This window comes from Amycolatopsis sp. NPDC051128, assembly GCF_040682715.1.
Classification (GTDB): domain Bacteria; phylum Actinomycetota; class Actinomycetes; order Mycobacteriales; family Pseudonocardiaceae; genus Amycolatopsis.
Window position 1 is genome coordinate 1 of the sequence record NZ_JBFBBN010000058.1, and the last position, 54,858, is coordinate 54,858.

The 54,858-nt window shown below is 72.1% G+C and carries 59 protein-coding genes and 1 pseudogene (1 of these 60 only partly in view); 29 read left to right on the plus strand and 31 right to left on the minus strand.

Annotation, left to right across the window (positions count from 1 at the left end; genetic code table 11):
- A partial coding sequence (locus AB0M82_RS38580) for a DUF222 domain-containing protein (protein ID WP_364733162.1) occupies window positions 1–1,066 on the plus strand: 1,066 nt, incomplete at its 5' end.
- 764 nt (window positions 1,067–1,830) lie between these two features.
- On the plus strand, window positions 1,831–3,300 hold the full coding sequence (ltrA, locus tag AB0M82_RS38585) for a group II intron reverse transcriptase/maturase (protein WP_364733164.1): 1,470 nt from the start codon (window positions 1,831–1,833) through the stop codon (window positions 3,298–3,300).
- Between the two features lie 210 nt (window positions 3,301–3,510).
- Here the strand turns inward: ltrA and AB0M82_RS38590 are convergent.
- A pseudogene (locus AB0M82_RS38590) lies at window positions 3,511–4,114 on the minus strand (transposase); the annotation flags it as partial.
- A gap of 326 nt (window positions 4,115–4,440) precedes the next feature.
- On the opposite strand from AB0M82_RS38590, the gene AB0M82_RS38595 reads away from it, so the two are divergent.
- Window positions 4,441–4,995: a hypothetical protein gene (locus tag AB0M82_RS38595; protein ID WP_364733167.1), complete on the plus strand. Its 555-nt coding sequence runs from the start codon at window positions 4,441–4,443 to the stop codon at window positions 4,993–4,995.
- A gap of 155 nt (window positions 4,996–5,150) precedes the next feature.
- On the opposite strand, the gene AB0M82_RS38600 is transcribed toward AB0M82_RS38595, so the two are convergent.
- Window positions 5,151–6,086 (minus strand): YafY family protein, encoded by a 936-nt coding sequence (locus AB0M82_RS38600; protein ID WP_364733169.1) that lies wholly within the window; start codon window positions 6,084–6,086, stop codon window positions 5,151–5,153.
- A 62-nt stretch (window positions 6,087–6,148) separates the two neighbouring features.
- On the opposite strand from AB0M82_RS38600, the gene AB0M82_RS38605 reads away from it, so the two are divergent.
- Window positions 6,149–7,279, plus strand: a complete 1,131-nt coding sequence (locus AB0M82_RS38605) for an epoxide hydrolase family protein (RefSeq protein ID WP_364733171.1) — start codon at window positions 6,149–6,151, stop codon at window positions 7,277–7,279.
- On the opposite strand, the gene AB0M82_RS38610 is transcribed toward AB0M82_RS38605, so the two are convergent.
- Together AB0M82_RS38610 and AB0M82_RS38615 are read right to left on the minus strand one after the other, a co-directional pair.
- Window positions 7,276–7,797 (minus strand): TetR/AcrR family transcriptional regulator, encoded by a 522-nt coding sequence (locus tag AB0M82_RS38610; protein WP_364733323.1) that lies wholly within the window; start codon window positions 7,795–7,797, stop codon window positions 7,276–7,278. The genes AB0M82_RS38605 and AB0M82_RS38610 overlap by 4 nt on opposite strands.
- A complete protein-coding gene (locus AB0M82_RS38615) occupies window positions 7,739–8,395 on the minus strand; it encodes a GNAT family N-acetyltransferase (RefSeq protein WP_364733174.1) in 657 nt (218 codons plus the stop codon). The genes AB0M82_RS38610 and AB0M82_RS38615 overlap by 59 nt, the downstream gene beginning before the upstream one ends.
- A 102-nt stretch (window positions 8,396–8,497) precedes the next feature.
- On the opposite strand from AB0M82_RS38615, the gene AB0M82_RS38620 reads away from it, so the two are divergent.
- Entirely contained in the window at window positions 8,498–9,130 is a 633-nt protein-coding gene (locus AB0M82_RS38620) for a hypothetical protein (RefSeq protein ID WP_364733176.1), read from the plus strand.
- 38 nt (window positions 9,131–9,168) lie between these two features.
- Here AB0M82_RS38620 and AB0M82_RS38625 read toward each other — a convergent pair whose 3' ends face one another.
- Window positions 9,169–9,471 carry a DUF4142 domain-containing protein gene (locus AB0M82_RS38625; protein ID WP_364733178.1) on the minus strand — a complete coding sequence of 101 codons (303 nt, stop codon included), beginning with the start codon at window positions 9,469–9,471 and terminating at the stop codon, window positions 9,169–9,171.
- Window positions 9,472–9,611: 140 nt separating this feature from the next.
- Here AB0M82_RS38625 and AB0M82_RS38630 point away from each other — a divergent pair, with 140 nt between their 5' ends.
- The 3 genes from AB0M82_RS38630 (at window position 9,612) to AB0M82_RS38640 (ending at window position 11,007) form a co-directional block, all read left to right on the plus strand.
- Window positions 9,612–9,869 carry a hypothetical protein gene (locus AB0M82_RS38630; RefSeq protein ID WP_364733180.1) on the plus strand — a complete coding sequence of 86 codons (258 nt, stop codon included), beginning with the start codon at window positions 9,612–9,614 and terminating at the stop codon, window positions 9,867–9,869.
- 230 nt (window positions 9,870–10,099) lie between these two features.
- Entirely contained in the window at window positions 10,100–10,576 is a 477-nt protein-coding gene (locus AB0M82_RS38635) for a MarR family transcriptional regulator (protein ID WP_364733183.1), read from the plus strand.
- A 17-nt stretch (window positions 10,577–10,593) separates the two neighbouring features.
- A complete protein-coding gene (locus AB0M82_RS38640; protein WP_364733186.1) occupies window positions 10,594–11,007 on the plus strand; it encodes a DUF5655 domain-containing protein in 414 nt (137 codons plus the stop codon).
- Between the two features lie 6 nt (window positions 11,008–11,013).
- On the opposite strand, the gene AB0M82_RS38645 is transcribed toward AB0M82_RS38640, so the two are convergent.
- On the minus strand, window positions 11,014–12,147 hold the full coding sequence (locus AB0M82_RS38645) for a YncE family protein (protein WP_364733325.1): 1,134 nt from the start codon (window positions 12,145–12,147) through the stop codon (window positions 11,014–11,016).
- 347 nt (window positions 12,148–12,494) lie between these two features.
- Entirely contained in the window at window positions 12,495–12,749 is a 255-nt protein-coding gene (locus AB0M82_RS38650) for a hypothetical protein (protein WP_364733188.1), read from the minus strand.
- A 62-nt stretch (window positions 12,750–12,811) separates the two neighbouring features.
- Here AB0M82_RS38650 and AB0M82_RS38655 point away from each other — a divergent pair, with 62 nt between their 5' ends.
- Window positions 12,812–13,630, plus strand: coding sequence for a helix-turn-helix domain-containing protein (locus tag AB0M82_RS38655; protein ID WP_364733191.1), 819 nt, complete (start codon window positions 12,812–12,814; stop codon window positions 13,628–13,630).
- Between the two features lie 243 nt (window positions 13,631–13,873).
- Here AB0M82_RS38655 and AB0M82_RS38660 read toward each other — a convergent pair whose 3' ends face one another.
- Genes AB0M82_RS38660 through AB0M82_RS38675 form a run of 4 tightly spaced genes read right to left on the minus strand, consistent with a single transcriptional unit; the run spans window position 13,874 to window position 18,959 of the window.
- A complete protein-coding gene (locus AB0M82_RS38660) occupies window positions 13,874–15,085 on the minus strand; it encodes an FAD-dependent monooxygenase (protein ID WP_364733193.1) in 1,212 nt (403 codons plus the stop codon).
- Between the two features lie 31 nt (window positions 15,086–15,116).
- Entirely contained in the window at window positions 15,117–18,125 is a 3,009-nt protein-coding gene (locus AB0M82_RS38665; RefSeq protein WP_364733196.1) for a BTAD domain-containing putative transcriptional regulator, read from the minus strand.
- 17 nt (window positions 18,126–18,142) lie between these two features.
- Window positions 18,143–18,622, minus strand: a complete 480-nt coding sequence (locus AB0M82_RS38670; protein WP_364733199.1) for an SRPBCC family protein — start codon at window positions 18,620–18,622, stop codon at window positions 18,143–18,145.
- A 1-nt stretch (window position 18,623) separates the two neighbouring features.
- Window positions 18,624–18,959: a metalloregulator ArsR/SmtB family transcription factor gene (locus AB0M82_RS38675; protein ID WP_364733202.1), complete on the minus strand. Its 336-nt coding sequence runs from the start codon at window positions 18,957–18,959 to the stop codon at window positions 18,624–18,626.
- A 91-nt stretch (window positions 18,960–19,050) separates the two neighbouring features.
- Between AB0M82_RS38675 and AB0M82_RS38680 the strand changes: the two genes are divergently transcribed.
- From AB0M82_RS38680 to AB0M82_RS38710, 7 genes are all read left to right on the plus strand, one after another.
- Complete coding sequence (locus AB0M82_RS38680; RefSeq protein ID WP_364733204.1) at window positions 19,051–20,268, plus strand: ROK family transcriptional regulator; 1,218 nt, start codon at window positions 19,051–19,053, stop codon at window positions 20,266–20,268.
- 101 nt (window positions 20,269–20,369) lie between these two features.
- Window positions 20,370–21,389: an ABC transporter substrate-binding protein gene (locus AB0M82_RS38685; RefSeq protein ID WP_364733207.1), complete on the plus strand. Its 1,020-nt coding sequence runs from the start codon at window positions 20,370–20,372 to the stop codon at window positions 21,387–21,389.
- Complete coding sequence (locus tag AB0M82_RS38690) at window positions 21,386–22,168, plus strand: ABC transporter ATP-binding protein (protein ID WP_364733209.1); 783 nt, start codon at window positions 21,386–21,388, stop codon at window positions 22,166–22,168. Before AB0M82_RS38685 ends, AB0M82_RS38690 begins: the two co-directional genes overlap by 4 nt.
- Window positions 22,165–23,013: an ABC transporter permease gene (locus AB0M82_RS38695; protein ID WP_364733211.1), complete on the plus strand. Its 849-nt coding sequence runs from the start codon at window positions 22,165–22,167 to the stop codon at window positions 23,011–23,013. The genes AB0M82_RS38690 and AB0M82_RS38695 overlap by 4 nt, the downstream gene beginning before the upstream one ends.
- Window positions 23,010–24,332 carry an LLM class flavin-dependent oxidoreductase gene (locus AB0M82_RS38700; RefSeq protein WP_364733213.1) on the plus strand — a complete coding sequence of 441 codons (1,323 nt, stop codon included), beginning with the start codon at window positions 23,010–23,012 and terminating at the stop codon, window positions 24,330–24,332. Before AB0M82_RS38695 ends, AB0M82_RS38700 begins: the two co-directional genes overlap by 4 nt.
- Complete coding sequence (locus AB0M82_RS38705; protein ID WP_364733216.1) at window positions 24,329–25,225, plus strand: TauD/TfdA family dioxygenase; 897 nt, start codon at window positions 24,329–24,331, stop codon at window positions 25,223–25,225. The genes AB0M82_RS38700 and AB0M82_RS38705 overlap by 4 nt, the downstream gene beginning before the upstream one ends.
- 50 nt (window positions 25,226–25,275) lie before the next feature.
- A complete protein-coding gene (locus AB0M82_RS38710) occupies window positions 25,276–26,220 on the plus strand; it encodes an alpha/beta hydrolase (RefSeq protein ID WP_364733218.1) in 945 nt (314 codons plus the stop codon).
- Here AB0M82_RS38710 and AB0M82_RS38715 read toward each other — a convergent pair.
- The 3 genes from AB0M82_RS38715 to AB0M82_RS38725 form a co-directional block, all read right to left on the minus strand.
- Window positions 26,171–27,358: an amidohydrolase gene (locus AB0M82_RS38715; protein WP_364733221.1), complete on the minus strand. Its 1,188-nt coding sequence runs from the start codon at window positions 27,356–27,358 to the stop codon at window positions 26,171–26,173. The two genes, AB0M82_RS38710 and AB0M82_RS38715, sit on opposite strands and share 50 nt — an antisense overlap.
- A gap of 106 nt (window positions 27,359–27,464) precedes the next feature.
- The gene (locus AB0M82_RS38720; RefSeq protein ID WP_364733224.1) at window positions 27,465–27,944 is read right to left on the minus strand and encodes a hemerythrin domain-containing protein; all 480 of its coding nucleotides are present in this window, start codon (window positions 27,942–27,944) and stop codon (window positions 27,465–27,467) included.
- A gap of 8 nt (window positions 27,945–27,952) precedes the next feature.
- Entirely contained in the window at window positions 27,953–28,324 is a 372-nt protein-coding gene (locus AB0M82_RS38725) for a hypothetical protein (protein WP_364733226.1), read from the minus strand.
- A 96-nt stretch (window positions 28,325–28,420) separates the two neighbouring features.
- Here AB0M82_RS38725 and AB0M82_RS38730 point away from each other — a divergent pair, with 96 nt between their 5' ends.
- Window positions 28,421–29,566 (plus strand): glutamate--cysteine ligase, encoded by a 1,146-nt coding sequence (locus AB0M82_RS38730; protein ID WP_364733229.1) that lies wholly within the window; start codon window positions 28,421–28,423, stop codon window positions 29,564–29,566.
- Here the strand turns inward: AB0M82_RS38730 and AB0M82_RS38735 are convergent.
- Window positions 29,563–29,970, minus strand: coding sequence for an STAS domain-containing protein (locus AB0M82_RS38735; RefSeq protein WP_364733232.1), 408 nt, complete (start codon window positions 29,968–29,970; stop codon window positions 29,563–29,565). The two genes, AB0M82_RS38730 and AB0M82_RS38735, sit on opposite strands and share 4 nt — an antisense overlap.
- Window positions 29,971–30,073: 103 nt before the next feature.
- On the opposite strand from AB0M82_RS38735, the gene AB0M82_RS38740 reads away from it, so the two are divergent.
- A complete protein-coding gene (locus tag AB0M82_RS38740; RefSeq protein WP_364733235.1) occupies window positions 30,074–31,207 on the plus strand; it encodes a glutamate--cysteine ligase in 1,134 nt (377 codons plus the stop codon).
- Window positions 31,208–31,216: 9 nt separating this feature from the next.
- Window positions 31,217–32,221 carry an iron-containing redox enzyme family protein gene (locus AB0M82_RS38745; protein WP_364733238.1) on the plus strand — a complete coding sequence of 335 codons (1,005 nt, stop codon included), beginning with the start codon at window positions 31,217–31,219 and terminating at the stop codon, window positions 32,219–32,221.
- Here the strand turns inward: AB0M82_RS38745 and AB0M82_RS38750 are convergent.
- Both AB0M82_RS38750 and AB0M82_RS38755 read right to left on the minus strand, forming a co-directional pair.
- A complete protein-coding gene (locus AB0M82_RS38750) occupies window positions 32,200–32,418 on the minus strand; it encodes a CDGSH iron-sulfur domain-containing protein (protein ID WP_364733241.1) in 219 nt (72 codons plus the stop codon). The genes AB0M82_RS38745 and AB0M82_RS38750 overlap by 22 nt on opposite strands.
- Entirely contained in the window at window positions 32,405–33,124 is a 720-nt protein-coding gene (locus AB0M82_RS38755; RefSeq protein ID WP_364733244.1) for a methyltransferase, read from the minus strand. The genes AB0M82_RS38750 and AB0M82_RS38755 overlap by 14 nt, the downstream gene beginning before the upstream one ends.
- 166 nt (window positions 33,125–33,290) lie before the next feature.
- Between AB0M82_RS38755 and AB0M82_RS38760 the strand changes: the two genes are divergently transcribed.
- Window positions 33,291–33,446, plus strand: coding sequence for a hypothetical protein (locus AB0M82_RS38760; RefSeq protein WP_364733247.1), 156 nt, complete (start codon window positions 33,291–33,293; stop codon window positions 33,444–33,446).
- 196 nt (window positions 33,447–33,642) lie between these two features.
- On the opposite strand, the gene AB0M82_RS38765 is transcribed toward AB0M82_RS38760, so the two are convergent.
- A complete protein-coding gene (locus AB0M82_RS38765; protein ID WP_364733250.1) occupies window positions 33,643–34,917 on the minus strand; it encodes an ATP-grasp domain-containing protein in 1,275 nt (424 codons plus the stop codon).
- An 85-nt stretch (window positions 34,918–35,002) separates the two neighbouring features.
- Here AB0M82_RS38765 and AB0M82_RS38770 point away from each other — a divergent pair, with 85 nt between their 5' ends.
- From AB0M82_RS38770 to AB0M82_RS38780, 3 genes are all read left to right on the plus strand, one after another.
- Entirely contained in the window at window positions 35,003–36,505 is a 1,503-nt protein-coding gene (locus tag AB0M82_RS38770) for an FAD-dependent oxidoreductase (protein WP_364733253.1), read from the plus strand.
- A 63-nt stretch (window positions 36,506–36,568) separates the two neighbouring features.
- Entirely contained in the window at window positions 36,569–37,582 is a 1,014-nt protein-coding gene (locus AB0M82_RS38775; protein WP_364733256.1) for a DNA topoisomerase IB, read from the plus strand.
- A gap of 147 nt (window positions 37,583–37,729) precedes the next feature.
- Window positions 37,730–38,068, plus strand: a complete 339-nt coding sequence (locus AB0M82_RS38780; RefSeq protein ID WP_364733259.1) for a hypothetical protein — start codon at window positions 37,730–37,732, stop codon at window positions 38,066–38,068.
- A 26-nt stretch (window positions 38,069–38,094) separates the two neighbouring features.
- On the opposite strand, the gene AB0M82_RS38785 is transcribed toward AB0M82_RS38780, so the two are convergent.
- Window positions 38,095–38,475, minus strand: a complete 381-nt coding sequence (locus AB0M82_RS38785; protein WP_364733261.1) for a VOC family protein — start codon at window positions 38,473–38,475, stop codon at window positions 38,095–38,097.
- A gap of 4 nt (window positions 38,476–38,479) precedes the next feature.
- Complete coding sequence (locus AB0M82_RS38790; RefSeq protein WP_364733263.1) at window positions 38,480–39,466, minus strand: YihY/virulence factor BrkB family protein; 987 nt, start codon at window positions 39,464–39,466, stop codon at window positions 38,480–38,482.
- 85 nt (window positions 39,467–39,551) lie between these two features.
- Between AB0M82_RS38790 and AB0M82_RS38795 the strand changes: the two genes are divergently transcribed.
- Window positions 39,552–40,019, plus strand: a complete 468-nt coding sequence (locus AB0M82_RS38795; protein WP_364733265.1) for an SRPBCC family protein — start codon at window positions 39,552–39,554, stop codon at window positions 40,017–40,019.
- Between the two features lie 45 nt (window positions 40,020–40,064).
- On the opposite strand, the gene AB0M82_RS38800 is transcribed toward AB0M82_RS38795, so the two are convergent.
- The 5 genes from AB0M82_RS38800 to AB0M82_RS38820 form a co-directional block, all read right to left on the minus strand.
- Window positions 40,065–41,657, minus strand: a complete 1,593-nt coding sequence (locus AB0M82_RS38800; protein ID WP_364733267.1) for an NAD(P)/FAD-dependent oxidoreductase — start codon at window positions 41,655–41,657, stop codon at window positions 40,065–40,067.
- Between the two features lie 75 nt (window positions 41,658–41,732).
- Window positions 41,733–43,757 carry a CocE/NonD family hydrolase gene (locus tag AB0M82_RS38805; RefSeq protein WP_364733270.1) on the minus strand — a complete coding sequence of 675 codons (2,025 nt, stop codon included), beginning with the start codon at window positions 43,755–43,757 and terminating at the stop codon, window positions 41,733–41,735.
- 20 nt (window positions 43,758–43,777) lie between these two features.
- Window positions 43,778–44,968, minus strand: coding sequence for a zinc-dependent alcohol dehydrogenase (locus AB0M82_RS38810; RefSeq protein WP_364733272.1), 1,191 nt, complete (start codon window positions 44,966–44,968; stop codon window positions 43,778–43,780).
- A gap of 73 nt (window positions 44,969–45,041) precedes the next feature.
- On the minus strand, window positions 45,042–46,037 hold the full coding sequence (locus tag AB0M82_RS38815) for an inorganic phosphate transporter (protein WP_364733275.1): 996 nt from the start codon (window positions 46,035–46,037) through the stop codon (window positions 45,042–45,044).
- Entirely contained in the window at window positions 46,037–46,651 is a 615-nt protein-coding gene (locus AB0M82_RS38820; protein WP_364733277.1) for a DUF47 family protein, read from the minus strand. Before AB0M82_RS38820 ends, AB0M82_RS38815 begins: the two co-directional genes overlap by 1 nt.
- A gap of 294 nt (window positions 46,652–46,945) precedes the next feature.
- Between AB0M82_RS38820 and AB0M82_RS38825 the strand changes: the two genes are divergently transcribed.
- Together AB0M82_RS38825 and AB0M82_RS38830 are read left to right on the plus strand one after the other, a co-directional pair.
- Entirely contained in the window at window positions 46,946–48,154 is a 1,209-nt protein-coding gene (locus tag AB0M82_RS38825) for a glycosyltransferase (RefSeq protein WP_364733280.1), read from the plus strand.
- Between the two features lie 226 nt (window positions 48,155–48,380).
- Window positions 48,381–48,560 carry a hypothetical protein gene (locus AB0M82_RS38830; protein ID WP_364733283.1) on the plus strand — a complete coding sequence of 60 codons (180 nt, stop codon included), beginning with the start codon at window positions 48,381–48,383 and terminating at the stop codon, window positions 48,558–48,560.
- 3 nt (window positions 48,561–48,563) lie between these two features.
- On the opposite strand, the gene AB0M82_RS38835 is transcribed toward AB0M82_RS38830, so the two are convergent.
- Together AB0M82_RS38835 and AB0M82_RS38840 are read right to left on the minus strand one after the other, a co-directional pair.
- Entirely contained in the window at window positions 48,564–49,643 is a 1,080-nt protein-coding gene (locus AB0M82_RS38835) for an FUSC family protein (protein WP_364733286.1), read from the minus strand.
- Window positions 49,636–49,779 (minus strand): hypothetical protein, encoded by a 144-nt coding sequence (locus AB0M82_RS38840; protein ID WP_364733289.1) that lies wholly within the window; start codon window positions 49,777–49,779, stop codon window positions 49,636–49,638. Before AB0M82_RS38840 ends, AB0M82_RS38835 begins: the two co-directional genes overlap by 8 nt.
- Before the next feature lie 136 nt (window positions 49,780–49,915).
- On the opposite strand from AB0M82_RS38840, the gene AB0M82_RS38845 reads away from it, so the two are divergent.
- On the plus strand, window positions 49,916–50,974 hold the full coding sequence (locus tag AB0M82_RS38845) for a glycosyltransferase family 9 protein (protein WP_364733291.1): 1,059 nt from the start codon (window positions 49,916–49,918) through the stop codon (window positions 50,972–50,974).
- Here AB0M82_RS38845 and AB0M82_RS38850 read toward each other — a convergent pair.
- The 4 genes from AB0M82_RS38850 to AB0M82_RS38865 all read right to left on the minus strand — a co-directional run bounded on the left by AB0M82_RS38850 (window position 50,948) and on the right by AB0M82_RS38865 (window position 53,995).
- Entirely contained in the window at window positions 50,948–51,880 is a 933-nt protein-coding gene (locus tag AB0M82_RS38850; RefSeq protein ID WP_364733293.1) for a PDR/VanB family oxidoreductase, read from the minus strand. The genes AB0M82_RS38845 and AB0M82_RS38850 overlap by 27 nt on opposite strands.
- Window positions 51,877–52,041, minus strand: coding sequence for a hypothetical protein (locus tag AB0M82_RS38855; RefSeq protein ID WP_364733296.1), 165 nt, complete (start codon window positions 52,039–52,041; stop codon window positions 51,877–51,879). The genes AB0M82_RS38850 and AB0M82_RS38855 overlap by 4 nt, the downstream gene beginning before the upstream one ends.
- A complete protein-coding gene (locus AB0M82_RS38860; RefSeq protein WP_364733299.1) occupies window positions 52,038–53,069 on the minus strand; it encodes an aromatic ring-hydroxylating dioxygenase subunit alpha in 1,032 nt (343 codons plus the stop codon). Before AB0M82_RS38860 ends, AB0M82_RS38855 begins: the two co-directional genes overlap by 4 nt.
- An 86-nt stretch (window positions 53,070–53,155) precedes the next feature.
- On the minus strand, window positions 53,156–53,995 hold the full coding sequence (locus AB0M82_RS38865; RefSeq protein ID WP_364733302.1) for an LLM class F420-dependent oxidoreductase: 840 nt from the start codon (window positions 53,993–53,995) through the stop codon (window positions 53,156–53,158).
- Here AB0M82_RS38865 and AB0M82_RS38870 point away from each other — a divergent pair.
- Together AB0M82_RS38870 and AB0M82_RS38875 are read left to right on the plus strand one after the other, a co-directional pair.
- Window positions 53,994–54,752 carry a response regulator transcription factor gene (locus AB0M82_RS38870; protein ID WP_364733305.1) on the plus strand — a complete coding sequence of 253 codons (759 nt, stop codon included), beginning with the start codon at window positions 53,994–53,996 and terminating at the stop codon, window positions 54,750–54,752. The two genes, AB0M82_RS38865 and AB0M82_RS38870, sit on opposite strands and share 2 nt — an antisense overlap.
- On the plus strand, window positions 54,749–54,858 hold the 5' end (the start) of the coding sequence (locus tag AB0M82_RS38875) for a HAMP domain-containing sensor histidine kinase (RefSeq protein WP_364733308.1). The gene runs 1,273 nt beyond the window's last position; only the first 110 of its 1,383 coding nucleotides appear in the window; the start codon lies at window positions 54,749–54,751; the stop codon falls past the right edge of the window. The genes AB0M82_RS38870 and AB0M82_RS38875 overlap by 4 nt, the downstream gene beginning before the upstream one ends.

Genomic DNA, 54,858 nt, shown 5'->3' on the forward strand with positions numbered 1-54,858 from the left:
GTTGCTGGAGCATCTGGCTGATGTGTCGAAGCAGGCCGCCGATGTGATGGTGAAGCGGGCGCGGGCGGTGAACCCCGGCCAGAACCTCGACGGCACCCCCGTTCCCGCGGTCGCTCCCGCCACCGGGGTCGCCGCCCGAACCGGGGTGTTGAGCAACCCGATGATCGACACCATCGTCGGGGTCGTGCAGCAGGTCCCCGTCGAGCACCGCGACGAGGCTGAGGCGTCTCTGCTGGCCTTCGCCGCGGACGCCGGGCACAAGCAGGTCGCCGCGCTCGGCGCACGGATCTTGGCGCATCTTGTCCCGGACGGGCCGGAACCCGACCCGACCGAACCCGCCGTCCCGGGTCGGGAGGTGTCGTTGCGGCGGAAAAGGACCGGGGTGTGGGAGTTGCACGGCAGGTTCGACGACGAGACCGGCACCCGCGCCAGCGCCCTGCTGGACTCCATGGCCGAACGCCGTGCCAGTGACGAGGGCCCGGATTTGCGGTCTCCGCAGGAACGCTACGGCGACGCCTTCTCCGACCTGCTCGACCTCGCGCTGAACTCACCCGACCTGCCGGTGCAGGCCGGGGAACGAGCCCACGTCATGATCACCGTCTCACTCGCCGACCTCAAGTCCGGTGTCGGGCACGCGATCCTCGGTGACCTGGGCGCGGTCTCCGCGGCCGAGGCTCGGCTGCATGCCTGTGACTGCGGGGTCATCCCGGCGGTGCTGGGCGGCAAGAACGAGCCCCTCAACTTGGGTAGGCTTCGCCGGACGGTTTCCACCGGACTGCGCCGCGCCCTCTACCTACGCGACGGCGGCTGCGCCTTCCCGGGGTGCCACCGCCCACCCCGGCACTGTCAGGGCCACCACATCCGGCACTGGGCCGACGGCGGGCCGACCGACCTGCATAATCTGGTGTTGTTGTGCGGTCACCATCACCGGTTGCTGCACCGCTCCGACTGGGACGTCCGCATCGCCGCCGACGGCCTCCCCGAATTCCTCCCACCAGTCTTCCTGGACAAACACCGAAAACCCAGACGCAACAACCTCCACCAACCCCTACCCCTCACCGCCTGACAACCGAACACGGGAAAGGCCCGCAGCCACCGGCTACGGGCCCGTCCAAGTCGTGCGTTGCGTGCAACCGTCAACCAACCTCAGCCGCGCAACTACGGCGTTGTTGATCAGTAGGTCTCGGCTTCCGGCCAGCGGTCGCCGAACGTGATGGCAAACGCGTTGATCACTGGCTTCGTGCGCCGTGAGGCGCTGTGGTTTGAGTGGAGGTGAGAGACCGCCACCGTCGGGTCGTCGCAGCGGCCCGGCTGGAGCTGAGGGCAGGCTGATCCGGGAGGTGCCGGGGAGGCTGGGAGCAGCCCTGACAAAGCCGGGACGTGCCAGTACTGCCAGATGGTGCGGGTCCGGCGAGCGGGATCGAAAGGAGTACGCGAGGAACCGATGACGTAAAGCCTCTCAACGTTTTACCGGCTCGAACCTGGTGGATGTGGGCCGGGAGCGGTGCGTCCCTGCCGCCGTGCCGGCGGTTGGGGAACTTCCGGGTGGTGAAGCCGACGGCTCGGAAGGCCGCGCTGAAAGCCTGCGGCGTAGGCGCGGCGATACCGCAGGGGCAGAGTCGGGCTCCTCCTCGATCAAGCGAACCACAGTGAACACGGGAACCACCTCGGGGCTCGCCCTCCGCCACAAATCCATTGTGGATGGTTGGGCTGGGTTCATCGTCGACCGATCGGCCCGGGGTGGGGCGGAGTCGCCGTAGTACTCCGAGCCGGGGAAAGCCCGGTGCATGGGGAAGGGCGACAGCGGATGGATAGGAGATGGTGGCTGTAATGCCGAAAGACGCACCGCCGAACGGTGGTGCCCCGGCCGAGGCCTCGAAGGGGCCGTGGCAGCGGGTATCGGAGATGCAGGCCAAGCTTCACCGTTGGGCGGCGGCCGATCCTGGCCGCAGGTTCGACGATGTGTTCAACTTCGTGCACGACCCGGCGACGCTGATCGTGGCGTTCGCTCGGGTCGCGGGCAACCGGGGTGCGAACACGCCCGGCGTCGACGGTCTCACCGCCGCCGATGTCGAGCAGCGCCTCGGTGTCTCGGGGTTCCTGGAAGACCTGCGGATCTCCCTGAAAGGGGGCTCGTTCCGGCCGTTGCCGGTGCGGGAGCGCAGGATCCCTAAGCCCGGTGGTTCGGGGAAACTCAGGAAGCTGGGGATCCCGACCATCGCGGACCGGGTGGTCCAGGCGGCGTTGAAGCTGGTGCTGGAACCCATTTTCGAGGCCGACTTTCTGCCGGTCTCCTACGGGTTCCGGCCGAAGCGGCGGGCGCAGGACGCGATCGCCGAGATCCACATGTTCGGCTCCCGCGGCTATCAGTGGGTGCTGGACGCGGATATCGAGGCGTGTTTTGACTCGATCGACCACGCGGCCCTGCTGGACCGGGTGCGTCATCGGATCAAGGACAAACGCGTGCTGGCGCTGGTGAAGGCGTTTCTCAAGGCCGGGGTGATGACCGAGGTCGGCGAGAAAGAGGGCTCCGACACCGGCACCCCGCAAGGCGGGATCTTGTCCCCGCTTCTGGCCAACGTCGCGCTGTCGGTGCTCGATGAGCATGTGATGGCACCCTGGAAGCCAGACGGGCCGATGGGAACCACCGCCCGCCGCAACTACCGTCGTTCCAAGGGCCTGCCGACGTGGCGGATCGTCCGCTATGCGGACGATTTCGTCGTGCTCGTGCACGGCCAGGAGCACGACGTGGTGGCTCTGCGCGAAGACATCGCCAGTGCATTGACTCCGTTGGGCCTTCGTTTCTCGGAGGCCAAGACGCGGGTTACGCATATGGCGGACGGGTTCGACTTCCTGGGTTTCCGCATCCAGTGGAAACGTAAGCGAGGAACGAACCAGTGGTACGTATACACGTTCATCGCTGACCATCCACTTCGGTCGGTGAAGGCAAAGATCCGTGCCCTGACACATCGCGTCAGTCAGGCCGACATGGGCGCCGTCATCGGCAGGATCAACCAAATCCTGCGCGGCTGGACCAACTACTTCCGGCATGCCGTCTGCAAACACATCCTCAACCATCTCAGGCACTTCGTCGACTGGCGAGTGATCAGGTGGCTGAGGAAGCGGCATCGCTGGAGGTGGACAGCGTTCCGCCGCCGGTTCACCACCTCGACCGGGCGGTGGCTGCCGATCGCGGCAGACGGGGTCGCGTTGTTCAACCCGGCATCGGTGACGGTCAGCCGCTACCGCTATCGGGGCAACAAGATCCCTAACCCGTTCATGCGGCCCAACCACGTCTGACGGCACCAACCGTGGAGAGCCCGGTGCGTCGAGAGGCGCACGCCGGGTTCGGCGAGCGGCCCGCAGAAACGGACCGGTGGCAACACCGGCACCGCGCTGCGGGCCGACTCATCCAGCGCATCGTCCATCGGGCGCGGCCTGTCCCGGTCGGGTCCAGGCTGCGTGTTTCGCACGCCATTTCTCTTCGAATTCGTCTAGAGCGGCCGCGGCGACGACCTCAGGCAGGCCTTTGAGGCCGTCGCAGACGAGGAAGAACACGTCCCGGATGCCGCGGTTCTTCAGGTCGATCAGCACGCTCATCCAGAACTTCGCGCCCTCGCTGCCGGTGCCCATCCACAGGCCCAGGACGTCCTTGTGACCGTCGATGGTGACGCCGATGGCGGCGTCGATGAACACCGCCACGTACACCGCCCCGCATCGAGAGGGCGGTTGGCCCAGTCGTTCATTTCGGCGCGGCGAGTCGCCGTTGCCGCTTCTTCAGGATCCGCGGTTCGAACGTGCTCTCCCGATCCCGTGGCACGTTGATGCCGACTTCGCCCGCCGCGTCGGAGATCACCGTTTTCGGGCGGGTGCCGTTGCGCACGTTCGTCGACTCGCGATCCGGGGCGGCCTGGTTCTTCTCGTGCCCGAGGTGCTCGGTCATCTCCTCGTTCAACGCGGTTTCCAGCACATTCTTGGTGAACAGCTTCAGCAACCCGTCCGGGCCGGTCAACGCCAGCCCCCACGCCTTCGCCTCGGCCACCATCGCCGCCGCGGCGGCCTGCTCCGGCGACAGCTCCCGCGCCGGCTTGGACTCACTCTTGCGTGGACTCACAAAGCCCGATGTCATCACTCACAGTGCCCATCCCGCCGGACCTCAGCCCGGCGTGTCGGGCCGGAAAACCGATCTTGGAACAGTCCCACTCCTGGTGATCAATCCATCGCATATCGCTACCTCTTGATATACTGTCCCTGCTTGATGACCGAAACCCACGCTCACCCCGGGTCAAGTCGGCACCATCAACCGCCAGTCGGGAAAGGAAACCTTCCGCAGCCGGCATCTTCATCCAAGGAGATCCGACCGTGCGAAAAAGATACAGCAAGTTTCGTATTGCGTCGCCCCAGGCACACGCCTGGGCCTTTCTGAGGGGATCGTCCAGCATGCGGAAACTGTCGAAGGCGCTTGTCTATTTGTTCGGCATCGTCGCTCTTTCCGGCGGAGCGGTCGCCGTGACCGCTCCGCCGGCCCACGCAAGCGTGGTTCAAGTATGGGACGGCCTTGAGGGTGCAACACCCTGGACCAGATGGCAGGGCGGCGGCTCCGGCGATGGGGTCGCCGGCTACGATATCAACGGTGGCGTGGCCCACTGGGATCAGAACAATGGCTGGCTCCATGTCGGCAACGGTTGGGCCGCGAACCGGATTCCGGTGAACATCAGCCAATGGACACGCCACAACTGCGCAGTCGGAGTGTGGATCAACCCCTTGGCGTCCGGGGCGCAGGTCGGCCTACAAGTGTGGAACCCCAACGGTTGGCACATTATCGCGGAGACGTACCCATGGGTCGCCGGCGGCGGCTACAAACAGATCTCCATCGGCGGACTGGACTTGCGCCCATTCAGTGGCGATATCTACCTCCAAGTCATCTACGGCAACAGCAGTGGCGCCAAGACGTTCGTGCGCTTCGATGACATGGCGATATCCTGCTTCTACTGATCTTCGACAAGGAAGCGGCCGACCCTCGCCATCGTCCGCGGTGACCCGGACTGTCTCGTCCGCGCTGATCACGAAATCGTTGGCGCCCAGGGGGTGAACGCCGGCACCCGCCCGAACGAGAAGAGCGGCAGGGAATCCGTATCTTGAAACCCAAGCTAGTCCCCCGCAGCACTGGAATACCGCGCAGAAAGAACCCGAAGCCGCTCAGCCAGCTCAGGCGGCGACTCGACTTCGAAAGCGACATCCAGCATCCCCACGACAAACGCGACAATGTCGAAAGAATCCGTCGCCAGTTCAAGCCGGCACGTACGCTCGTCGATCGGCACGACCTCGCCCTCCACCCGCCCGGCAAGCTCCGACGCCGGCGCGTGGATCTTCAGCACCGCCCGGTACGGCCACATCTCCCGGCCCATCGTCCGCGTCAGGTACGCCGTGAGGTCACCGTCGGGCGGCTCGCGATGGACGAACCGAGGGCCGTTCGGAGTCCTCAGCGTCAGCCGGTCGGCGCGGAACGTCCGCCAGTCCGCGCGGCCGGTGTCCCAGCCGACCAGGTACCAGCGGCGGCCCCACGACACGAGGCGGTGCGGCTCGACCGCCCGGCGGGACTCGGTGCCGTCGTGGCTCACGTAGTCGAAGCGCAGCGTCTCGGCCGCGCGGATCGCCGCCGACACCGTGGTGAGCACCGCCGCCATCTCCGGGCCGCGCACCGGCAAGGCGAGCATGCTCGCTTCCAAGGCGGCGACGCGGTGCCGCAGCCGGGAGGGCAGGACCTGCGAGAGCTTCGTCAGCGCCCGCAGCGACGCCTCTTCCAAGCCGGAAACCCCGCCGGCGTGCAAGCCGACCACCACCGCGACGGCCTCGTCGTCGTCCAGCAGCAGCGGTGGCAGCTCCGCGCCGGCGCCGAGCCGGTACCCGCCGACCGGTCCCATCACCGCGTGCACCGGGTAGCCGAGCTCCCGCAGGCGGTCGACGTCGCGGCGCACCGTCCGCGTTGTCACGCCCAGCCGCTCGGCGAGCTCGGTGCCCGACCAGTCCCGGTGCATCTGCAGCAACGACAGCAGCCGCAACAATCGGCCAGGGGTTTCCCGCATGCCGCCGAGAATGCCAGAGGTCCAGGACCGATCCTGTCCTACATGCCCGCGAAGCTCAGCGCATGGATCCCTTCCGCATCAACATCCCCCAAGCCGACCTCGACGAGCTGCGCCACCGGCTCGCCCGCACCCGCTGGCCGGGCGAGCTGCCCGGCGCCGGCTGGTCGTACGGCGTCAGCCAGACCTACCTCGCCGAACTGGTGGAGTACTGGCACACCGGATACGACTGGCGTGCCCAGGAAGCCCGGCTCAACGCCTTCCCGCAGTTCACGACCACCATCGACGGCCAGCGCGTGCACTTCCTCCACGTGCGCTCGCCCGAACCCGGCGCGACGCCGCTGATCCTGACCCACGGCTGGCCGAGCACGGTGGCCGACTTCCTCGAGATCCTCGGCCCGCTCACCGACCCGCGCGCCCACGACGGCGACCCGGCGGACGCGTTCCACGTCGTCGTGCCGTCGGTGCCCGGCTTCGCGTTCTCCGGCCCGACGGCCGAGCCGGGCTGGAACACGCGCCGGATCGCCCGGGCGTGGGCCGAGCTGATGCGGCGGCTGGGCTACGAGCGCTACGGCGCCCAGGGCGGCGACTTCGGCAGCATCGTCTCGCCCGAGCTGGGGCGGACCGCACCGGAGTCGGTGCTCGGCGTGCACGTCAACGCCGTCGCGAACGCCGGGGTCCCGACGGCGCCCGGCGACCTCGACCGGCTGTCCGAAGAGGACCGCAAGCAGGCCCAGGAGAACGAAGTGTGGTGGTACGCCCATTCCGGCTACGCCACGCAGATGGCCACCCGGCCCCAGACGCTCGCCTACGCGCTCAACGACTCCCCCACCGGGCAGCTGGCGTGGAACCTCGAATGGTTCGTGGACTGGGATCCCGCGGCCACGCGGCAGACGCCGGTGAGCCGCGACGCGATCCTCACGAACGTCACGATCTTCTGGTTCACCGGCACCGCGGGCTCGGCCGCGCGCCTCTACCTGGAGGCGGGCCAGGACGGCTGGGGCGAGCGGCCGGCGCCGTCCGGAGTGCCGACGGCGGTGGTGAACTTCCTCGGCGACCACGCGATCCGCGGCCTGGCCGAGCTGTCGAACACGGTCACGCGCTGGACGGAGTACGACACGGGCGGGCACTTCGCGTCGCTGCAAGCGCCGGACGTGCTGGTCCGCGACATCCGGGAGTTCTTCCGCGGCCTCTAGTCCACAGTGGAGGACCGACGGCGCCGTTTCGCGACGGCGCCGTCGAGCAGCGGCCGCAGCTCCGCGACCACCGTGTCGAGCGGCGCGACGTTCCGGTGGGCCCGGGCCAGGACGATCGCGCCCTCCAGGGCGCTCAGCATCAGCACAGCCAGCGACGTGCTGCGGGCCGGGGGCACGCCCAGCTGTTCGAGGGTGGCGGCGACCGGGCGCTGCCAGCCGTCGAAGGCCTTGCCGACCGCTTCGCGCAGGCTGTCGCTGGTCGACGCGGTGTCGGCGACCGTCGCGACCAGCGGGCAGCCGGCGTCGAACCCCGCGGTCGTGAACTCGTCGCGCCACTGGGCGGCCATCGCCGCGAAGAGCTTGCCGGGCGTCGGATCGTCGAGCTTCGCGGCGACCCGCGCCACCCGCCGGGCGGCGTAGTCCCCCGCCCACGCGACGGCTTCGGCGATCAGCTGGTCCTTACCGCCGGGGAAGTAGTGCTGCAGGGATCCCCGCGGCGCTTCGGCGTGGGCGACCACCTCCCGCATGCCGGTCGCCCCGACACCGTGGATCCGCACCAGCTGCGCGGCGCTGAGCACCATCCGCTCGCGCGGCGTCCTCGTCATCGACTGCCTCCTTCATGACGCCCGTCATGGTAGCCCAGTCCGGCACGACCAGCGCGAAGTCCCGCTCACCGCGTTCGTAGGCCGGCAGCGGCCGGAACCCCTGACGCAGCAGCAGCGCCTCGGCGCCGGTGTTCCCGGACCGCGCGGTGGCGCGCACGGTCCACCCCGGCCACCGGCCGGCCGTCCACAGCCACCGGGCCAGCGCGCTGCCGATCCCCCGCCGCTGCCACGCGTCGGCGACGAGGAGCCCGACGTCGGCTTCACCCGGCGTCTCGGAGACGAAGTTGAGCAGGCCGACGGGAGTGTCGCCGCGGGTGGCGAGCAGCGCGACACCGGCCGGCGGCCCGGCGAGCAGGAAACGCTGGTAGCGCCGGAAGATCTCGGCCGGTTCGGCGGGCCCGCCCATGAGGAACCGGCCGCGCAGGCTGGCGGGCGAGCAGGCCGCGACCAGAGCGGCGACGCACTCGCGATCGGCGGCGCCCGCCTCGCGGATCTCTATGACGGTGGTCATAGTCCCATGAGACCACGCCGGGTGCGGGCCGCACACTATGACGGACGTCATAGATCGGCGCGGACCGCGCGATTCACCCATCCGGCAGGCGGGTACGTTGCCGTGGCCGCGACCCTCACCGCGAAAGGCGTCCCGATGCAGCTCTACGCCGAACGGCCGATCCGCCGTACCGCCCAGCTCGTCAGCGACCTGCTCGCCCTGCTGCTCGTCGTCTTCGCGGTGTGGCTGGGGACGTCGGTGTACGACGAGGTGACGAAGCTGCGCGCGCCCGGGGACGGACTCGTCGACGCCGGCACCGGGCTGCGGGGCACCTTCGACTCGGCGGCGAGCTCCGCCGACGGGATCCCGCTCATCGGCGACGCGCTCGCGAAGGCGCTGCGCGGCGGGTCCGCCGTCGGGACCAAGTTCGCCGACGCGGGGCGGTGGCAGATCGAGGCCGTCGAGAGCCTCGCGTGGTGGATGGCGGCGATCATCATCGCACTTCCGCTGCTGACGCTCGTGGTGACCTGGCTGCCGCTGCGCTGGCACTACACCCGCCGCGCCACGGCGGCCGCGGCGCTGCGGGACCTCGGGGACGAAGGGCTGGACTTGCTCGCGTTGCGGGCGCTGACCACCCAGCCGTTGCGGCGGCTGGCCAAGTCCGGCCGGCTCGCCACCGGCTGGCGGGAGCGCGACCGGGACGTCATCAAGCTGCTGGCGGGCCACGAACTGGCCCGGAACGGGCTCACCGCCTGACCTCGGCCCAGACCCGGCTGCGCTCACCGCCAGCGGGATCACTTCGGCGGATTGACCGCCGCGGCGACGTCGGCGAGCGTCTGCTGGTCGACCAGCCCGGTGTCCTCCAGCACCTCCATGTGGTCCAGGACCGTCTGGTTCGCCTGCTTCGCGTGCCGCCGGATGACGTCGTTCTGCGTGCCGGCGCGGACTTCGGCGATGGTCGCGAAGATCTTGCCGTGCGACGCGCGGAGCACGTTCGCGAACAGCTTGTCGAACTCCAGGCCCTGGGCGTTGGTCAGCTGGCGGACCCAGTCCTGCTGTTCGGCGGTGGCCTGGTCCGGCAGCGTCACGCCGAGCATCTTCGCGTCCTCGCGGACGAGCTGGTCGAGGCGCGAGTGGCCGTCCAGCAGGTGCAGCCCGGCGCTTCACCGCCTCGCTGCTGGCGTGGGTCTGCGCCAGGTCGCCGGCGGGAATCTCCCACAGCCCGGCCTGGCGGACCTTGACCAGGAACGTCTTGTCGAGCTCGGTGACCGGCCCGGCGCCGATCACGTTGTCCGCGGCCCCGGCCTGCGCGGCAGAACCCATCTGCATGCCGGCCATGCCCGCGCTGTGCGCCGGCACCTGCGCCTGTGTCGAGCCGGGCGCGGTCTGGGCACTGGCGTTCAGCACCATGACCGAGCCCACGCCGACCACGCTGAGCGTGGCCACGACGACCAGCGCGGTCCGGACCTTGGCCCGGCCCGTCATGCCACGATGATCCGGCATCGTTCCTCCTTCTGACGACAAGTTCGGTACGGGGTACACGGACGCCGTGGCGCGGAGGTTCAGCGAAATCCGGAGAATTTTCTTGTGCGCCAACGAATTCAGCGCATCAGGACGGCCATTGGCCACGAAAAGGAAGCAGCGGGCGAGCCGCCCGGAGACCGCCGGCGAAGGCCGGGGATGTCCATCTTGACCGATGCTCTTGCGACTGGCAAGTATTGCGTCATGCAAACCCTCGAAGACACGCCTCCGGGCGCCGACGCGGACGTGGCGGCCCTCGACGGCCTCACCCTGGTCCTGGTCGGGATCGCGTGGGAATGCGCGCACGCGGCGCCACCCGAGGTCACCTTCCCCCAGACGCGGCTGCTGCTCATCCTCGACCGCCTCGGCCGGGTCCCGAGCTCGCAGCTGGCGGCGGCGATGGGCGTGAACGCGTCGTCGGTGACGCGGCTGGCCGACCGCCTGGAAACCCTCGGTTACCTGGCCCGCGGCCGCAGTCCGGGTAACCGCAGCGTCGTGACGCTGGAGGTGACCGAGACCGGGCGCGAGCTGGTGGCGCGGATCCTCGACCGGCGGCACGCCGCGCTGGGGGCGCTGCTGGACAAACTGCCGCTGTCGCAGCGGGAGGCCGCGGCCACGGCCGCCCGGCAGCTGGTGCACGCGGCCGCGACGATCCCGGCGCTCGGCCCCGCGCCGCTGTGAGTGCCATCCTGGACGGCATGCCGACCCGGTGGACGTGCCCGCGCTGCGACCGCGAGTTCGCGCGCGCCCGCCAGGGGCACACCTGCGTGCCCGGCTGCACGGTCGACGAGACGTTCGCCGGCAAGCCGCCGTGGCAGCGCGCGATCTACGACGCCGTCGTCGGGCACCTGCGCGACCTCGGCGACGTCCACGAGGACGCCGTCAAGGTCGGGGTGTTCCTCAAGCGCGACCGGAAGCTCGCCGAACTGCGCCCGCGGTCCCGCGACGTGCTGGTGTACCTGTGGCTGCCGCACCCGGTCGAAACGGCCCGCATCGCCCCGGCGAGCTGGGCGAGCGGGCCGCGGGTCGGGCACAGGCTGAGCCTGCGCGAGGTGTCCGATGTGGACGACGAAGTCCGCGGCTGGCTGACCGCGGCCTTCGAGACGTCCTGAAGTCCGTCAGGAACCCGCGGGTCCCGTCCAGCCCTCGGGGACGTGCCCGAGGCGGACCCGCTGCGGGTGGTCGCCGACCGGCACCGAGACGAGCTTCTGCCCCGTCGCGAAGGAGATCGCGGTGACCTGGTCGGCGCCGGCCTCGGAGATCACGCACGCGCTGCCGTCGCCGCTCACCGTCGCCCAGTACGGCTTCGCCGCGGGGACCAGCTGTCCCTGCCGCAGGGACGCGCGGTCGACGACCGTGGCGTAGTCGTCCATCGTCCCGGCGACGCAGAGCTTGTCCCCCGCCGGGCTCATCGACATGCCGTGGTGGCGGGAGTCGTTGACGAAGGTCTTGCGGTCGTCGCTGGCGGCCGGGTTCTTCGGCAGCTCCTTGACCCGCGTGATCTTGTCGGTCGCGACGTCGTATTCGAGGAAGCCGTTGAAGAACGACACCTGGAAGTACAGCTTCGACTGGTCCGGGGTGAACGCGACCGGCCGCACCGCGTCCGACAGGTCATTCCGCCCGAAGGCGTCGAGCCGCTGCCGCATGTCGATCACCTTGACCTGGCGGAACGTCGCGGCGTCGACCACGGTGATGCGCCGGTCGCCCTTGGTGAAGTCCCAGCCCGGGGCGTCGAGATCGGTGTTGACCTCGCCGATCGACATGTTCCACACGAACCGGCCGCCGTCGGTGAACACGTTCTCGTGCGGCTTGTCCCCCGTCGCGAAGGAGCCCACCTGCTGGCCGGTGACGATGTCGAGCACGTGCACGGTGTTGGCCGTCGAGGCGGAGACGGCGACGCGGCGCCCGTCCGGCGAGACCGCCATGTGGTCGGAGCGGAAGCCCGACACCGGGAAGCGCCAGTTGATCCGGCCGGTGGCGAGGTCGACCGACACGACGTCGGCGAAGCTCGGCCGCGACGCCACCACCGAACCGCCGTCCGGAGTGGTGTACATGTCGTCGACGAACTGGTCGTGGCCTTCGCCGGGCCCGTTGCGGATGCCGAGGAAGAACGCCAGCTTGACCGGGTTCAGGTAGATCTCCCGCAGCCGTTCGTCCTTGTCGGGGACGATGTTCACGCGGCCGACGCGGGCGAAGGAGCCCCGGGACTGGATGACGTCCGCCGTCCCGTCCCAGTTGTTGCCGACGAACATCACCTCCCGCAGGGCCGCGGGGGCGCCGGTCGCGGGCACCGCCGCGCCGGTCGCCAGCAGGGCAACGGCGGAGGCCAGGTACACCGCACGGGAGAGGTACGACCGCCTTCGGCGGGTTCGGGCACCAGTCGGGGGAATGCGCACGGGAGACACCTTTCGACGCTGAAGAGGTGTGCGGCAGCCCTCGCGAAACTCTCGATGGCTTTCGCGAGGTAGAGGAGTTACTGTCCGGTATTGCCACGATAACGGGCCACCGGAGCCACTCCGGTAGGCCCGCTCGCCCAACATCACGGGCGCGGCGTTGTGGCCGTGCGACAACGGGGTCCCGGGGAGGTGCCGTGCCGGCGTCACCGCTGCTCCAGCAAGTGCTGGACGCGATGGCCGCGGACGAGACCGTGCTCGACGAGCTGGTCGAGGCCGCGCGGAGCCAGTCGCCCGGAGTCGCGCGGCTGCCGGCGGCCGAGAACCGGCGGCACGTCCAGTTCCTGCTCTCCGCGGCGCTGCGGGCCGCGACGAACCCCGACACCGCCGACTACACCACCGCCGAGGCGCTCGGCGCCGACCGCGCCGCGCAGGGTGTCCCGCTCACCGATCTCCTGCACGGGGTCCAGGCCGGCCGCACGCTCGCCGCCCGCGTCGCCGTCGAACGGGCCCGGCCGCCGGCGTGCCCGACGACCTCATCCTCGAAACCATCCTCGACGCCGAGCGCTACACCGGCGCGCTGGAACGCCACATCGTCAAGGGCTATCACGCCGCCGAGCTCCAGCTTTCGCGCACCGTGCGCGACGCGCGGACCCAGCTGCTGCGCACGGTGCTGCTGCCGGGACCGCGGACGCCGCCCGCGCCCGAAGAACTCCACCACGCCGGGCTGCGGCCCGGTGGGCGGTACCACTGCGTGGTGTCCGACGTCAGCGATCCCGCGCAGGCGCGCACGCTGGAGCAGGCGCTCCTCGAGTTCGGCGGCGTCTACGGCCTGGTCGAGGGGCGGCTCACCGGCCTGGCGGCCCGGCCGCCCGCCGAAGTCGCGCTCGCCGACGGGGTGCTGCTGATCGCCGCGCCCGCCGCCCCGCTGCCCGCGCTGCGCGAAATCCACCAGCTGTGCGCGGCCGCGTTGCGGATCGCCGCGCGGCGCGAGCGGCGCGGGTACCACGACCTCACCGGGCTCGCCGGCGAGCTCGCGATGACGGCGCAGCCGCTGCTCGGCGAACTGCTCGCCGCGGAGCTGCTCGGCTCGCTCGATCCGGGAAACGCTTTCCACCGCGAGCTGGCCGCGACGGCGCTGGCGTACCTCGACCACGGCCAGCGGCTGCGGCCCACCGCCGAAGCGCTGCACCTGCACCCGAACACCGTCCGCTACCGCCTCGACCGGCTGGCCGAGCTGACGCCGCTGGCGCTGGCGGAAAACCCGGGCGCGAGCGTCCTCGACACCGTACGGTCCTGGTGGGCGCTGCACCACTGGTCGGCCCCGCCGGACCCGGGCTGATCCGGCGGCCCGCGGCGCTTCAGGCACGGCTGCCGGAGCCGTGGACCCACGGTCGGCTAGCGGCCCCAATGTGGCGTTGGGTGCGTCCAACGCACCCAATGTGGCGTTCGGTGCGTCCAACGCAACCAACGCCACATTGGGGCGCATGAACCGGGGCCCGCCACGGGCGGGCACGGGCCACCCGGCGAAAGTCCGCGCGGCGAAAGTCCGCTGCGCTGCAGGCGAGGCACGGACCCGCCACAGTCACGCGGCCCTCGCGTATTCCTTCAGCACCAAGGCGTTCGCCGCTTCGCGGACCGGGCGGGCCATCTGCTCCAGGACCCGGTTGCGGCCCGGGAGGTATGGCATCAGCTTGATCATCCGCGTGTTGAACCACGCGAACGCCCGCGACTGCGGGAGGATCCCGCGCAGCGCCGTCTTCGCGAGGGCCTGGTTCTTGTCGATGAACGGCCGCATTTCCGCCTCGTAGCGCGCGAACGCCACCGCAAAGTCCCCGCCGGCCGCGGCCAGTTCGCCCGCCAGGACATACGCGCCCGCCAAGGCGAGGCTCGTGCCCTGGCCCGACGCCGGCGACGGGCAGTAGCCCGCGTCGCCGAGGAGGGTCACGCGGCCCGCCGACAGGTGGTCCATGGTGATCTGGCAAACCGGGTCGAAGTAGAAGTCGCCCGCCTCGCGCATGGACTCCAGCAGCTCCGGGATCTCCCAGCCCAGGCCGGCGAACTGGCCGGCCACGAGGTCCTTCTGGCCGTCGACGTCCCGCCGGTCGTAGGCCAGGGGCGGCGCGCTGAACCAGAACGCGGCCTTCGCGTCGTCGGCGCGGGCGGTGCTGTAGACGTTGACCATCTTGCCCGGCGCCGCCGAGTGGAGCAGCTCCCAGCGGTCCAGCTGATGCGTGTTCGGCACGGTCGAGATCGAGATGTAGGCGTCGAACCGGCGCAGGAAGTCCTCCTCCGGGCCGAACGCGAGCGCGCGCACTCCGGAGTGCAGGCCGTCGGCGCCGACGACCAGGTCGAACCGGCGCGGCGCGCCGTGGGCGAAGGTGACGTGGACGCCGTCTTCGCGCTGGTCGAGCCCGGTGATCCAGTCGCCGAAGACGTACTCGACGTCTTCGCGGGTGCTGTCGTACAGGATTTCCGCCAGGTCGCCGCGCAGGATCTCGGTGTCGTCGCCGTGGCGGAAGCCGAAGGTGTCGGCGTCCAGCGTCGCGAGCTGCTTGCCACGCTTGTTGACGAACGCGGCGCCCCGCATGTCGGTGCTCGCCGCGTGCACCTTTTCGAGCAGGCCCATCCGGCGGACGACGTCGACGGCGACGCCGCGGATGTCGATCTTGTAGCCGCCTTCGCGCAGGCTCGGGGCCCGCTCGACGACGGTGGGGCGGAAGCCGTGGTGGCGCAGCCACCAGGCGAGCGCGGGGCCAGCGACACTGGCGCCGGAGATCAGGATGTTCTTCGTCATGCCCAGCAGCGTGGGCGCGGCCGCCGACCGGTCACGAACCGAGCGCGAACCGCCGCTGACCGAACTTCTCGATGGCCTGCTCGGGAGGCATTTCCCGGCCGCGATCAAAGGCATTGACGTAGGCCTCGGCGCCGATGCGCCCCCGGACGCGGTCCACCACGCCGTCGACGTCGGCGTCCCCGGCGACCGGCGCGCCGCGCAGCCCGACCGCCACCCCGAGGAGGAACGCCGCCCGGTCGTCCTCCTCGCGCGCGGCGAGCACCCCGGCCAGTCCTTCGATCGCCTGGGCCGCGCCGGGCAGGTTCGCGTGGTCCAGCGCCGTGGCGAGCGCCTCCTGGTGCAGCTCGGTCGCCGCGTCGAGGTCGCCTTCGGCGGCCGCCGTCCAGCCGAAGCCGGTGTGGAGCCGGATCCGCGTCTCGCCGCCGGTCACCGGATCGCCGGCCAGGCCGATCGCCGACGAGTACCAGTGCCGGGCCGTGGTGAGGTCGCCCGCGCGCCGCGCGATCTCGCCCAGGCCACCGCGGGCGCGCGCGAGCGTCAGCGGCGTGCCCGCGGCACGGGCCTTTTCGGCGGCGGCTTCGTAGTCGGCCGCCGCGGCCCCGGGGTCACCGGCCCGCAGGACGCCGTCGGCGCGGCGGCAGAGCAGCTCGGCGGCGTCTTCGACGGCGCCGAGCTCGCCGGCCAGCCGCACGGACTCGTCCATCAGCGCGCGGAACCGGGCGTGGTCGCCGCGCCAGTCCGCGAACTCCGCGAGCTTCTCCAGCGCGGTCGCCTCGCCCCAGCGGTCGCCGAGCGCGCGAAAACCGTGCAGCGACGCCGAAAAGTGCGCCTCGGCCTCGGCGATCCGGCCGCGGTACTGCGCGCCGAGGCCGTCGCCGACCCGGGTGAACGCCCGCGCCCACGCGTCCTCACCGACCAGCGCGGCCAGCCGCTCGCCGTCCTTCGCCTTGGTGCGCGGGGAAAGCGCCCACAGCAGGAAGAGGTACGGGTACCGCAGCGGGCCGTCGAGCGTCCGCAGGACCGGCTCGATCGCGACGTCGGTGTTCGACGCGTGGATCAGGCACAGGCAGTATTCCTCGGCCAGCCCCGGTGGCGGTTCGGGGCCGACGGCGGCGAGCACGGCGTCCGCGAACGGCGTCGCCTCGCTCCGCCGGCCGCACAGCCACCAGTACCAGGTCAGGGCCGCGATGAGCCGCAGCGCGAGGTCCGGCGCTCGCGCGACGCTCCAGCGCAGGGCCGCGTTGAGGTCGGCGTGCTCGGCGGTCAGCTCCGCCAGCGCCGCCAGCTGGTCCGCGCCGCGCAGCTTCGGCTCGGCCGCGCCGGCGAGGTCGAGGAAGTACTTCGCGTGGGCCGCGCGCCGGTCGTCGCCCTGTTCGGCGCAGAACGCCCGGATGGTCGCCAGCATCCGGTACCGGCCGCCGTCGAACTCGACGAAGGACTTCTCGACCAGGCCGGTGAGCACGAGGTCGGCGTCCCCGACGCCGCAGACCCGCTCGACCGCGTCGAGCCGCGCGCCGCCGGCGAACACCGCGAACCGGCCGGCCAGCAGCCGTTCGTCCGGGTCGAGCAGGTCCCAGCTCCATTCGACGACGCCGCGCAGGGTCCGGTGCCGCGGCTCGGCGGTCCGCTCGCCCCGTGACAGCAGCTTGAAGCGGTCGCCGAGCCGGGCGGCGACGTCGTCCGCGGACATCGTCCGCAGCCGGGCGGCGGCGAGCTCGATCGCCAGCGGCAGGCCGTCAAGGGCGGCGCAGATCCGGGTCACCGCGTCCGGGCCGGGCGTTCTGCCGGGCGCCACCGCCGTGGCGCGGTCGGTGAACAGCCGCGCCGCGGCGTCGGCGGGCAACGCGCCGAGCGGCACCAGCGTCTCGCCGGTCAGGCCCAGCGCCTCGCGGCTGGTGGCGAGCACGCGCAGGCCCGCGCACTCGCCGAGCAGGCGTCGCACCAGCCGTGCGGCGCCGGCGACGACGTGTTCGCAGTTGTCGAGGACCAGCAGCAGCGGCCGGTCGGCGAGCGCGGCGGCCAGCCGGTCGGCCGGGTCCGGTGGCGCGCCCGGCGTCAGCACGCCCTGTTCCCGCAGGCCCAGCGCGGCGAGCACGGCCCGCGGGACCTCGGTCGTCGTCGCCAGTTCGACGAAGCACACTTCGCCGGCTTCGCGGGCCGCGGCTTCGACGGCGAGCCGAGTCTTGCCGGCGCCGCCCGGCCCGGTGAGCGTGACGAGCCGGGCGCTTTCCAGTGACGCGCGCAGCCTCATCAGTTCGGCGGCCCGGCCGACGAACCCGGTCAGGGGCACCGGAATCCGCCGGGCCGGGGCGGGCGCCGCGGCTCGGAGGACCGCGGTGTGCGCGGCCGCGAGTTCGGCCGACGGGTCGGCGCCGAGTTCGTCGGCGAGGCGGTCCCTGGCTTCGACGAACACTTGGAGGGCCTCCGCGGCGCGGCCGCCGCCGTGCAGCGCCCGCATGAGCTGGGCAGTGAGGCGTTCGCGCAGCGGGTGCTCGCGCGCGAGCTCCCGGAGTTCGGCGACGAGCCGGTCGTGGTGGCCGAGCGCCAGCCCAGCCTCGACGCGGTCCTCGGTCGCGGCCAGGCGCAGCTCCGCCAGCCGGGCCGCGCGCGGCGCGTCCGCGAGCCCGTCGAGCGCCGGCCCCCGCCACAACGCGAGCGCCTCGCCGAACAGCTCGAGTTTCGCGCGCGGATCAGGCGTCTCCCTGGCCTGGGCGGTGAGCCGTTCGAACCGGTGGACGTCGACGTCCTGGGGGTCGACGGCCAGCCGGTACCCGGCGGGCGTGAATTCGACCAGGCCGTCGGGCGCGCCGCCGTCCCGCAGCCGCCGCCGGAGCCGGGACACCTGGGACTGCAGGGCGTCGGCGGCGCCTTCGGGCGGGTGCTCGCCGTGCAGGCCGTCGATCAGCCGCTCGGCGCCGACGACGCGGCCGGCGTCGAGGGCGAGCAAGGCGAGCAGCCCTCGCAGCTGCGGGCCACCGAGGGCGACCGGGGTCCCGTCCGGACGGCGGGCTTCGACCGGCCCGAGGATGGCGAACTGCACGCCGCCGATTCTGTCCGCTAGCGCAGGGAGTTCGCCAGCTCCTCGATGATGTTCATCTGCTCTTGCACACCGACCTCCATCCCGGACTCCAGGATCGTGTCCCGCAGTTCCTTGCTGCCGGTCTCGGTCAGCAGCTCCAGGCGTGTGCGGTCCCCGTCGAGAGCGGTGAAGGTGACGGTGTTGAGCGGCCCGTCGACGGAGCCGGGATCGACGCCGGGCATTTCGAACACCTCGGTGTAGACGATCTTCTCGTCCGGCACGATCTCGCGGTACTCGCCGTGGAAGCCGACTTCGGCGCCGTCGTCCGTCTTCAGCACGTACCGCCAGCGACCACCGGGCCGCAGGTCCAGCTCGACTTCGGTGGTGGTCCCACGGTGGCCGCTCCACCAGCGCCGCACCAGTTCCGGCGTGGTCCACACGCGGTAGACGAGGTGCTTCGGCGCGTCGAATTCGCGCGTGATGAGGATCCGGTCGTCGGCGGGGGTGGTGATCTCCACGTCACTGCTCCTGTTCCTTGAGTTCTTCGAGGACGTCGTCCATCAGGTCGAACCGCTCCGACCACGTTCGTTCGTAGCGCTTGACCCAGTCGTGGATGGGTTTGAGCGCGGCGCCGTTGAGCCGGTAGACGCGCTGGCGGCCTTCGTCGCGTACGTCCACCGCGCCCACCTCCCGCAGCACCCGCAGGTGCTTCGACACCTGCGGCTGGGCGAGGCCGAGCAGGTCGACGAGATCGCCGACCGACCGTTCCCCGCCCATGAGGACGTCGAGGATCTGCCGCCGCCGGGGTTCGGCGACCGCGTTGAAGGTGTCCGCCGTCGTCGCTGCTCGTGCCACTCGGCCATCATATGCCCATATGGGTATGCGTCAAGCCTCCACATGCTGGGCACGCTGGGCCCCGGCCGCGCCGTCTGCCACGATCACGGCCATGACCTCCCGGGCGGACGGTCCACAGAGGATGGATGCGCGCGGCGCCCGCCGCAGTGCCAGCGCGAGCGCCGTCCTGCGGGCCGTTCTGGACGACGGACCGATCGCCCGCAGCACGATCGCGCGGCGGACGGGGCTGTCCGCGGCCGCGGTCACCGGGCACAGCGCCGAGCTGCTGCAGCGAGGACTGCTGCGCGAGCTGGCCGAGGCCGAACCGCGCCGCGGCGTCGGACGGCCGCACGTGCCCGTCGACCTCGACACCGGGCGGTACGTCGCCGGCGCGCTGCACCTCGCCGTGCACCACGCCACCGTCGCGCTGCTCGACCTGCGCGGGAATGTGCTGGTGCAGCACGAAGAACCGCACGACGGCCTGGCCGCCGAAGATCTACTCGCCCGCGCCGCCGAGATCCTCGACGACCTGCTGCTCGGCCACGCGCCGGACCGCGAGCCGCTCGGCCTCGGCGTCGCCACCGGCGGCTGGGTCGACCGCGAGTCCGGCACCGTGGTCGACCACCCGCTACTGGGCTGGCAGAACGTGCCGGTGCGGGATCTGCTGGCCGAAAGCACCGGGCTGGCCGTGGAAGTCGACGGCCACGCGCGGGCGCTGGTCCACGCGGAGCGGCTCTTCGGGCACCCGCGCGCCCGGGAAAGCGTCGTGCAGCTGTTCACCGGCAATGTCGTCGACGCCGCGTTCGCCACCGGCACCGGAGTGCACCACGGGCCGCGGTCCGCCGCGGGCGCCGTCGCGCACCTGCCGGTCGACGACAGCACCGAGCCGTGCCGCTGCGGGCGCACCGGCTGCCTCGAGGCCACCGTTTCGGAAGGGACGCTCGCGCGCAAAGCCGCGGAACGCGGGTTGATCGCGCGCCCCGACTTTCCGGAACTGCTCGAACTCGCCGCCTCCGGCGATTCCGCGGCGGTGCGGGTGTTCCTCGACCGGGCGCGGCTCATCGGCCAGGCGGCGGCGTTGCTGCTCGACGTGCTGAACCCGGCCGTGCTGGTGGTGGTCGACCGGAGTGTAGCGCGGGTGCCCGGCTGCCTTCCCGCCATCCGGGACGAGGTCCGCCGCCGGTCACGCTGCCTCGATCCGGCCGAAACCGTTGCGGGAACGAGCTTCCCGGGTACCGAGCTGGCGACGGCCGGCGGCGCGGTGCTCCTCGACGTGCTCTACGACGACCCGCTCGGTCCGCTGCTGACCCGGTTGCCGCGCGCCTCGTGAATCGGCGGAGTTATTTCACCGACTCGCAAAATTGACCGTCCGCCCGGCGGCCCCGAACAATCGAGGCATCCCCGCCGACTCCCGGAACGGACGAAACCACCGTGAAGAGAATCCTGCCCCTGTTCGCCGCCGCCCTGGTGCTGCTGGCCGGCTGCGCTTCGGCGACGGCCACCGGCGCGCCCGGGCAGCCGGAGAAGCTGGAACTGCGTTACCAGGGCAGCGCGAACGCCGTGACCCTGCCCGAACTCGCCGCGGACCTGGGCTACTTCGGCCCGGTCAAGCTGAAGTGGGTGGGCAACACGATCAGCGGCCCGCAGGACATCCAGTCCGCGGCCACCGACCAGACCGACTTCGGCGGCGCCTTCACCGGCGCGGTCGTCAAGCTCGTCGAAGCCGGGGCCCCGGTCAAGGCGGTCGTCAACTACTACGGCTCCGACGAGAAGGCCTTCATCGGCTACTACACCAAAGTGGACAGTCCGATTCGCACCGCCCGCGACCTGATCGGCAAGAAGGTCGGCGTCAACACCGCGGGCGCGAACCTCGAAGCCGCGCTCGACACCTGGCTCAAGGGGCAAGGCCTCTCCGACGACGAAATCAAGCAGGTGCAGCTCGTCGTCATCCCGCCGGTGAACGCCGAACAGGCGCTGCGCAACGGCCAGCTCGACGTCGTCGCGCTACAGGGGATCTTGCAGGACCACGCCGTCGCCGCCGGCGGGGTGCGCCCGCTCTTCAGCGACGTCCAGGCGTTCGGGCCCTACAACGGCGGGCCGTACGTGCTGCGCACCGACTTCATCAAGAAGTACCCGGAGACCACGAAGATCTTCGTCTCCGCCGTGGCCAGGGCGATCGAGTGGGAACGCACGACCCCGCGCGAGGAGGTGATCGCCCGCTTCACGAAGATCATCCAAGCCCGCGGCCGCAACGAGAACACGGACACGCTCAAGTACTGGAAGAGCGTCGGCATCACCCGCGGCGGCCTCGTCTCCGACCAGGACTACACGCGCTGGGAGCCGTGGCTGAAGCAGCAGGGCTACATCAAGGGCGACCGGATCGACACCTCGAAGCTCTACACCAACGAGTTCAACCCCTACCGCGACGGCGCCCCGGCGGTGACGAAGTGACCGCCAAGATCGCCATCCGCTCGGTGACCAAGACCTTCGGCGAGCTCACCGCGCTCGACGACGTCTCCCTCGACGTCGCCGACGGCACGTTCCTGTCCCTGGTCGGCCCGAGCGGCTCGGGCAAGTCGACGCTGCTCGACCTGCTCGGCGGGCTCGCCACCCCGACGTCCGGCGAAGTGCTCATCGACGGCGAGCCGGTCCGCGGCCCCGGGCTCGACCGCGGCGTCGTGTTCCAGCAGTACGCGCTGTTCCCGTGGCGCACCGCCCGCGCCAACGTCGAGTTCGGCCTCGAAGGCGGGCGGCTCGGGAAGCGGCAGCGGGCCGAGCGCGCCCGCGAGTACCTCGCCCTGGTCGGGCTTTCCGGCTTCGAGGACCGCTTCCCGCACGAGCTGTCGGGCGGGATGAAGCAGCGCGTCGCGATCGCCCGCAGTCTCGCCTACGACCCGGCGGTGCTGCTGATGGACGAGCCGTTCGCCGCGCTCGACGCGCAGACCCGCGAGCAGCTGCAGGACGAGCTGCTGCGGATCTGGCGGCGCACCGGCAAGACGATCGTGTTCATCACCCACGGCATCGACGAAGCCGTCTACCTCGGGCAGCAGGTGGCCGTGCTGACGTCGCGGCCGGGGCGGCTCAAGGCCGTCGTCGACATCGACCTCGGCGACCGCGCCGGGGACGTGCGCTCCGACCCGGCGTTCGGGCGGCAGCGCCACCGGCTCTGGCAACTGCTGCACGACGAGGTCCGCAAGGCGGCCGAACACGAACGGAGCGCGGTCGGATGACCACCACCCTCGACGCACCCGCCGTCCACACCGGACCCGCGGCGCGCGCACTTCCGGCGAAACCGAGACGGTTCGCGAAGAACCTCACCCGCGCGGTGCACGCGTCGGCCGCCGTCGTGCTGTTCGCCGCGCTCTGGGAACTGGTCCCCCGGTTCGTCCTCGACGAGAGCACCCGGACGTTCCTGCCACCGCTGTCCGAAGACCTGCAGGCTCTCTGGGGACTGGTGCTCGACGGCCAGCTCGCCGACCACCTGCTGGCCAGCATCGGCCGGTCGGCAGCCGGGTTCGCGATCGCCGTCGCGGCCGCGGTCCCGCTCGGCCTGCTGATCGGCTGGTACCGGCCGGTCGCGCGGTTCCTGCAGCCCCTGCTGGAGCTGGCCCGCAACACCGCCGCGCTCGCACTGCTGCCGGTGTTCACCCTGCTGCTGGGCATCGGCGAACTGTCGAAGGTCACCCTCGTGGTCTACGCCTGCGTGTGGCCGGTGCTGCTCAACACGATCGCCGGCGTCAACACCGTGGATCCCTTGCTGGTCAAGGCGGCTCGCTCGCTCGGGCTGGCCAGCCCGCGGCTGTTCCGGAAGGTGATCCTGCCCTCGGCGGTGCCGACGGTGTTCACCGGCATCCGGATGGCGGCGTCGTACTCGATCCTCGTGCTGGTGGCCGCCGAGATGGTCGGCGCGAAGGCGGGGCTCGGCTACCTCATCAACACCAGCCAGGTGAACTTCCAGATCCAGCAGATGTACGCCGGGATCATCGCGGTCTCGGTGCTCGGAGTGATCGTGAACCAGGGCTTCGTCGTCCTCGAACGGCGGTTCTCGACCTGGCGGCCCAAGGAGAAGGCATGAGCAGGCAGTTGCACCTCAACGCGTTCGTGATGCCGAACGGCCACCACGAAGCCGCGTGGCGGCACCCGTCGACCGACCCGCACCGGGCCCGGACGCTGCAGCACTACGTGGACATCGCGCGGACCGCCGAGCGCGGCAAGCTCGACTCGCTCTTCCTCGCCGACGGTGTCGCGTTGTGGGGCAACGTGAAGCACAACTCCCACAGCCACTTCGAGCCGCTGACGCTGCTGTCGGCGCTCGCCGCGTCCACGGTCCACATCGGACTCATCGCCACCGCGTCGACGACCTACAACGAGCCCTACCACCTGGCGCGCAAGTTCGCCTCGCTCGAACACCTCTCCGGTGGCCGCGCGGGCTGGAACATCGTCACCTCGGCGGGCATCGACGAAGCGCGCAACTTCAACCTGGCCAAGCGACCGGCGCACGCCGCCCGGTACGACCGGGCCGAAGAGTTCATCGAGGTGGTCAAGAAGCTCTGGGACAGCTGGGACGACGACGCGGCGGTCGTCGACCGGGCGAGCGGCGTCTACGCCGACACCGACCGCATCCGGGCGATCGAGCACGACGGCCCGCACTTCCAGGTCCGCGGGCCGCTCAACATCGAACGACCGCCGCAAGGCCACCCGCTGCTCGTCCAGGCCGGCTCGTCGGAAACCGGCAAGGAGTACGCCGCCCGCCACGCGGAAGCCGTCTTCACCGCGCAGCAGACCTTGGCCGAGGGCAAGGCGTTCTACGACGACGTCAAGGGCAGGCTCGCCCGATACGGCCGCACGCCGGACGAACTCAAGATCCTCCCCGGCATCTCACCGATCCTCGGCCGCACCGAGGCCGAGGCGCGCGAGCGCGAGGCCGAGCTGAACGCGCTGATCACGCCGGACTACGGGCTGCGCCAGCTGTCGAAGATGCTCGACCACGACGTCACCGGCTACCCGCTCGACGGCCCGCTGCCCGACGTCGGCAGCTTCACCGAGGGCGGCCAGAGCCGGTTCGAGCTGGTCGTCGGCCTGGCCCGGCGCGAGGACCTGACCATCCGGCAGCTGCTCGAACGGCTGGCGGGCGGACGCGGGCACCGCGTCTTCGCCGGCACCCCGGTCCAGGTCGCCGACGAGCTGGAGGCCTGGTTCACCGGCGGCGCCGCGGACGGCTTCAACATCATGCCGCCCACCCTGCCCGGCGGGCTCGACGACTTCGTCGACCTCGTCGTCCCGGAACTGCGGCGACGCGGGCTCTTCCGCACCGCCTACACCGGATCCACCTTGCGCGAGCACTACGGCCTCGCGCGTCCCGTCAACCGCAACCGAGTCAAGGAGCCCGCATGACCACGATCAGCACCGACGTCCGCAAGATCACCGGGAGGATCGGCGCCGAGATCGTCGGCGTCGACCCCGCCGGCGACCTCGACGCCACCCAGGTGGCGCTCCTGGCCGACGCCCTGCACGAGCACAAGGCGCTGGTGTTCCGCAACGTCGTGCTCGACGACGAGGGCCAGCAGCGGTTCGCCGCGCGGTTCGGTGAACTGACCAAGGCCCACCCGACGGTGCCCGCCGTCGACGGCGCGCCGTCGATCCTGCCCGTCGACAGCGAACGGGGCCGCGCCAACCACTGGCACACCGACGTCACCTTCGTGCTCAACCCGCCGAAGGCCAGCACCCTGCGCAGCCTCGTGGTGCCGCCGTACGGCGGGGAGACGCTGATCGCTAACGCGGCGGCGGCCTACCGCGACCTGCCGGAGCCGCTGCGGGCCTTCGCCGACACGCTGCGCGCGGTGCACACCAACGACTACGACTACGTCCAGCCGCCGGAGACCGTGGACGAGGACGAGCGGGCGCGGCGGGCCCAGTTCGTCTCGCGCAAGTACCGGACCACGCACCCGGTGGTGCGGGTGCATCCCGTCACCGGCGAGCGCGGCCTGTTCATCGGCGGGTTCGCGCAGCGGATCGAGGGCCTGTCGCTGAACGAGTCGCGGGACCTGCTGCGGCTGCTGCAGTCCTACGTCACGCGGCCGGAGAACGTCGTGCGCGTCGCGTGGGAGCCGAACCAGCTGGTGCTGTTCGACAACCGGATCACGCAGCACTACGCGATCGACAACTACGACGGCCTGCCGAGGCGCCTGAACCGCGTGACGGTGGCCGGCGACATCCCGGTGGGCGTCGACGGGCGCGTGAGCGAATCCCTCGAAGGTGACGCTACGCACTACACCTCCGTCGCCTAGTTAGGGGCCGTCCGCGCCCGGGTAACCGGGTGCGGACGGAAGGAGTGGCTGTGGTCAGTGTGCAGGCGAAGGTCAGGATGGCGCTGCTGCGGGCGTCGGGGCAGAAACGCTTCTACGACAACGCGTCGGCGCTGCACCACCGGCTGCCGCGCCACCAGAAGCCGTCGATGGCCCGGCCGCCGCGGCGCGTGCGGCGGCGATGCGATGTCGAACAGCGCGACGTCCGCGGATTCCCGTGCTTCACGTTCCGGCCGCGTGACGGCCAGTCCGGCGATCTGCACGTCTTCCACCTGCACGGCGGCGGTTACGTGGAGCAGGTCGAAAAGCACCACTGGCGGTACGCCGCCGACCTGGTCGCGCGGCTCGGCTGCGCGGTGACGCTGCCGGTGTACCCGCTGGTGCCGCGCCACGACCACACCGCCACGATCCCAATGGTGCAGGCCGCCTACGACCAGGTCGCGGCCGGCGACGAGCGCGTGGTGGTCACCGGGGACTCCGCGGGCGGAGCGCTGGCCCTGGCCATCGCCCAGAACCTGCGCGCCGCCGGGCGGCCGCAGCCCGAACGGCTGATCCTGTACTCGCCGTGGCTCGACGTCCTGCTCGAAGACCCGGTTTCGGAGCTGCTCGACGAGACCGACCCGATGCTCGGCATCGCCGGGCTGCGCGAAGCGGGCCGGATGTACGCCGAGGGCACGGACCCGCACGACCCGCTGGTGAGCCCGATCCACGCCGACCTGACCGGGCTCGCCCCCATCACGCTGTTCATCGGCACGCGGGACGTCCTGCTGCCGGACGCGCGCCGGTTCGCCGAGCGGGCACGGGAGGCGGGAATCGAGCTGGACTACCGCGAGTACCCCGGCATGTTCCACAACTGGCTGATGCAGGCGATCCCGGAAGGCCGCGAGGCGATGAACAACGTCGAGCGCGCGTTGCGGCGGCCGCCGGTCAGCGCCCGTTCCGCGCCAGGTCCCGGAAGCAGTCCCAAGCCCGGCTGACCAGCGCCGGGTGCGTCCGCAGGTCGATCGCCGTCCGGGCCAGTGCCGCGGCCGAGGCGAGCATCGCCGAACGTCCCCGCGGGCTCGCCGCCGCGGCCGCGAACTCCAGCGTGTGTTCCGGGTACTCCTCCGCCGTGATCGCGACGAACGGGTGGATCGCCGGCACGCGGACGCTGACGTCGCCGATGTCCGACGAACCCAGGTACACCCCCGGGTCCGGCGGGGTCGCGTGGATCCCGCACGCCCCCAGGTGCTCGGTGAACCGCTCCGACAGCACCGGGTTGTCGCGGAAGTGCGCGTAGCCGCGCCCGAGGCGTTCGACGTCGACCTTCGCGCCGCTGGCCAGCGCGGCGCCCTGGGCGCACGTCGCGACGTCCTCGGCGAGCCTGTCCAGCGCGTCGGTCGTCAGCGCGCGGAGGCCGAACCGGCCTTCGGCGCGGTCGGGGACGATGTTCGTCGCCTCGCCGCCGTGGGTGACGATGCCCTGGACGTGCGACCCGGCCGGCAGGCGCTGGCGCAGGGCGGAGATCGCGCCGAACGCCTGGATCAGCGCGGCGAGGGCGTCGATGCCGTGCTCGGGGTCGCCGGTCGGGTGGGCCGCGCGGCCGTGGAAGGTCACCTTCAGCTCCACCTGCGCGGTCAGCGGGGCCCACGACCACGAGTGCACCCCGGGGTGGACCATCAGGGCCGCGTCGACGTCGTCGAACACGCCGGCCTCGGCCAGCGCCACCTTGCCGCCACCGCGTTCCTCGGCGGGACATCCCACGGCGAGCAGCGATCCCGGGCTGTCCCCCAGGACCTCGCGCGCGGCCAGCGCCGCGCCGAGGCCCGCCGCGGCGATCAGGTTGTGTCCGCAGGCGTGTCCCAGTCCGGGCAGCGCGTCGTATTCGAGCAACAGCGCGACACACGGCCGTCCGCGGCCGGCGCGGGCGACGAACGCCGTGGGCAGCCCGGCGACCCCCGTCTCCACCTCGAAGCCGTCCGCGGCCAGCTCGCTCGTGAGCCGTTCCGCGGCGAGGTGCTCCTCATAGGACAGTTCCGGCCGCGCGTGCAGCGCGGTCGCGACCGCCCACAGCCGGTCGTCCAGGTGTTCGATCCGCTCGTCGGCCCGCTCGTGCAGCTCCTCGTGCCACTCCATGCCCACCGGAGTACCCCTACCACACTGAGTCACACCATCGGGGGTGTTTCACCCGGCCCGGCCCGGGCGGCACTTTCACGTGAAAGTGCCGCCTTCTTCGGCCGCGTCAGGCCTTCGCGCTCTTGAGTTCCAGAGGGTTCTTCGGCGCGTTCGACCGGGCGTCGATCATGCGCTGCCCGAGTTCCTGCAGCCGCTTGCGGCCCATCGCCGAGCGGACCTGCGGGAACCACTCGTCCTCCTCCTCTTCGACGTGGTGGCGGACGTTCTCGGTGAGCACCGTGACCTTCGCGTCGAACGTCTCGTCCGCCGGGTCGAGGTCCTGCAGCTCCGACAGCATCCACACCACGACGTGGTGCTCCTCCACGCTTTCCAGGACGTGGTCCTTCGTCTCCGGCACGGCTTCGCGCGCGGCCGGGTAGAAAATCTCTTCTTCGATGTACGCGTGGACGGTCAGCTCCTCGATGATCGAGTCGGCGATCCGGCGTTTCTGCTGGTACGCCGTCTCCTCCGCTTTCTCGAACTCCTTGAAGAGCTTCTCCACGGTCTTGTGGTCGTTCTTGAGCAGCACGATCGCGTCGGTCGACATCAGTGTCCTCACGGTGTGGCCAGGTCCCGCAGCGCGACCTGGGAGTTCTCGAGTTCCTTCGTCATCAGCAGAGCCACGGTCCTGGCGTGGGCCAGTGCCCGGCCGACCTCCCCCACGGCGTCCCACGTGGCTTCCAGGGGTTCGCCGCCGGAGTGGCGGACCACCTGGCCGGAGAGCAGCCGGTCCTCCAGCCGGTCCTGCAGGGCGGGCAGGAAGTGGGTGAGGTCGTCGGCCAGCAGCCGGAGGGCACCGAGCACGCGGTACATCTCGGCCGGCGAATCGAGCTCGCCGTCGCCCACGCAGCGGGAGAGCCGCCGCACGGTGGCACCGGCGTCGGCGGCCAGCAGCGACGGCGAAGAGGAGGTGCCCCTCGGGTTCATGACCTGCCGGATACCCCCTCGGCGGCCGGGAAAACGCCGTTTGCCCGATACGCCGCGCGGGTATCCGACGGGCCCCCGACCTCCAGGAGAGCACCGGTGAACGAGCAGACCGGCGACGTGCTGACGTTCGGCATCGAAGAGGAGTTCTTCGTCGTCGACCGCCACGGCCACCTGTCCCAGGCGGGCGACGAAGTCGTCGACGCCGCCGAGGCGGCCGTCGACGAACAGGGCGAGCTGCAGCACGAACTCACCCAGTCGCAGGCCGAGGCCGCCACCGACGTGTGCCGGACCCACGACGAGGCTCTCCACCAGCTGCGCGGGATGCGCGGCGACCTGACGTCGGCCGCGCGCCGGCGCGGAGTGCGGCTGCTGCCGGCGGCCTCCCCTGTCCTGTCCGAAGTGGACCCACCGCGGATCACGCCGAACCCGCGCTACGAGCGGATGGCCGAGCACTTCGGCGCCACCGCGCGGACTTCCCTCACCTGCGGCTGCCACGTGCACGTCGCCATCCCGGACAAGGCGAGCGGCATCGCCGTGCTCAACCGGGTCCGGCCGTGGCTGCCGGCGCTGCTCACCGTGACCGCGAACTCGGCGGTCGCGGACGGCTACGACACCGGCTACTGCAGCTGGCGCTACCAGCAGTGGAGCCGGTGGCCGTCGGCCGGGCCGCCGCCGCGGTTCGCCTCGCTCGACGAGTACGAGAGCATCGTCGACGCCTGGCTGCGCGCGGGCTCGATCCTCGACCGCGGGATGATCTACTGGGACGTCCGGCTGTCGGAGAAACAGCCGACGCTGGAATTCCGCATCGCCGACGTCGCCGCGACGCCCGAAGAAGCGGTGCTGCTGGGTGTGCTGGCCCGCGGCCTGGTCGCCACCGCGCTGGCCGACGACGCTCCCCCGGCCGAGCTGTCGAACGAGGTGCTGCGCGCCCAGCTCTGGCGGGCGTCACGGGAAGGGGCCACCGGCTGCTGCCCGGACCCCAAGACCGGGGACCTGGTGCCCGCGAAGGCGGTGCTCGACGACTTGGTCCAGCTGATCGCACCCGCGCTCGAAGCGGCGGGAGACCTCGACTTCGCGCGGGAAGGCACAGCGCGGCTGGCGGCGGAGGGCGGCGGCGCCGAACAGCAACGGCGCCGGTTCGCCGAACGGCACCGCGCGGAAGACGTCGTCGACCTGCTCACGGGCGGCCGATCCGACGACGTGGAAGAGTCGTTCACCGCGTCGCCGCGGCCGGGAGGCTAGCGCGTCGGCAGGGGCCCCTGCCCCTGGAGCCGCGCGAGCAGTTCGAGCGCGCGCACGGCGGCTCGGGAGCCGCCGGGATCGACGACGAGGTGAACGCCGGCGACCTCGGCACGCTCTTGGGCCCGCAGCAGCGCGCGGATGCCCGCGGCGCCGAGGAACCGGACCTCGCCCAGGTCGACCCGCAGCACGCCGGGGCGGGCCAGGAGATGTTCGTCCAGCGCCGCTTCCAGCCGGTCCGCGGTGCACAGGTCGATCTCGCCCGCGACCTCCACGACGATCGCGTCGGGGGTCTTCCAGCGGAGCTGGCTGCGCAGGTCGCTGTCGGACGGAGCGCGCGGTGAAGGCAGCCGGTGCGCGCGCGGCGGATCCACGCCGACCTCGCCCGGCCGTTCTTGAGTCGTCATGAGCGGGAGGTACCCCGGGCGCGTTCGCGGCGAAACAAGCCGCACGCATTTACGGGCCCCGAACGGGTACCCGCCGCGGGCGACCGCGCGGAAGGAGCCCCCCATGCCCGACGGCCCGCCCACGATGGGCGTCGAAGAGGAGTTCCTCCTCGTGAATCCCCGGACCGGGCACGCGTCGCCGTGCGCGGAGCCGGTGCTGGCGCGGTACCGCCACCACGGCCCGCTCCCTGAGGGCGTCAAGGTGCACCGCGAACTGCGGCTCACGCAGATCGAAGCCGCCAGCGGCGTCTGCGCCACCGCCAAGGAGCTGCGTGAGCAGCTGACCACGGCCCGCCGCGTGCTCGCCGGGGCCGCGGCGGCCGAGGACTGCGCGCTGCTGGCCACCGGCACCCCGATCGGGCCGGGTCCGGCCGCGCCACCACCCGCGGACACGGGCCGGTACGCCGAAATCGACGCCGCGTACGGCGCGGTGGTCGCCGACTACGAGGCCTGCGGCTGCCACGTCCACGTCGGGGTCGCCGACCGTGACAGCGCGGTCGCCGTCGTCAACCACCTCGGCCCCTGGCTGCCGACGCTGCTCGCGCTGTCGGTCAACGCGCCGTTCGACCACGGGCGCGACACCGGCTACCACAGCTGGCGGATGGTCCTGCAGTCCCGTTTCCCCGGTGCCGGCATCGCACCGCACCTGCGGGGGCACGACGAGTACCGGCAGGCCGTCGCGACGCTGGTCGAGTGCGGCGTGCTCGTCGACCCGGACCAGACGTTCTGGCTCGCCCGTCCGTCCGGCCGGTTCCCGACGGTCGAGTTCCGGGTCGCCGACACCGCGTTGACCGTCGACCACGCCGTGCTGCAGGCCCTGCTCAGCCGGGCACTGGTGCGGCGGGCGCTGAGCGACCTCGACCAGGGCCGCGAAGCGGCGCCACTGTCCCCGCAGGTGGCCGCGGCGGCGGTGTGGGCCGCGGCGCGCCACGGCCTCACCGGGCAGCTCGTGGACGCCGCGGCAGAGACGCGGCGGCCGGCGTGGTCCCTGGTCGAAGACCTGCTGGCGCACGTCCGGACGGCCCTCGACGAAAGCGGTGACCTGGCCGAGGTCCAGGCCCTCGTCGCCGCTCTGCGCGCCGACGGCACCGGATCCGTGCAGCAACGGGCGGTGGCCGGGCGCGGGACGGCGGCCGCGGTGCGGTGGCTCACCGCGCGAACCGTGCCCGTGGGGCATGGAACGCTGCTCACGGGGTAGTCCCCGGGCATGACGACCTCCGCCGCCACGGCGGCCACCCTGCCGGCCGCCCGCGGCCCGCTGTCGGAAGCGGTCCGGGAAACGCTCCTCCACCAGCGGCGGGCGGACCTCGATTTCGACGGCCTGGCCGACGCGGACCCGCTCGGCGACGACCTCCAGCTCGCCCTGCACCTGTGCTACGAGCTGCACTACCAGGGGCTGCCCGGCGTGTCGGCCGGCTGGGAGTGGGACCCGGAGCTGCTGCGCCTGCGCGGCGCGCTGGAGTCGCGGTTCCTCACGGCGCTGCGGGAAAACGTGGCGGGCGGCGAGGACGTCGCCGGCGAGCTCGACGGGCTGCTCGTCGAACCGCTCGACGCCGAAGGGGTCTCGCACTTCCTGCGCGATCACGGCGACTGGGCGCAGGTGCGGGAGTACTTCGTCCACCGGTCGGTGTACCACCACAAGGAAGCCGACCCGCACGCGTGGGTGATCCCGCGGTTGCGCGGCCGGGCCAAGGCCGCGCTGGTGGCCGTGGAGTTCGACGAGTTCGGCGGCGGCCGCGCGGAGTACGTGCACGCGCGCCTGTACGCCGACCTGCTGCGCGCGGCGGGACTGCCGGACGGCTACCTGGAGCTGATCGACCACGCACCGGGTTCGATGCTGGCGGTGGTCAACATGATGTCGCTGTTCGGCCTGCACCGATCGCTGCGAGGCGCGCTGTGCGGCCACTTCGCGGCGGCGGAGATCACGACGGCGCCGTCCGCCCAGCGGATGGACCAGGCCCTCCGGCGGCTGGCCGCGCCGGAGGCGTGCCGGTTCTTCTACACGGAGCACATCGAAGCCGACGCCGTCCACGAGCAGGTGATGCGGCACGAGGTGCTCGGCGACCTGCTCGAGCAGGAGCCCGAGCTGGCCGCCGACGTCGTGTTCGGCATCCAGGCGACGGAGTTCCTGGAGTGCCGCTTCGGCGAGCAGCTGCTCGACAGCTGGCGCGCGGGGCGCTCCTCGCTGCGTCAGCCGCTGCCGTCGGACTGAGCCCGGACCCGCTTGCGGTGGCTGGTGTCGCAGAACGGGAACCGCTTGCTCCGCCGGCACGCGCACACCGCGACCAGGAACCGATCGGACCTCACGACTTCACCCTCCGGCGTGCACAGCTCGACCGGTCCTTCGACGAGGACCGGCCCGCCCGGCACGACGGTCACCCGGCGGGGGCGGCGGTCAGCGGTCGGCACGGAGCACCACCAGCTCTTCCCATCGGCGGCCGGGCTCGATCAGGCCGGCGGCCTCGAGGAACTCCGTCCGTCCGGAAAGGACCGGGCCGAACGGGATCCGGGCGCGCCGCGCCACCGACGTCCGCAGTCCCCGCGCGGCCAGCAGTTCCCGTGACTTGTCCACATCGGACATGGCCGACTGCACGAGCAGCAGCGTCCCGCCCGGACGCAGGAGCGAACCCGCGGCCGCGCACAGCGGGTCGAGCACCGCGCGGCCGTCCGGGCCCGCGTCCCAGCCCCGGGTGGACCGGATCGCCGGCGCCGGGGACGGCACGTACGGCGGGTTGGCGACCACGATGTCGAACGGGCCTTCCTCCAGCGCTCTCGTGAGGCCGCCCTGGCACGGGCGCACCGCGACCTGGCGGACCAGCGCGTTCAGCCGGGCCGAAACCAGCGCCCGGCGCGAAAGGTCCACCGCCAGCACGGTCGCCGCACCGCGCCGGGCGAGGGTGATCGCCTGCGCGCCGGTGCCGGTGCACAGGTCGAGGGCCCGCGCGCCGGACGGGATCGCCAGATCGCCGATCGCCGCCGTGAGCAGGGCAGTGTCCTCCTGCGGACGGTAGACGCCGGGCAGCCGGAGCAGCCGCGGCGCGGCCGGCGCGGACGGATGGACTACGGGCCGGGCGGCCAAGGGGCCCGGGCGGACGGGTTCCGCCGACGTGGTCATCTCGGTCTCCTTCACCTCCCGCGGTCCCGGCGCGATCGCCGGCGGACAACCGCGTCGCCCCCGGCTACCCGGCGAAGATCGGCGCAAACGGATCAACCGCGGGTGGTTGATCCGGCCGAGGTGGGGTATCCGGCCGACGCAAGGACCCCCCGAAGGAGGCCGCGAGATGACATCCGAGGACCGCACCCAGCACCCGACCGAGCCTGCCGAGGGCGAAGACCCGCACGGCGGCTCACCGGAAGCGCAGCGCGAAACGCTGCGCGGCGAGCAGGGTACGTCGAGCGGCGACGAGCACGACGACAGCGACCCGCAGTCGGGCTGACGCGGAAGCCGGGACCCGAAAACCGGGGGTGGGGGGGGGGGGGGGGGGGGGCGGCGGCCCCCGCGGGGGGGGGGGGGGCGCGGCGGGGGGGCGGGGCGCGGCCTTCATCTTCTTCGGGGTGCGCTGGGAGTAGTCACGCGGCGTGGGGCCGTGGACGACAGCCGCCGATTTTTCGGGTATCACCAGCGGTCTCGGCTCACGCCTCGTCGAACTCGAACGGCAGCGCGTCCACGCACGCCTGGTACTTCCGCACCATCTCGTCCTCCGTCCGCGCCGCGACGAACAGGTGCGCCAGCTCGAAGCTGTAGCTGTCCTGCTCCGGCAGGTCGGACAGCCGCTGCCCCGCCTCCGGCACGATCTCGATCTGCGTGCCGTCGACGCGCTCCTGGACCGCCGCGATCTCCTCGGCGGTCGGCACGCGCGTCACGACGCCGTCGGCGAACCGGCGCAGGTACCACTTCCCGGCGATCTGGTACTTCCCCTGGTGGGGACGGCGCCCGGGGTCCTGGCCGAGGCCGAGGCGGACCATGATCTCGTGGTTGGCGACGCCGTCGACGAACTCGAACAGCTCGGCGTGCGACTGCGAGTGCCGCGGGTTGATCTCCAGCAGCCAGACCCGGCCCGACTCCGGGTCGCAGAAGAACTCGATGCTGAAGGTGCCGTTGTCGAAGCCGATCTGCTTCATCACCCGCTCGGCCACGTCGCGCATCCGCCGGACCGGCTCGTCGGGCAGCTGCGACGGGTACTGGTGGCGCAGGAACGACGAGCTGTCCGGGTAGTTGATCGAGTCGAGGGCGCCGTAGACGACGACCTCGCCCCGGTACACGTAGCCCTCCACGGCGGCCTGGACCCCGTGCAGCGCCGCTTCGGCCAGGCACGCCGCGCCGCCGACCTCCGCGATCTCGGGCGGCGGCTGCACCTGTGCGAGGACGTAGCCGAACGGCTCCCCCACCCGGCCGACGCCGTCCCGGATCTCGGCGACGGCGTCGGCGAACTCGGTTTCGTTCCCGGCCTTGAAGGCGAGCTCGGAGGAGAACGACTTGACCGGCTTGAGCCACATCGGGAAGCCGACGCCCGCCGGCGGGCCGGGCCGCTCGCCGTCGAGGTCGACGATGCCGAACTCCGGCAGCTCGTCGATCACCTTTCTCTGCTCGAGGCGGCTCCAGTACTTGTGCTCGCACTTCAGCACCGCCTCCAGCGACACGCTGGGCAGGCCGTACCGGGCGCACAGGATCGGCACGAGGGTCGCGGCCGGGAAGTCCCAGTAGCTGACGATCGCGCCGACGTCGCCGTCGAACGCGTCGAGCTGGTGCTGCGCCGTCTTCAGGAGCGCTTCGAAGTCGATTTCGCCGTGCTGCAGCTCTTCGGGGCTCAGCAGCCCGTGGAACCGGTAGTTCTCCGCCTCCGGCAGGCGGTCCAGCACCCGCCGGTTCTCCTCGTCCAAGCCGACCACGAAAATGTTGGTACTCATACCGCAAGGCCTACCCGGCGCATGGAACCCGCGAAACAGGCCAGACGGCCGGTTTGCCCGGCCCGTGAGCGGGAATCCAGCCGCCATGACAGCGCTGCCCGAACCGCTTTCGCTCTGGGTGGAGACCGCACCCGCCCCCGACCGCACGGGGGTGCCGGTGCCCGGCTCCGCCGACGTCGTGGTGCTCGGCGCGGGCATCGCCGGGCTCACCACCGCCCTGCTGCTCGCCCGCGGTGGCCGCTCGGTCGTCGTGCTGGAGGCCGAGCGGGTCGCCGCCGGGGTGTCCGGCCACACCACCGCGAAGGTCAGCGCGCAGCACGGGGCGAAGTACGCGGAGCTGACGTCCCGGCACGGCGCCGAAGCCGCGAAGACCTACGCCGAGACCCAGACGGCGGCGGGCGAGTGGATCGCCGCCACGGCCGCCGAACTCGAGATCGACTGCGGTTTCACCCGCGCCGACAGCTACGTCTACACGACGCGAGAGAAGACAGTGGACTCGCTGAAGCAGGAGGCCGAAGCCGCCGCCGCGGCGGGCCTGCCGGCGACGTTCACCGAAGAGGTCGCGCTCGACGTCCCGGCCCTCGGCGCGGTCCGGACCACCGGGCAGGCGCACTTCCACCCACGCCGGTGGCTGCTCGGCCTGGCCGACGAGATCGAGCGGGCGGGCGGGACCATCGTCGAGCACGCCCGCGCGACCGCGCTGAACGGGCAGACCGTCCGCACCTCGCGCGGCGACGTCGTGGCGGGCGAGGTGGTGGTCGCGACCCACTACCCCGTGCTCGACCGCGGCCTGTACTTCGCCCGGCTCGACCCGGTGCGCGACCTCGTCGTCGCGGGCCCGGCGGCCGGGAACGTCCCGCCCGCGGGCATGTTCCTCGACGCCGACACGCACCACTCCGTGCGGGGCTACACCGAGCGGGGCACGCCGATGGTGATCGCCGGCGGCGAGCACTACCGCGTCGGCGCGCACGTGAACGTCGAACGCCGGTACCGGCGGCTCGCGGACTGGGCGGACGCGCACGCGGGCCTGCACCGGGTGACCCACCGCTGGTCCGCGCACGACATGTCCACAGTGGACAGCATGCCGTACGTCGGCCGGTACCTGCCGGGCACGAAGAACCTGTGGGTGGCCACCGGGTTCGGCCAGTGGGGCATGACCGGCGGCACGGCCGCGGGGCACATTCTCGCCGCGCGGATCCTCGGCGGGGCGCACCCGGCCACGGACCTGTTCGACCCCAACCGCTTCGACAGCCGCTCGGTGCTCGGCCTGGCCCAGGACAACCTCACCGTCGCGCGGTACCTCGTCGGCGACCACGTGGCCGCGCTGTGGCGCTCGGAGAAGCTCGACGACCTCCAGCCCGGCGAGGCCGAAGTCGTCCGGGTGGGCGGCGAGCTCGTCGCCGCCCACCGCGACGAAGCCGGGCAGCTGCACACGGTCGGGGCGCACTGCACGCACCTCGGCTGCCTGGTTTCCTTCAACGACGCGGAAAAGACCTGGGACTGCCCCTGCCACGGATCCCGGTTCGGCGTGGACGGCGAAGTCGTGCAGGGCCCGGCGGTCCGTCCGCTGCGCCGTGGTCCGGAGTGAGCCGGCCGGACGCCTCGGCGACGACCATGGTTTCCCGGTACGCGGGGCGGGTATTTCACGACAGTGGGACGCACCCGGCTCCGGCGCAGTGACCTGCGCGGTCCCGGCATCCGGCGGATCCGCCGCGGCCGGGGGTTCTCCTATGCCACGCCCGACGGCGAGCCGGTCACCGACCCGGAGACGCTCGACCGGATCACGGGCCTGGTCATCCCGCCCGCCTGGCGGAACGTGTGGATCTGCCCCCACCCGAACGGGCACGTCCAGGCCGTCGGGACCGACGACGCGGGGCGGCGCCAGTACCTCTACCACGAGCAGTGGCGCCGCGACCGCGACGAGGAGAAGCACGACCGCGTGCTCGCGATGGCGCGCCGGCTGCCGGCGTGGCGGGCCGAGGTGGAGGCCGGCCTGGCCGGGCGCGGCCTGACCCGGAAGCGGGTGCTCGCGGCGGCGCTGCGGATGCTCGACCGCGGGATCTTCCGCACCGGCGGCGAAGAGTACGCGGAGGAGAACGGCACCCACGGCGTCGCGACGCTGCTGCGGGAGCACGCCGCGGTCCGCGGCGACGAGTGCCGGTTCTGCTACGTCGCCAAGGGCAGCCTGGACCGCGAGGTGGCGATCCGGGACCCCGCGCTGGCTTCGGTGATGAAGTCGCTGTTGCGGAGCGAACCGGACAGCGACCGGCTGCTGGTCTACCGCGAGGGCAAGACGTGGCACGAGGTCCACGCGACCGACATCAACGAACGGTTCAAAGAGCTGGCCGGCGAGGACTGCACGGCGAAGGACCTGCGGACCTGGAACGCGACGGTGCTGGCGGCGACCGCGTTCGCCGCGGCGGACCCGCCGACGTCCGAGACCGCCCGGAAGCGCGCGGAAGCGCAGGTGATGCGCGAGGTGTCGAAGGCACTGGGCAACACCCCGGCGGTGTGTCGTTCATCCTATGTGGACCCGCGGCTGGTGGCGGCCTACCGCGATGAGCACACCATCGCCGCGGCGCTGAAGCGGGCGGGGCGGCTCGACGGCGACGAGTCGCGCGCGGTGCTGGAGAAGGCCTGCGCCCGGCTGCTGGCCCGCTCCTGACGCCGGGCGTGGTTGAACATCGCCCGGGAGAGGAACACTCCCGGCGTGCGGACGCTCCACAGAGCGACAGGGGGCACGGTGAGTGAACGTCGATCCATCCGAACGTGTACTGGCCCGCGGACCCGCTCGTCCGGGAGCCTGGACAGGATGAATCCCGAAGGCTCCCCCGTGCGCTGGCGCGCGTCGATCGGCCTCGCCGTCGTCGGCGGCGGCCCGGTGTCGAGCATCGTCGAGTCCGAGCACGGCAGCGAAGGCTCCGCGCGGGAGTGGATCGAGCGGAAACTGCCCCGCACCCGGTTCCCCGCCTGGATCCCGGCCGCCCGCCGCGCGGACGGCGTCGAGCTGTTCGGCCGGGTGGCCCGCGGCCACGTCGTCACGGGACGGCTCGTGCCGACCTGGGAGTCCGACTCCGGAACGGCGGTCTGGCACGCCGACCCGGCCGGTGACCACGTGCGGTGGCGCCGCTGCGCGGCCGAAAGCGACTGAAGGGCGGCGGCTGCTGCCCGCCTCGGTCAGGCGGCGCCGACGTCCGTCCGCAGCAGGCAGAACTCGTTGCCTTCCGGATCCTGGAGCACCACCCACGACTCGGTGCCGTCCTGGCCGACGTCCGCCGGCCGCGCGCCCAGGGCCGTCAGGCGGGCCAGCTCCGTCTCCTGGTCGCAGCCGGCCGGGCTGACGTCCAGGTGCAGCGGCAGCTTGCCCGGGCGGGGCTGGTCCGTCCGGGCCAGCACCAGTGTCGGCGGGCCGTCGCCGAAGCGGACACCCGGCGGGCCCAGCTCGAGGCCGTCGGGCTCGTGGCCGACCACCTCGTAGCCGAGCACCGGGCACCAGAACTCCGCGAGCCGGTCGGGGTCACGGCACTCCAGCACGAGTTCGGTGATCCGGCAGGCCATCCGCTCAACTCCGTTCGGTCCCCTTCGCCACTTCCGCGGCTTCGTCGGCGTCCATCGCCTCCGTGTCCCGTGGTGGCAGGAACGGCTCGTCTTCGCTGTCCTGCCCCGCCTCGAGCCCCCGGCCGCGGACGAGCTCGGCGTCCAGTTCGGCCCCCAGCAGCACGGCGAGGTTCGAGATCCACAACCATACAAGGAAGACGATCACGCCCGCCAGCGAACCGTAGGTTTTGTTGTACGACCCGAAGTTCGCGACGTACAACGCGAATCCCCCCGACGCCAGCACCCACAGCACGACCGCCAGCAGGCCGCCCGGAGTCAGCCATTTGAACCCCGGCTGCCGCACGTTGGGCCCCACCCAGTAGAGCAGCGCGAACGCCAGGCTGACGAGCAGCGCGATCACCGGCCACTTCGCGATGTCCCACACCAGGACCCCGGTCGACCCGAGCCCGATCAGGTCGCCGAGCCGCCGGGCGACCGTGCCGGTCGCCACCACGCCGAGCGCGCACAGCGCCAGCAGCAGCACGATGCCGACGGTCAGCAGCACCCGCAGCGGCAGCACCTTCCACAGTGGACGGCCCTCCGGCATGCCGTAGATGGCGTTGCTCGCCCGCATGAACGCGCCGATGTAGCCCGACGCCGACCACAGCGCGCCGAGCAGGCCGAGGATCGCCAGCGGCCCGGCCAGCCCGCGCGAACCCGCCAGCTCGCGGATCGCCCCGATCAGGATGTCCTTGCCCTGGCCGGGAACCACCTGGTTGATGTTGTCGATCACCGTCTGGATCGTGCTCGGCCCGAGCAGGCCCAGCAGCGCGGTGAGCACCACCACGCCGGGGAAGATCGACAGCACGCCGTAGTAGGTGAGCGCCGCGGCCCAGTCGGTCAAGCCGTCCCGGTTGAACTGCTTGACGGTGCGTTTGAGGACGCCCCACCACGATCGCCGGGGCAGTTCACCGGGTCCATCGGGTTCTTTCGCCTGCGTGCTCACCGGCATCATCTCCCTGCTCGTCGCCGCGGACGGGGCATACCCCGGTCCGCGGCGGGGTATTCCTTTCTCACGCCGAGAGCAGGAGGAAGCCGTGACCGAGGTCAGCCGCGTGGTCGACGTGCCGCCCGACGCCGTGTTCGCCGTGCTCGCCGACGGCTGGCTCTACGCCGGCTGGGTGGTCGGCAGCTCGCACATCCGCGACGTCGACGAGAACTGGCCCGCGGTGGGCGCGCGGGTCCACCACAGCGTGGGCCCGTGGCCGCTGCACATCCAGGACGTCACCGTGGTCAGGGCGATGGAACCGGGCCTGTCGCTGTCACTGGAGGCACGCGGCCGGCCGCTCGGCGCCGCGGCGGTCGCCCTCACCCTGGTACCGCACGGCGACGGGAAGACGCTGGTCCGGATGACGGAGCACATCATCCGCGGCCCCGGCAAGGTGCTGCCGGCGGCGCTGCAAGCGCTCTTCGTGAAGCCGCGGAACACCGAGTCCCTCGCCCGGCTGGCCGACCTGGCCACGGGCAAGCACGCCAACGCGAAAACCGGCCACCCCGAGCCCTGACCCGCGGACACCCTCCCGAAGCGGTGCCCGGCAGAGCGCAGCAGGTCAGCCGTAGACCGCGCGGTGCGCCGCCCGGATCACCGCCGCGTAGCCGCCGCCGAGCGGGCCCGACCGGGCCAGCGCCGCCCGGGCGGCGTTCGCTCCCGGGCCGCCGTGCACCGCGCCGCCCGGGTGGGCCGACGCGCCCGCCAGGTACAGGCGGTCCACCGGGGTGTCCGACCGGCCCGTGCCCGGCACCGGGCGGAAGAACAGCTGCTGGTGGATCGCCGTCGTGCCGCCGTTGATCGCACCGCCGACGAGGCCAGGGTTGTGGCCCGCCAGCTCGATCGGGCCCTGGACGTACCGGGCCTTGATCAGGTCGGTGAACCCGGGCGCGTTCGCCTCGACCGTCTCCTCGATCCGCTTGACCCGCCGGTCGAGCGCGGCCCGGCTCGCCATCGTCCCGCGCGGCACGTGCGTGTACGCCCACGCCGCCTCCGTGCCCGACGGCGAACGGCTCGGGTCGCTCGTGGTCATCTGGCCGAACAGCAGGAACGGGCGCCGCGGGGTGCGGCCGCGGGCGAGTTCGCCGCCGAACGCCGACAGGCCGTCCAGGTCCGAGCCGAGGTGGATCGTCCCCGCACCGCGCGCGCCTTCGGCCGTCCACGGCACCGGCCCGGACAGCGCCCAGTCCACCTTCACCGTCGCGCTGTCCCACTCGAACCGGCCGAGGTCTTCGAGCAGCCGGGACGGCAGCCATTCCGCCGCGAGCAGCTCGCCGTACAGCACCGGCGCCGGGACGTCGGCAAGCACGGCCTTGCGCGCCCGGACCGGGTCGCCCGCGCCGTCGCGGACCCCCAGTGCCCGTCCGCCGCCGACGAGCACCCCGGCCACCGGACGTCCACAGTGGACCGTCCCGCCGCGTGCCTCCAGGCGGCGCACCAGCGCCGCCGTCAGCTCCCCCGCGCCGCCCTCGGGCACCGGGAAGCCGGTGTCCTGCCCGATCATCGCCAGCAGCCAGCCGAACACCGCGCTGCCCGCGTTGTCCACCGAAAGGTCGCTGTGCGCCGCGTTCCCGGCCAGCAGCAGCTTGGCGCCCTCGCCGGTGAACAGCTCGTCGCCGAACCGGCGCGCGGGCAACGTCAGCATCCTGGCCAGGCGCAGCGCGTCGGCCGTCCCGGTGCGGCGCAGCAGCCGCAGCGCCGGGCGGACCGGCGGGAACGGCGTGAACAACGCGTCGAGCAGCGGCTCGCGGATCTCCTGCCACTGGCCGGACAGCCGCCGCCACGCGTCGCCGTCGCCGGGCGCGAACTCGTCGGCGGACGCGGCGGTGCGGTCGAGGTCACGCGAAAGCACCGCGCACCGGTCGTCGGGCAGCACGTGCGCGAGCACCTCGGGGGCATGCCGCCAGCGCAGGCCGTGCTCCTCCAGCCGCAGGCCCCGGATCACCGGGGACACCGCGGTGAGCGGGAAGAAGGAGCTGCACAGGTCGTTGCGGAAGCCGGGTTCGGTCACTTCGGCGGTGTGCACCGCCCCGCCGGGACTCGCCGTCGCCTCCAGCACGAGCACCGACCAGCCCGCGTCGGCCAGCAGGTTCGCCGCCACCAGGCCGTTGTGCCCGGCGCCGATCACCACGGCGTCGAAGGCTTCCGTACTCACTCCGGCCTCCCGGCTGGTCAGGCTTGCGACTGGTGGCCCGGGCCGCCCAGCGAGCGGAGCCGCTCGGGCTGAAACTCAGACCAGGTCACGCGGGATCCGCCGGTGCCAGTTGCGGGACACGATCCGGCGGGCGCCATCGTAGCCGTCGAGCTGCGCGTCGACGATGAACTCGGTGTCGGTGCAGGACACCCGGGTGCGGGTTTCACTGCGCGCCTGCCAGTCGCCGCGGGCGAAGGTGACATCCCACTCGGTCTCCGCCACCGGCGAGCAGAAGTCGTCGGCGACCCAGCTGTAGCACTCGCGGACGTCGCGGGTGACCTCCAGGTCGAGGTCGTCGAAGCGCACGGTGCCGGCGTTCTTCACGATGTCCAGCGCCGACCGGTAGCCGATGAGGTCACGCGAGACGGTCCAGCGCTGCTCCCCCGGCGTCAGCGCGGTCACCGGGATCGGCGGCGCGCCTTCGGGTTCCCCGAACGGCCGGGCCGGCAGCTCGTCCGGCTCGGCGACCGGGCGGACCGGCAGCTCGAGCGCGCTGTGTCCGGTGTGGACGGACAGCAGCGCCGGGGTCGGCGGCGGCCAGGCCAGCGGCCAGTACGACGTCGACAGCGACAGGCGGATCCGGTGCCCCGCGGGGAAGGCCTGCGCGACGGCGTTCAGCTCGATCTCGACCGCGTACCGCGTCCCGGGCTCCATCGGCGCCGGCTCGTCGTGTCCGTCGCGGTGGGTCAGGTTGAGCAGCCCGTAGGTGACGCGCGTCGCGCGCCCGTCCGGCGCGACGTCGGACAGCCGCGCCGCGACCATCGCGACCGGCTGGTCGGCCGAGACCTCCAGCCGCACCTTCGGGGAGCCGAGGATCTCGCAGCGTTCGGTGAGCACGTCGGTCTCGAAGACCAGCGAGCCGCCGTCCTCCTCGCGCTGGTCGTAGGGCAGGTCGGGCGGGGCGCTGTAGGACGCCCACTTCCCGGAGAACTGCCCGACCGACAACGGGGAGGACACCGTCAGCGCCTCTTCCTCGACCGCCTCGCCCGGCCGCGCGAGGCGGTGCCGGGCCAGCGGCAGTTCCTGCGGCTTCACGTGCGGGGACGGCCAGGTGGATTCCCCGACCCACCGGCCGGGCCGGTCCTCGTAGGACGTCGACGGCGGGACGCTCTCCTGCATCCAGGTCCGCAGCATCGGGCCGTCCATGGCTTCGTTCTCCTCGCCGCGGAGCCAGTGGTCCCACCACTTCACGACTTCCTGGAGGTAGCCGATCGCCGGCCCCGGCTCGCCGAGGTGCGGGTACTTGTGCGACCACGGCCCGATCAGGCCGCGCCGCGGCACGTCGAGGTGGGCGAGCAGCCGGATCACGGCGTTGGAGTAGCCGTCGGCCCAGCCGCTCGAGGCCAGGACCGGGACCTGGACGTCGGTGTAGTTCTCCGACACCGAGGCGTGCCGCCAGTAGTCGTCGCGGCGCTGGTGACTGAGCCAGTTGTCGATCCACAGGCTGCAGTTCTCCAGCCGTTCGAGCCACATTTCGCGCCACTGCTCCCCGACGACCGCCGGGTCGGGCGGCAGCGTGGCGTAGGCGAACATGGTGCCGGACTCGGCGACGTTGTCCGAGAGCAGGCAGCCGCCCATGTAGTGCATGTCGTCGGCGAAGCGGTCGTCGGTGAACGAGGAGAGGACGATCGCCCGCAGGCTCGGCGGCTTCCGGGCGGCGACCTGCAAGGCGGCGAACGCGCCCCAGGAGATGCCCATCATCCCGGTGTCGCCGGTGCACCACGGCTGCGCGGCGATCCATTCCAGGACTTCCTCGGCGTCGAGCTGCTCGCGTTCGAGGTACTCGTCGGCCAGGACGCCCTCGGACTCGCCGGTGCCGCGGATGTCCACGCGCACGCAGGCGTAGCCGTGGCCGGCGAGGTAAGGGTGGTGGATCGAGTCGCGGGGCGCGGTGAGGTCCCGCTTGCGGTAGGGGATGTACTCGAGGATCGCCGGCACCGGTTCGGTGTCCGACGAGACCGGCCGCCAGATGCGGGCGGACAGGACGGTCCCGTCGGACATCGGGATCCGGACGTGGTCTTCCTCGGTGATTTCGTAGGGCAGCGAGGTGACGGCTCGCAAGGGAAACTTCCTCCAGAGGTTTACGCGGTGGGCTGCAGCAGGATCTTCTGGGCGCCGTCCAGCTTCTTCTGGAAGATCTCGTAGGCGCGGGGCGCGTCTTCCAGGGGCAGCTTGTGGGTGGCGAAGCCCTCGACGCCGAGCGGATCGCCGTCGCCGGTGAGCACCGGCATGATGTCGTCGAGCCAGTGCCGCACGTTGGCCTGGCCCATCCGCAGCTGGATCTGCTTGTCGAACAGCTCCATCATCGGCATCGGGTCGACCATCCCGCCGTACACGCCGGAGAGCGAGACGGTGCCGCCGCGGCGGACGCTGTCGATCGCGGCGTACAGCACGCTCAGGCGGTCGATGCCGGCCTTCTCGGTGACCTTCGCGGCGAGCGGCTGCGGCAGCATGTTGACCAGGTTGTGCGCCAGTCTGCCGACGGGCGCGCCGTGCGCCTCCATGCCGACCGCGTCGATCACCGAGTCGGCACCGCGTCCGCTCGTCAGCTGCCGGATCGTGGCGCCGATGTCCTTGTGGTCGCGGGTGTCGATCGCGGTGGCGCCGTGCTCGCGGGCGCGGGCCAGCCGCTCCGGCACGAGGTCGACGCCGATGACCTGGGCGGCGCCGCGGTGCCGCGCGATCCGGCAGCACATCTGCCCGATCGGCCCGAGCCCGAAGACGACGACCGTGCCGTCGTGCGGGACGTTCGCGTACTCGACGGCCTGCCAGGCGGTCGGGACGACGTCGGAGAGGTAGACGAACCGCTCGTCCGGCGGGCCGTCCGGGACCTTGATCGGCCCGTAGTGCGCCTGCGGGACGCGCAGGTACTCGGCCTGGCCGCCCGGGACCTGCCCGTAGAGCTTGGTGTAGCCCAGCAGCGCGGCGCCCTTGCCCTGCTCGGTGACCTGGGTGGTCTCGCACTGGGACTGCAGGCCGCGTTCGCACATCCAGCAGTGACCGCAGGAGATGTTGAACGGGACGACGACGCGGTCGCCGGGCTTGAGATTCGTGACGCCGGGCCCGACCTCCTCGACCACACCCATCGGCTCGTGGCCGAGGACGTCGCCCTCGGTCATGAACGCGCCGAGCACTTCGTAGAGGTGCAGGTCGGAGCCGCAGATCCCGGACGACGTGATCCGCACGACCGCGTCCGTGGCTTCCTCGATCTTGGGATCCGGCACCTCCTCGACGCGGACGTCGCGTTTGCCGTGCCAGGTCACTGCCTTCATGGCTCTCCCTTTCCGCGTGGCTCGCCGACCGGTCCCCGGGCGGTTTCCCGCCGGGGCGCCGGGCAAACCCGCCTCAGGTGAGCGCGTCGGCGACCAGGTACACGGCCGCGGCCACCGCCGCGGCGGCCGGGAACGTCAGCACCCAGCCCAGCACGATGTCCCGCGCGATCCCCCACCGCACCGCCGAGAGCCGCCGGGTCGCGCCGACGCCCATGATCGCCGCCGTGATCACGTGCGTCGTCGAGATCGGGGCCTTCACCGCGAACGCCGTCACGTACAACACCGACGACGCCACCGACTCCGCCACGAAACCGTGCGGCGGGTCGAGCGGGAAGACTCGGCGGCCGAGCGTCCGCATGATCCGCAGCCCGCCCGAGTACGTGCCGAGCGACAGCGCCACCGCGCACAGCAGCGTCACCCACATCGGCACCGCGAACGTCGTCTGCTCCCCCGCGGCCACCAGCGCGAGCACGATCACGCCCATCCCCTTCTGGGCGTCCTGCAGGCCGTGGCCGAGCGCGAGCGCCGAGGCGGAGACGATCTGGAACCGGCGGAACACCCGGCCACTGCGGTGCGGGTTGGCCCGGCGCAGCAGCCACAGCGCGGCCACCATCGCCAGGTAGCCGAGGACGAGCCCGATCAGCGGCGAAGCGACCATCGGGATCAGCACCTTCTCGGCGATCCCCGCCCAGTGCACGGTGCTCGCCGCGGCCAGCGCCGCGCCGACCATCCCGCCGATCAGCGAGTGCGAGGACGACGACGGGAGCCCGAAGTACCAGGTCACCAGGTTCCAGGTGATCGCCCCGGCCAGCGCCGCGAAGACCACCGTGAGCGCGTCCGGCCCCATCGGGACGTCGATGATGCCCTTGGCCACCGTCGCGGCGATCCCGGTGGACAGCATCGCGCCGGCCAGGTTCATCACCGCCGCCAGCAGGAGCGCCGCGCGCAGGGTCAGCGCCCGCGTCGACACCGCGCTGGCGATGGCGTTCGCCGCGTCGTGGAAACCGTTGGTGTAGTCGAAGACGAGCGTCAGCACGATCACGGTGACCAGGGCGGCCGTGCCCGTCACTACGACTCCTTGACCGCGATGGTCTGCACCACGTCGGCCACGTGTTCGAAGGCGTCGGCGGCCAGCTCGAACTGCTCGACGACTTCCTTCGTCTTCAGCACCTCGAGGGCGTCGCCGCCCGGTTCGAACAGGTGAGCCAGTATCCGCCGGTAGACCCGGTCCGCCTCGTTCTCCAGCTCGTTGATCTCGATCCAGAACGGCTCCAGCTCGCCCACCTTCGCCAGGCCCGGCATCGACGACGCGGTCAGCTCCGCCGCCCGGCACAGCACCCGGACCAGCACGTCGGTGCCGGGCGGGAACGCCTCGATGCGGTACAGCACGGCCAGGTCGGCCGCGGTGTCCATGAAGTCCAGCACGTCGTCGATCTTCCCGGCGAGCGCCTGGATGTCCTCGCGGTCGAACGGCGTCACGAAGGAGCTGTTCAGCTCGACCATGATCGTGTGCGTCAGCTCGTCACCCTGGTGCTCGACCTCGTGCAGGCGCTTGGCGAACGCCTCCCGGTCGGCCGGATCGGCCGCCACCAGGTCGCGCAGCACCGCGGTCGCGGTCACCAGGTTTCTCGCCGCGTCGGTGAGCAGGTCGAAGAACCGGGTGCCCCGTGGGGTGAACCGCATGAATGGTCGTCCCTTCGTCGCGCGCGCCCGTCCGGGGCCGAGTACCCCGTCCGGCCGGACGTTTAACCGGCGATCTCCGGGCAACCAGGAGGCCATGACCGATCCCGGAGCCCGGCGCCTGAGAGTACTGCTCCGGCACGTGCACGGCTCGTGGACCGACACTTTCGGCCGCGTCGCTGGGACTGTCCCTTCTGGAGGCGATGCACCTGGCGGGTGTCCTCTCGACCGGCTTCCTGACCGCTTGGGACCACCTCCTCGCCGAGACGGCCCGCTGACCCGAAGGGACCACTGTCGATGAAGATCGCGATGGTGTCGGAGCACGCCAACCCGCTCGCCGCACCGGGCGAGGCCGACGCGGGCGGACAGAACGTGCACGTCGCGGAGCTGTCGGCCGCGTTGACCCGCGCGGGCCACGACGTCACCGTCTACACGCGACGGGAAAGCCGTGAAGAACCGCCCGAGGTGCGGACACCACAGGGATTCCGCGTCGTCCACGTGCCGGCCGGGCCTCCGCGCAGGGAGCCGAAGGACCACCTGCTGCCCTACATGGGCGAGTTCGGCGGTTTCCTGCGGGACCGGTGGGCGGGCGACCGGCCGGACCTCGTGCACGCGCACTTCTGGGTGTCCGGCCTCGCGACCGCGCTCGCGGCGAGCGCGACCGGGACGCCCGTCGCGCAGACCTTCCACGCCCTCGGCGTCGTCAAGAAGCGGTACCAGGGCGACATGGACACCAGCCCCGCCGACCGGATCCGGCTGGAGCGGATCATCGGACGGCAGGCCGGCCGCGTGATCGCGACCTGCTCCGACGAGGTCTTCGAGCTGTCCCGGCTCGGCGTCCCGCGGTCGCGGATCTCGGTCATCCCCTGCGGCGTCGACCTCGAACGGTTCACCCCCGACGGGCCGGCCGCCCGCCGCGGGGCGCCGCACCGGCTGGTCGCCGTGGGCCGGCTGGTGCCGCGGAAGGGGTTCGACATCGCGATCACCGCGCTCGCCCAGCTGCCGGACACCGAGCTCGTCATCGCGGGCGGACCCAAGCGAAGCCGGCTGGCCCAGGACCCCGAGGCGCGGCGGCTGCGGAAGCTGGCCGGCCGGCTCGGCGTCGGCGATCGCGTCCGCTGGCCCGGCCAGGTGTCCCGGAAGGACATGCCCGCCCTGCTGCGCTCGGCCGACGCGGTGGTGTGCACACCGTGGTACGAACCGTTCGGGCTCGTGCCCCTGGAGGCGATGGCCTGCGGGATCCCGGTCGTGGCGGCCGCGGTCGGCGGGCTGACCGACACCGTCGTCGACGGCGTCACCGGGCTGCTGGTCCGGCCGCACCAGCCGAGGGAGCTCGCGTCGCGGGTCCGGCGGCTGCTCGACGACCCGGCGCTCGGCCACGCCTACGGCACCGCGGGTCACGACCGCGCGGTGGCCCGCTACTCGTGGGACCGCGTCGCCGCCGACACGCTGCGGGCGTACCACAAGCTGGTCCCGCACCCCGCGGCCACAGCCGAAGCCCGCTGAACCAAAGCCGTGAATGTCGCATTGAGAGACTTAGAGTCCCTCAATGCGACATTCACGGCTTTCATCCCACGCCGGTCGCGAGGAGCGGCGCTGACGCGCACCGCCGTCAGCCCGGCCATGGGTTCACGGTGAAGCACTACTCCGTTCGAGTGACGTCCGGGTCCGGACGAGTGTGATCCGGACCACCTGGGTAGATCCCTCTGACCTTCGACCGCCAGGGGAAGACATGCCCAACCGAGTGCTGATCAGCCGCGACAGCAAGCCCATCCCGTGCGAAGAATGCGGGCTGCCCACTCTGCACGTCGCCCGCCTGGTGGCCGGCGACGGAACCCTGCTCGGCCAGACCATGGTGTGCACCGCCTGCCGACGGCACCGCTCGGAAACCGACCCGGTCGTGGCGCAGTAGTGGTCAGCGGCTCGCGAGCTGCTCCACCAGGTGCCGTACGGGCAGCGTCATCGTGCCCAGCCCCAGCCGGGCCGGCACCTCGTCGTCCGCGGTGGCCAGCCGGCGCTCCAGGTGGGACAGCAGCGTGCGGCACCCGTCGAGGTCGACCGGCTCGCCCTTCTTCGCGACCGACCGGACCGCGTCGGCGATACACCGGATCAGGTCCGCCAGCGCGTCCCGCTCCTCCGGCCACGGGTAGCCGAACGGCTCCTGCCGCGCCGACGCCGTGCGCACCGCGGCGAGCAACTGGGAGACCGGCGGCCACAGCGCGATGAGCGTCCTCAGTGGACGGTGGTGCCAGGTTCCCGCCCCGGGACGGCGGCGGCGCAGGTTGAACACCCGCTCCTCGCGCGTCAGGCTCACCGCGTCCTCGGCGACCATCACCAGGCTCCGCACGTCACGGGCCTTGGCGACCAGGTCCTCGACGTCGTCCGGCGGCTCTTCGCGACGCACCAGATCGGCCGTCGTTTCGAGCAGGTCCGCCAGTGCCGCCGCGAGCCGGTCGGTGGCCGCGGCCAGCCGGTCGCCGTGCAGCGGCGGGAAGATCAGGGCGTTGACCGCCACGCCGATCGTCGCGCCCAGCGCCGTCGCCAGCAGCCGGTCGCTCAGCAGCGCGGTGTCGGTCGCGGTGCCGTAGGAGATCAGCAGCATCCCGGTGACGCCGACCCAGATCCCGGCGGAGCCGAAGTGCCGCCAGTTCCCGGCCAGCAGCCCCACGAACACAACGACGCCGAGCGCGACCGACTGCGACGGGATCAGCCAGCCGGCCGCGGCGGCGAGCAGCACGCCCGCCGCCACCGCCGCGACCTGCTGCGCCCAGCCGCGCAGTGACCGGTACACCGTCGCCTCCACCAGGAAGACCGCCGCGTACGGCGCCAGGAACGGCTGGGGAATCCGCAGCACCAGCGTCGCCAGCAGCCACGCGCCGGTCGCGGCGAAGGTGGCCTTCCCGGCTTGGACCAGGCTCCGGCGTTCGCTGCCCGGAACCCGCACGGCGCGGGCGAACCAGGCCAGCGGAGTCCGGTCGTGCTTCTCGTCACTCACCGGGCGGCGCCACGTGCACGAGCTTCGTCCGGGTCAGCAGTTCGGGCCCGTAGCCGTTCCGCTTTACCGCGGTCGGCACGTTGCCCACCACGCTGCCGTCGGCCGGGTTCCGGATTTCGATCGTCCCCGCAGTCATCCGCACCTCCTTGGTGTCGCGCCCGGTTACCCGCGCACCGGGAGTTCGACACGCCGTTTGATCGGCCGCGCCCGGGGTAGCCCACCGCGGTGACTGCTTCGATGTCCGAGGCACCGCGCGTCGCCGGGATCGCCGGATGACCCGGGTGCTCGTCGCCCGCCAGGACAACCTCGGCGACGTCCTCCTGGCCGGCCCCTGCGTCCGCGCGGTCGCCGCGCACGCGTCCCACCTGACCCTGCTGACCGGTCCGCACGGCCGCGCCGCGGGTGAGCTGCTGCCCGGCGTCGACGACCTGATCACCTGGCGGGCGCCGTGGATCGACCCCGAGCCGCCACCGGTGACCGCGGCGGACACCGGCGCGTTCGTCGAGCTGGTCAAGGCCCGGTCGTTCGACCGGGCCTTGATCCTGACGTCGTACCACCAGTCGCCGCTGCCGCTGGCGCTGCTGCTGCGGCAGGCCGGGGTGCCGTGGATCGGCGCGATCTCCGAGGACTACCCCGGCAGCCTGCTCGACCTGCGCCACCGCGTCGACGGCGACCCGCCGGAACCGGTCCGCATGCTGTCGCTCGCCGAGGCGGCCGGCTTCACGCTGCCCCCGGACGACCACGGGGCCCTCGCCCTGCGGCGTCCCCTGCCGAACGCCGCCCGGCTGACCGGCGGCGGCCGCTACGTCGTCGTCCACCCCGGCGCGTCGGTGCCCGCCCGGCAGCCGTCCGCCGGCTGGAGCCACCGGGTCGTGCGGGCCCTGGCGGCCGAGGGGCACCGCGTGCTCGTGACGGGCGCGCCGTCCGAACGCCCGCTGACCCAGGCGGTCGCCGGGACGTCGGCGGTGCACCTCGGTGGCCGGACGTCGCTGGCCGAACTCGCGTCGGTGCTGTCCGGGGCGCAGGTGGTGGTCGCCCCCGACACCGGGCCCGCGCACCTCGCCGCGGCGGCGGGCACCCCGGTGGTGTCGCTGTTCGCGCCGGTGGTGCCGGCCGCGCGGTGGGCCCCGTACGGAGTGCCGGTGGCGCTGCTCGGCGACCAGCACGCGCGGTGCCGGGAGAGCCTGGCCCGCGTCTGCCCGGTGCCGGGCCACCCGTGCCTCGACGCGATCGACCCGGCGGACGTCTGCCGCGCGGTGACCGACCTCGCCCTGCCCGGCTTCGTCCCCTCGTCGCCGGCGCGCTCAGAGATCCAGCACCAGGCGGGGTGAGCTCGAGCGGGAAACGCAGAGCATCATCACGTCGCCCGCCCGCTGTTCCGCTTCGGTCAGCACCGAGTCCCGGTGGTCCGGGGTCCCGCCGAGCACGCCGGTCTCGCACGTGCCGCAGGTGCCTTCGCGGCACGAGGACAGCACGGTGACCCCGGCTTCCTCGGCCACGTCGAGGATCGAGCGGTCCGCGGGCACCCGCAGGACACGGCCCGACCCGGCGAGCTCGACCTCGAACGCGGTGCGCGGGCCGTCGTCGGCCTTCGGGGTGAACCGCTCGACGTGCAGCGCGTCCCCGGGCCAGCCGGCGCAGTGCTGTTCCACCGCGGCCAGCAGTGGCTCCGGGCCGCAGCAGTACACCGCCGTGCCCGGCCTCGGCTCGGCCAGCAGCCCGGGCAGGTCGAGCAGCCCCTGTTCGTCCTGCGGCTGGATCGTGACCCGGCCGTCGTGGCGACCCAGGTCGGCGGTGAAGGCCATCGACGAGCGCGTCCGGCCGCCGTACACGAGCCGCCAGTCGCGGCCGGTCCGGGCGACCCGGTCGAGCATCGGCAGGATCGGCGTGATGCCGATGCCGCCGGCGACGAACAGATAGCGCTCGGCGTCCACCAGCGCGAAGTGGTTGCGGGGGCCGTCCACCCGGACCCGGTCCCCGGCGGCGAGTTCGTCGTGCACGCGGGCCGAGCCGCCGCGGCCTCCGGGCTCCCGCAGCACCGCGACCTGGTACGCCGAACCGTCGTCCGGGCTGCCGCACAGCGAATACTGCCGGACGAGGTCGTCCGCCAGCACCAGGTCGATGTGCGCGCCCGGTTCCCAGGACGGCAGCGGCCGCCCGTCGGGGTCGCGGAGCGTGAGCCGGACGACGTCGTCGGCGAGCTTTTCCTTGTGGGTCACCACTAGTTGGAGTGTCATGCTTCGTGTCCCTCGGGGTGGGCGAGCAGCCATTCCCACAGCTGTACGGGATCTTCGAACTCGCGCTCGGCGTCGCAGTGGCAGACCGCGCGCAGCCGGTCGGTGCCGGGTTCCCAGTGGATCCGGTACACGCGGTCGCCGGTGAGCATCGGGCGGGTCACGGGGCGACCAGCCGCTGCAGCAGCCGCCGGGCGGCCAGGCCGCCGGTGTCGATGTTGATCGACAGTTCCTGGTACCCCGCCGGTTCGGCGGCGATCACCCGCTCGAGCACGTCGAGCGCTTCGACGTCCTGGAGCACCACCGTGCGGTTGTTCTCGGCGAGGAAGGCCGACACGCCTTCGTCGTCGAGGGCGAAATCCCGGGCCACGGCCCAGAAGTCGTGCGTCGAGTGCTCGGTTTCCGGGGTGATCGCGTAGACGACCTCGACGTGGAAGGCGTCCGGGTCGCTGCCGTCCGGGTTCGGCACGGAGCCGACGGGCGCGACGCGGCTGTGCAGCTTGTACAGGCACGGCGGCGTGTACTCGATGTCCTGCCAGCGCGAGATCCGGCCCTGCAGCCCGGTCGACTTGGCGTAGAACGGCGGGCAGGCCGCGTCGGCCATGTGCCGCGAGACGTAGACGATCCCGGCGTCGTCGTCGACCTCGGTCGTGATCGGCGTCTCGGCGACCTCGGGCGTGCCGATGTAGCCACCGTGGAGATAGGTCTCGTGGGAGAGGTCCAGCAGGTTGTCGACCAGCAGTGAATACCGGGCCTGAAGCGGTTCCATCCCGGCGACCGTGGTGTACGCGGGCGAGGCGAGGTACGGCGCCCGCGGGATGCGCGCCGCGTCGGCCTTTTCGGGGTCGCCGATGAACACCCAGACGAAGGAGTCCTGCTCCACCACCGGATAGCGGGCCAGCCGGGCGGTCCGCGGCACCCGGGTCTGCCCGGGCACGGAGACGCACTTGCCGTCCACGCCGTAGGTGAACCCGTGGTAGCCGCACACGACCTGGTCGTCGACCAGCCGGGACGGCGCCTGCGACAGGGGGAACCGCCGGTGCACGCACCGGTCGGCGACGGCGGTGACGCTCCCGTCGCGGGTCCGCCAGAACAGGATCGGCTCCCCGCAGACGGTGCGGCTGAACAGCGCCGGGCCGATCTCGGAACCGTAGGCGGCGACGTACCACTGGTCGCGGGGAATGGCGCTCATCGGGATCGTCCTTTCGTGGTGGCCGGGCCACAGCCTGCGGGACCGGGCCGGCCACCACGAAGGGTGATTTCATAAGATGGAAGGAATCAGCGCAACGGCTCCAGCGCCCTCGCCAGCGGCTCCAGCACGGCCGGGGTGTGCGGCGGCGGCAGGTAGACGATCGCCAGGTCCAGGCCCACTTCGCCGAGTGCCGCCGCCTCGGCGGCGACCTTGGCGTAGTCCTCGTCCGGGCCGAGGCGGACGTGCGAGGACAGCGTGATCTCGCCCGGGTCCCGGCCGATGTCCGCGCAGTGGCGGTGCAGCACTTCACGCTTGTGGGCGAACTCCTCGGGCGTGCCGCCGACGAAGTTCCAGTGCTGGGCGTACTTCGCGGTCGTGCGCAGGGTGCGCTTTTCACCGCTGCCGCCGATGCAGATCGGCGGGTGCGGCCGCTGCACGGCCTTCGGTTCGCAGCGGGCGTCGGTCAGCTGGTAGTGCTCGCCCTGGAACGTCGTGGTTTCCTTCGTCAGCAGCCCGACGAGGACCTCGCAGGCTTCCTCGAACCGGTCGCTGCGTTCCTTGACGGAGCCGAGCCGCATGCCGTACGCGTCGGACTCCTCTTCGTTCCAACCGGCGCCGACACCGATCTCCAGCCGGCCGCCGGAAACGATGTCGAGCGTCGCGGCCATGTTCGCGAGCAGCGCGGGGTGGCGGTAGTGGATCCCGCTCACCAGGGTGCCCACGCGGAGGCGCTTCGTGGCCTGCGCGAGCGCGGTGAGCGTGACCCACCCTTCCAGGCACGGACCGGTCGAATCGGAGAAGATGGGATAGAAGTGGTCGAACGTCCAGCCGGATTCGAACAGCTCGATCTCGTCGGCGGCCTGCCACACGGCGAGCATGTCGGCCCAGACGGTGTTCTGGGGCGAGGTCTTGATGGCGAATCGCATGACCTTGATCGTAAACCTGGAGTTCCTCCAGCGGCCGCCGCGCGCGGGCCCGGCGGGCGGACCGGCCCCGGCCTGGCATGATCCGTCCGTGCGGGTGCTGCTGGTGGAGGACGACCAGCCGATCGCCGACTCGCTGCGGCGCGGTCTGGTGCGATACGGCTACGAGGTGACGTGGGTCCGGACCGGCGCGGAGGCGCTGGCGGCCGGGCCCGCCGAGATGGTGCTGCTCGACCTGGGACTGCCCGATATGGACGGTCTCGACGTCTGCCGCGCGCTGCGGGCCCGCGGGGACGTGCCGATCATCGTCATCAGCGCGCGGGCCGAGGAGGTCGACCGGGTCGTCGGGCTGGAGATCGGGGCCGACGACTACGTGTCGAAGCCGTTCGGCGTCCGGGAGGTGATCGCGCGGATGCGGGCGGTGCTGCGCCGGGTGCGGCCGGCGGTCGACGCCGCTCCCGCCGCCGAGGCGGTGGGCGGCGGGCGGCTGGTCATCGACCGGCGGGCGCGGCGGGTGCTGCTGGACGGCGCCGAACTCGCGCTCTCGCCGAAGGAGTACGACCTGCTGGCCTTCCTCGCCGACGCGCCGGGCGCGGCGGTCACCCGCGAGCAGATCATGGAAGCCGTCTGGGACGCCAACTGGTTCGGGCCCACGAAGACGCTCGACGTCCACATCGGAGCGTTGCGCCGGAAGCTCGGCGACGCGGTCGTGGTGGAGACCGTGCGCGGCGTGGGCTTCCGGCTGCTGGCCGGCGGGTGAGCGGCCCGACGTCGCTGAACCGCCGGCTGGTGGTCAGCTACGTGCTCCTGGTGGCGATCGCGATCGCCGCGTTCACCGTGCCGGTCGCCTTCGTGCTCACCGGCCA

Coding starts and splice junctions, on each gene's coding strand:
- AB0M82_RS38595 (WP_364733167.1), top strand. CDS start 4,441: ATGCGGAAACTGTCGAAGGCGCTTGTCTATTTGTTCGGCATCGTCGCT.
- AB0M82_RS38735 (WP_364733232.1), bottom strand. CDS start 29,970: ATGACGACTCAAGAACGGCCGGGCGAGGTCGGCGTGGATCCGCCGCGC.
- AB0M82_RS38820 (WP_364733277.1), bottom strand. CDS start 46,651: ATGCGGTTCACCCCACGGGGCACCCGGTTCTTCGACCTGCTCACCGAC.
- AB0M82_RS38765 (WP_364733250.1), bottom strand. CDS start 34,917: ATGAGTACCAACATTTTCGTGGTCGGCTTGGACGAGGAGAACCGGCGG.
- AB0M82_RS38785 (WP_364733261.1), bottom strand. CDS start 38,475: ATGGCCTGCCGGATCACCGAACTCGTGCTGGAGTGCCGTGACCCCGAC.
- AB0M82_RS38860 (WP_364733299.1), bottom strand. CDS start 53,069: ATGAGCGCCATTCCCCGCGACCAGTGGTACGTCGCCGCCTACGGTTCC.
- AB0M82_RS38870 (WP_364733305.1), top strand. CDS start 53,994: ATGACCTTGATCGTAAACCTGGAGTTCCTCCAGCGGCCGCCGCGCGCG.
- AB0M82_RS38640 (WP_364733186.1), top strand. CDS start 10,594: ATGCCGACCCGGTGGACGTGCCCGCGCTGCGACCGCGAGTTCGCGCGC.
- AB0M82_RS38755 (WP_364733244.1), bottom strand. CDS start 33,124: ATGACCACGTCGGCGGAACCCGTCCGCCCGGGCCCCTTGGCCGCCCGG.
- AB0M82_RS38635 (WP_364733183.1), top strand. CDS start 10,100: ATGCAAACCCTCGAAGACACGCCTCCGGGCGCCGACGCGGACGTGGCG.
- AB0M82_RS38825 (WP_364733280.1), top strand. CDS start 46,946: ATGAAGATCGCGATGGTGTCGGAGCACGCCAACCCGCTCGCCGCACCG.
- AB0M82_RS38605 (WP_364733171.1), top strand. CDS start 6,149: ATGGATCCCTTCCGCATCAACATCCCCCAAGCCGACCTCGACGAGCTG.
- AB0M82_RS38740 (WP_364733235.1), top strand. CDS start 30,074: ATGCCCGACGGCCCGCCCACGATGGGCGTCGAAGAGGAGTTCCTCCTC.
- AB0M82_RS38850 (WP_364733293.1), bottom strand. CDS start 51,880: ATGACACTCCAACTAGTGGTGACCCACAAGGAAAAGCTCGCCGACGAC.
- AB0M82_RS38830 (WP_364733283.1), top strand. CDS start 48,381: ATGCCCAACCGAGTGCTGATCAGCCGCGACAGCAAGCCCATCCCGTGC.
- AB0M82_RS38810 (WP_364733272.1), bottom strand. CDS start 44,968: ATGAAGGCAGTGACCTGGCACGGCAAACGCGACGTCCGCGTCGAGGAG.
- AB0M82_RS38865 (WP_364733302.1), bottom strand. CDS start 53,995: ATGCGATTCGCCATCAAGACCTCGCCCCAGAACACCGTCTGGGCCGAC.
- AB0M82_RS38770 (WP_364733253.1), top strand. CDS start 35,003: ATGACAGCGCTGCCCGAACCGCTTTCGCTCTGGGTGGAGACCGCACCC.
- AB0M82_RS38700 (WP_364733213.1), top strand. CDS start 23,010: ATGAGCAGGCAGTTGCACCTCAACGCGTTCGTGATGCCGAACGGCCAC.
- AB0M82_RS38645 (WP_364733325.1), bottom strand. CDS start 12,147: ATGTTCGTCGGCAACAACTGGGACGGGACGGCGGACGTCATCCAGTCC.
- AB0M82_RS38760 (WP_364733247.1), top strand. CDS start 33,291: ATGACATCCGAGGACCGCACCCAGCACCCGACCGAGCCTGCCGAGGGC.
- AB0M82_RS38715 (WP_364733221.1), bottom strand. CDS start 27,358: ATGGAGTGGCACGAGGAGCTGCACGAGCGGGCCGACGAGCGGATCGAA.
- AB0M82_RS38790 (WP_364733263.1), bottom strand. CDS start 39,466: ATGCCGGTGAGCACGCAGGCGAAAGAACCCGATGGACCCGGTGAACTG.
- AB0M82_RS38625 (WP_364733178.1), bottom strand. CDS start 9,471: ATGCTCGGCGTGACGCTGCCGGACCAGGCCACCGCCGAACAGCAGGAC.
- AB0M82_RS38745 (WP_364733238.1), top strand. CDS start 31,217: ATGACGACCTCCGCCGCCACGGCGGCCACCCTGCCGGCCGCCCGCGGC.
- AB0M82_RS38840 (WP_364733289.1), bottom strand. CDS start 49,779: ATGACTGCGGGGACGATCGAAATCCGGAACCCGGCCGACGGCAGCGTG.
- AB0M82_RS38660 (WP_364733193.1), bottom strand. CDS start 15,085: ATGACGAAGAACATCCTGATCTCCGGCGCCAGTGTCGCTGGCCCCGCG.
- AB0M82_RS38845 (WP_364733291.1), top strand. CDS start 49,916: ATGACCCGGGTGCTCGTCGCCCGCCAGGACAACCTCGGCGACGTCCTC.
- AB0M82_RS38600 (WP_364733169.1), bottom strand. CDS start 6,086: ATGCGGGAAACCCCTGGCCGATTGTTGCGGCTGCTGTCGTTGCTGCAG.
- AB0M82_RS38720 (WP_364733224.1), bottom strand. CDS start 27,944: ATGTCGACCGACGCGATCGTGCTGCTCAAGAACGACCACAAGACCGTG.
- AB0M82_RS38705 (WP_364733216.1), top strand. CDS start 24,329: ATGACCACGATCAGCACCGACGTCCGCAAGATCACCGGGAGGATCGGC.
- AB0M82_RS38615 (WP_364733174.1), bottom strand. CDS start 8,395: ATGACCACCGTCATAGAGATCCGCGAGGCGGGCGCCGCCGATCGCGAG.
- ltrA (WP_364733164.1), top strand. CDS start 1,831: ATGCCGAAAGACGCACCGCCGAACGGTGGTGCCCCGGCCGAGGCCTCG.
- AB0M82_RS38780 (WP_364733259.1), top strand. CDS start 37,730: ATGAATCCCGAAGGCTCCCCCGTGCGCTGGCGCGCGTCGATCGGCCTC.
- AB0M82_RS38725 (WP_364733226.1), bottom strand. CDS start 28,324: ATGAACCCGAGGGGCACCTCCTCTTCGCCGTCGCTGCTGGCCGCCGAC.
- AB0M82_RS38680 (WP_364733204.1), top strand. CDS start 19,051: ATGACCTCCCGGGCGGACGGTCCACAGAGGATGGATGCGCGCGGCGCC.
- AB0M82_RS38695 (WP_364733211.1), top strand. CDS start 22,165: ATGACCACCACCCTCGACGCACCCGCCGTCCACACCGGACCCGCGGCG.